This window comes from Oscillibacter valericigenes, from assembly GCF_021531435.1.
In the GTDB taxonomy this organism is placed as follows: domain Bacteria; phylum Bacillota; class Clostridia; order Oscillospirales; family Oscillospiraceae; genus Oscillibacter; species Oscillibacter valericigenes_B.
The window spans coordinates 54480-101169 of sequence record NZ_JAFBIS010000011.1 but is presented as its reverse complement, the minus strand read 5'-3'; the positions used below and the strand labels follow the sequence as shown (position 1 = coordinate 101169).

General features: G+C 53.7%; 42 protein-coding genes. 14 read left to right on the top strand and 28 right to left on the bottom strand.

Annotated elements, in window-relative coordinates; translation table 11 throughout:
• Window positions 1-71 precede the first annotated feature (71 nt).
• The 24 genes from JQM68_RS08050 to JQM68_RS07935 form a co-directional block, all read right to left on the bottom strand.
• The gene (locus JQM68_RS08050) at window positions 72-2882 is read right to left on the bottom strand and encodes a Z1 domain-containing protein (protein WP_235222490.1); all 2811 of its coding nucleotides are present in this window, start codon (window positions 2880-2882) and stop codon (window positions 72-74) included.
• 226 nt (window positions 2883-3108) lie between these two features.
• The gene (locus JQM68_RS08045) at window positions 3109-3327 is read right to left on the bottom strand and encodes a helix-turn-helix domain-containing protein (RefSeq protein WP_235222489.1); all 219 of its coding nucleotides are present in this window, start codon (window positions 3325-3327) and stop codon (window positions 3109-3111) included.
• Between the two features lie 447 nt (window positions 3328-3774).
• Window positions 3775-5298 (bottom strand): hypothetical protein, encoded by a 1524-nt coding sequence (locus JQM68_RS08040; RefSeq protein WP_235222488.1) that lies wholly within the window; start codon window positions 5296-5298, stop codon window positions 3775-3777.
• A gap of 48 nt (window positions 5299-5346) precedes the next feature.
• Window positions 5347-5586, bottom strand: a complete 240-nt coding sequence (locus tag JQM68_RS08035) for a hypothetical protein (RefSeq protein WP_235222487.1) — start codon at window positions 5584-5586, stop codon at window positions 5347-5349.
• A gap of 14 nt (window positions 5587-5600) precedes the next feature.
• Complete coding sequence (locus JQM68_RS08030) at window positions 5601-6407, bottom strand: ADP-ribosylglycohydrolase family protein (RefSeq protein ID WP_235222486.1); 807 nt, start codon at window positions 6405-6407, stop codon at window positions 5601-5603.
• Between the two features lie 55 nt (window positions 6408-6462).
• Window positions 6463-6621, bottom strand: a complete 159-nt coding sequence (locus JQM68_RS08025) for a hypothetical protein (protein WP_235222485.1) — start codon at window positions 6619-6621, stop codon at window positions 6463-6465.
• Between the two features lie 68 nt (window positions 6622-6689).
• Window positions 6690-6827 (bottom strand): hypothetical protein, encoded by a 138-nt coding sequence (locus JQM68_RS08020; protein WP_235222484.1) that lies wholly within the window; start codon window positions 6825-6827, stop codon window positions 6690-6692.
• Between the two features lie 184 nt (window positions 6828-7011).
• Window positions 7012-7956 carry a 3'-5' exoribonuclease YhaM family protein gene (locus JQM68_RS08015; protein ID WP_235222483.1) on the bottom strand — a complete coding sequence of 315 codons (945 nt, stop codon included), beginning with the start codon at window positions 7954-7956 and terminating at the stop codon, window positions 7012-7014.
• Window positions 7957-8339: 383 nt separating this feature from the next.
• On the bottom strand, window positions 8340-10499 hold the full coding sequence (locus JQM68_RS08010) for a PHP domain-containing protein (protein WP_235222482.1): 2160 nt from the start codon (window positions 10497-10499) through the stop codon (window positions 8340-8342).
• Window positions 10486-11295, bottom strand: a complete 810-nt coding sequence (locus tag JQM68_RS08005; RefSeq protein ID WP_235222481.1) for a helix-turn-helix transcriptional regulator — start codon at window positions 11293-11295, stop codon at window positions 10486-10488. The genes JQM68_RS08010 and JQM68_RS08005 overlap by 14 nt, the downstream gene beginning before the upstream one ends.
• A gap of 101 nt (window positions 11296-11396) precedes the next feature.
• Window positions 11397-11966, bottom strand: coding sequence for a hypothetical protein (locus JQM68_RS08000; protein ID WP_235222480.1), 570 nt, complete (start codon window positions 11964-11966; stop codon window positions 11397-11399).
• Between the two features lie 58 nt (window positions 11967-12024).
• Window positions 12025-12234 carry an SPASM domain-containing protein gene (locus tag JQM68_RS07995; RefSeq protein ID WP_235222479.1) on the bottom strand — a complete coding sequence of 70 codons (210 nt, stop codon included), beginning with the start codon at window positions 12232-12234 and terminating at the stop codon, window positions 12025-12027.
• A gap of 21 nt (window positions 12235-12255) precedes the next feature.
• Window positions 12256-12663 (bottom strand): CFI-box-CTERM domain-containing protein, encoded by a 408-nt coding sequence (locus JQM68_RS07990; RefSeq protein ID WP_235222478.1) that lies wholly within the window; start codon window positions 12661-12663, stop codon window positions 12256-12258.
• Window positions 12664-12665: 2 nt separating this feature from the next.
• A complete protein-coding gene (locus JQM68_RS07985) occupies window positions 12666-13031 on the bottom strand; it encodes a hypothetical protein (protein ID WP_235222477.1) in 366 nt (121 codons plus the stop codon).
• A 378-nt stretch (window positions 13032-13409) separates the two neighbouring features.
• A complete protein-coding gene (locus tag JQM68_RS07980; protein WP_328283725.1) occupies window positions 13410-15068 on the bottom strand; it encodes a DUF4317 domain-containing protein in 1659 nt (552 codons plus the stop codon).
• 191 nt (window positions 15069-15259) lie between these two features.
• Window positions 15260-15922, bottom strand: coding sequence for a DUF6100 family protein (locus JQM68_RS07975; RefSeq protein ID WP_235222476.1), 663 nt, complete (start codon window positions 15920-15922; stop codon window positions 15260-15262).
• A 9-nt stretch (window positions 15923-15931) separates the two neighbouring features.
• A complete protein-coding gene (locus JQM68_RS07970) occupies window positions 15932-16462 on the bottom strand; it encodes a DUF5697 family protein (protein WP_235222475.1) in 531 nt (176 codons plus the stop codon).
• Between the two features lie 101 nt (window positions 16463-16563).
• Entirely contained in the window at window positions 16564-19509 is a 2946-nt protein-coding gene (locus JQM68_RS07965) for a VirB4 family type IV secretion system protein (protein WP_235222474.1), read from the bottom strand.
• A gap of 20 nt (window positions 19510-19529) precedes the next feature.
• A complete protein-coding gene (locus JQM68_RS07960) occupies window positions 19530-20915 on the bottom strand; it encodes a C39 family peptidase (protein ID WP_235222473.1) in 1386 nt (461 codons plus the stop codon).
• Window positions 20915-22057 (bottom strand): hypothetical protein, encoded by a 1143-nt coding sequence (locus JQM68_RS07955; protein ID WP_235222472.1) that lies wholly within the window; start codon window positions 22055-22057, stop codon window positions 20915-20917. Before JQM68_RS07955 ends, JQM68_RS07960 begins: the two co-directional genes overlap by 1 nt.
• 11 nt (window positions 22058-22068) lie before the next feature.
• Window positions 22069-22779, bottom strand: coding sequence for a hypothetical protein (locus JQM68_RS07950; RefSeq protein WP_235222471.1), 711 nt, complete (start codon window positions 22777-22779; stop codon window positions 22069-22071).
• A 157-nt stretch (window positions 22780-22936) separates the two neighbouring features.
• Window positions 22937-23161 (bottom strand): hypothetical protein, encoded by a 225-nt coding sequence (locus JQM68_RS07945; RefSeq protein WP_459558689.1) that lies wholly within the window; start codon window positions 23159-23161, stop codon window positions 22937-22939.
• A gap of 59 nt (window positions 23162-23220) precedes the next feature.
• Window positions 23221-23760 (bottom strand): hypothetical protein, encoded by a 540-nt coding sequence (locus JQM68_RS07940; protein ID WP_235222469.1) that lies wholly within the window; start codon window positions 23758-23760, stop codon window positions 23221-23223.
• A complete protein-coding gene (locus tag JQM68_RS07935) occupies window positions 23757-24836 on the bottom strand; it encodes a hypothetical protein (RefSeq protein ID WP_235222468.1) in 1080 nt (359 codons plus the stop codon). The genes JQM68_RS07940 and JQM68_RS07935 overlap by 4 nt, the downstream gene beginning before the upstream one ends.
• Window positions 24837-25375: 539 nt before the next feature.
• On the opposite strand from JQM68_RS07935, the gene JQM68_RS07930 reads away from it, so the two are divergent.
• The 13 genes from JQM68_RS07930 to JQM68_RS07870 all read left to right on the top strand — a co-directional run bounded on the left by JQM68_RS07930 (window position 25376) and on the right by JQM68_RS07870 (window position 41236).
• Window positions 25376-25639 (top strand): hypothetical protein, encoded by a 264-nt coding sequence (locus JQM68_RS07930; protein ID WP_235222467.1) that lies wholly within the window; start codon window positions 25376-25378, stop codon window positions 25637-25639.
• A 260-nt stretch (window positions 25640-25899) separates the two neighbouring features.
• Window positions 25900-26151, top strand: a complete 252-nt coding sequence (locus tag JQM68_RS07925; protein WP_235222466.1) for a DUF6870 family protein — start codon at window positions 25900-25902, stop codon at window positions 26149-26151.
• A 104-nt stretch (window positions 26152-26255) separates the two neighbouring features.
• Window positions 26256-27938 carry a recombinase family protein gene (locus JQM68_RS07920; RefSeq protein ID WP_235222465.1) on the top strand — a complete coding sequence of 561 codons (1683 nt, stop codon included), beginning with the start codon at window positions 26256-26258 and terminating at the stop codon, window positions 27936-27938.
• 156 nt (window positions 27939-28094) lie between these two features.
• A complete protein-coding gene (locus tag JQM68_RS07915; RefSeq protein WP_235222464.1) occupies window positions 28095-28499 on the top strand; it encodes a stage V sporulation protein AD in 405 nt (134 codons plus the stop codon).
• A 274-nt stretch (window positions 28500-28773) separates the two neighbouring features.
• A complete protein-coding gene (glnA, locus tag JQM68_RS07910; RefSeq protein ID WP_235222463.1) occupies window positions 28774-30105 on the top strand; it encodes a type I glutamate--ammonia ligase in 1332 nt (443 codons plus the stop codon).
• Between the two features lie 36 nt (window positions 30106-30141).
• Window positions 30142-30681, top strand: coding sequence for an ANTAR domain-containing response regulator (locus JQM68_RS07905; protein ID WP_235222462.1), 540 nt, complete (start codon window positions 30142-30144; stop codon window positions 30679-30681).
• A 180-nt stretch (window positions 30682-30861) separates the two neighbouring features.
• Window positions 30862-35394, top strand: a complete 4533-nt coding sequence (gene gltB / locus JQM68_RS07900) for a glutamate synthase large subunit (protein WP_235222461.1) — start codon at window positions 30862-30864, stop codon at window positions 35392-35394.
• Window positions 35395-35412: 18 nt separating this feature from the next.
• Complete coding sequence (locus JQM68_RS07895) at window positions 35413-36810, top strand: glutamate synthase subunit beta (RefSeq protein ID WP_235222460.1); 1398 nt, start codon at window positions 35413-35415, stop codon at window positions 36808-36810.
• Between the two features lie 222 nt (window positions 36811-37032).
• Window positions 37033-38745 carry an ammonium transporter gene (locus JQM68_RS07890; RefSeq protein WP_235222459.1) on the top strand — a complete coding sequence of 571 codons (1713 nt, stop codon included), beginning with the start codon at window positions 37033-37035 and terminating at the stop codon, window positions 38743-38745.
• Between the two features lie 117 nt (window positions 38746-38862).
• The gene (gene spoVAE, locus JQM68_RS07885) at window positions 38863-39219 is read left to right on the top strand and encodes a stage V sporulation protein AE (RefSeq protein WP_235222458.1); all 357 of its coding nucleotides are present in this window, start codon (window positions 38863-38865) and stop codon (window positions 39217-39219) included.
• Between the two features lie 122 nt (window positions 39220-39341).
• Window positions 39342-40592, top strand: coding sequence for a polysaccharide deacetylase family protein (locus JQM68_RS07880; RefSeq protein WP_235222457.1), 1251 nt, complete (start codon window positions 39342-39344; stop codon window positions 40590-40592).
• Between the two features lie 12 nt (window positions 40593-40604).
• On the top strand, window positions 40605-40997 hold the full coding sequence (gene cdd, locus JQM68_RS07875) for a cytidine deaminase (protein ID WP_235222456.1): 393 nt from the start codon (window positions 40605-40607) through the stop codon (window positions 40995-40997).
• Window positions 40994-41236 carry a hypothetical protein gene (locus JQM68_RS07870; protein WP_235222455.1) on the top strand — a complete coding sequence of 81 codons (243 nt, stop codon included), beginning with the start codon at window positions 40994-40996 and terminating at the stop codon, window positions 41234-41236. The genes cdd and JQM68_RS07870 overlap by 4 nt, the downstream gene beginning before the upstream one ends.
• A 40-nt stretch (window positions 41237-41276) precedes the next feature.
• Here JQM68_RS07870 and JQM68_RS07865 read toward each other — a convergent pair whose 3' ends face one another.
• Complete coding sequence (locus JQM68_RS07865) at window positions 41277-42680, bottom strand: GNAT family N-acetyltransferase (RefSeq protein WP_235222454.1); 1404 nt, start codon at window positions 42678-42680, stop codon at window positions 41277-41279.
• A gap of 162 nt (window positions 42681-42842) precedes the next feature.
• Here JQM68_RS07865 and JQM68_RS07860 point away from each other — a divergent pair, with 162 nt between their 5' ends.
• Complete coding sequence (locus JQM68_RS07860; RefSeq protein WP_235222453.1) at window positions 42843-44375, top strand: sodium-dependent transporter; 1533 nt, start codon at window positions 42843-42845, stop codon at window positions 44373-44375.
• Window positions 44376-44652: 277 nt separating this feature from the next.
• Here JQM68_RS07860 and mreB read toward each other — a convergent pair whose 3' ends face one another.
• From mreB to JQM68_RS07845, 3 genes are all read right to left on the bottom strand, one after another.
• Entirely contained in the window at window positions 44653-45678 is a 1026-nt protein-coding gene (mreB, locus tag JQM68_RS07855) for a rod shape-determining protein (RefSeq protein ID WP_235222452.1), read from the bottom strand.
• A gap of 100 nt (window positions 45679-45778) precedes the next feature.
• On the bottom strand, window positions 45779-46435 hold the full coding sequence (locus tag JQM68_RS07850; RefSeq protein WP_235222451.1) for a ComF family protein: 657 nt from the start codon (window positions 46433-46435) through the stop codon (window positions 45779-45781).
• Entirely contained in the window at window positions 46432-46656 is a 225-nt protein-coding gene (locus tag JQM68_RS07845; RefSeq protein WP_235222450.1) for a helix-turn-helix domain-containing protein, read from the bottom strand. The genes JQM68_RS07850 and JQM68_RS07845 overlap by 4 nt, the downstream gene beginning before the upstream one ends.
• Between the last annotated feature and the right edge of the window lie 34 nt (window positions 46657-46690).

The following is a 46690-nucleotide window of genomic DNA, read 5'->3' as shown; positions in this document are numbered from 1 at the left end:
TTACTTTTGCCGCAGTGCCTGCGGTTCTGTTTTTGCGCCCTTTTTCGGGCTTCCCCGATTATTACGTTGTTTCAAACTTTTTCCTCAACTTCGTCTTCCTTGTCCTTTTCTGGCAATTGGATAGTCAGCTTTTTACAGAAGTCTTTATTGACCTGATCACCAGGCACACAAATCTGGAGGCCCATGATGTCACAATCAAAGTTCAGGTCCTCTCTGGCTTTACTGTTAAACCGATTCTTCGAATCCTTATCAATCCGGTAAAGAATAAGCAGCGGGATTTTATCTTTGCCTGCAGTTTTACGGATTGCATCAACCTGTTCCTGCTTGGTTATTGTTTCCTGCACATACTTTGGAGCAATATCTGCTACATGGTCACGTAAGGAACGAAGCACACCGATGTCAATCACAGTATTAAGATCATCGTTCAGCTTTCGTTTACTACGATTGACTTTTCCAAGCTGATAGCCCGAAACAATCCAGTGATGAGAATCCTCGGCTTCTTCGCGCACCTTTATCAGCCCGTTTCCAGCTAGAATGACGTTCCAGCTTTCAAGTGCATTCTCTGATGCGATTTGCTTGATCCACTCACAGAAGGCACCGATTTCATTGAACACCCGGGAGCGATTTGAAAAGCTGAATTTGTTGATTAGCAGCTCAGACATGATCTTCTCAAGTTTAATCCCCGTCCAGAAGAGTCCGTTCTGACCTTCAGAAACCATAGGGGTACCGAGACTATGTATAAATGTCTCAACTATTTTAATATTCTTCTCCTGGACAGAGACATCGTTATCGAAGATAAACGTCTGCGGTTTTGCCCCGGAAAAATCCATTTCTGCAGCCTTGGCATTTCGCATATGGTTCTTGGATGTAAGCCTGAGCCAAGAAACTTTGGGAGAGCTCAGAATTCTTGGCCCATACTCCAAAGGCGTCACATCAGAAATCATATATTTTTTCAGATCTGCGCGCAGATCCACTTCAAGCTCAGACAGGAATCTAAACTTATCACAAGTATCTGAAGTCATCCAGATTCTCGGCATAAGTTCATAATTGCGCCGGTATCCAAACCACCGTCCCATCTGCATCAGTGTGTCGGCCTGGCAGGATGCACGCAAGAAGAATGTACTGACCAGTCCTTCGATTGTAAGTCCGCGGGACAATGTGCTGCCGCCAACAATGATAAATGCAGGTGCAGGACTTGGATACGGCTGCATATCAGGATCAGGGTATGCAAGACGGACATATTCGTTTTCACTCGTCATTCCGTTCTTTGAACAGTTATCAATTACCAGATGAAAGCTTCTGCAATACTCAAGATCTCCGCTTTCAGACATCTTGATATGCTTCATGTTTTCAGCAATCAGTTCCTGGATTTCAGGGATTATTTCCTTGAAGGGCAAATAGTCATGAACTTGGTCGACAGGTACACCATACTCACTGAATTGTTCGTGCCACATTGCCTTGGTGATCCGGGTCGTTTCATATTTGTAAACGGCTTCGCAGCGGACGAGAAAGTCTCCGTTCTTTACAGCAGCCTTTGTCCAACGGGCGATAGCCCGCGCAATCGCATCATGATTTGCTTGCTTCTGACTTGTATGTACCAACATGCTGATTGGTTTTTTATAGCCCCAATTCCGCATAGTAGCCACAGCGCAGGCAAACCAACAGATAGCATCTTTCAGGCCTTCAGGGAGGTCAGCCATTTCGCCATCATACAGTTTGGCAATGCGATCCAGATCCTCATCAGTAATAGTCCTCTTGATGTCAAGGCCATCGGGCTTTGCAGGATCATTGAAGCCAAAGATTTGATTTGGGCCAATGTATTCATTGGAGGTTTTTAACGTCCAGATAAAATTGCGCGGATACAGTGACTCCTCTGTGCTTTCGTTCAGGAAGTTCGCATATGGAGTCGCTGTGTACATGACATAGTTCATCGCCCGGACATGTCCGTTTGTCTGCGCGTCTTTATAATGGGTATCTTCAACGAGATGCACAATGAGCTTATTGATACCCTTGCGCTCTTTCTGTGCCTGCTTATACTCAACTGCAGTATTACTGATACTTGCCTGATCTGCCTCATCATCGATAATCAGGATCTTCATGAGATCGTGCGAAGCCTTATCTGCATGGATCCAATCGATCAGATTTTTCAGACGGCTGGCATGTTTCAGGCAAACTGTAAAGTATCTGCTTTGGGCATTCGGCTCAAAATGGAAGTCCTGTGCCCGCTCACCATACTGAGATTTTTTTGACGGATGCTCTATACCTCGCCAGATAAGATTACCCTCCTGGTTAAGGTCTTTCTGCATACGTTTCAGCGTCTGCAGTCGTAAACTTTCAATGGTACCGGACAGAACAATAAACATATTCCAGCCATGGTCTGCAGCCATTGCCATCAAAGCTTCCATATTTGCTGTTTTGCCAGACTGAACATGACCAATGACGAGACCTTTGATAGGCCCAACCTCACGCGTATCACTGCTCAAACGACGCAAAATACCGATTGTCGCATCTTCAAGATCCTGAACAGATTCCGGATTCCAGCCCAGACTTTTTTTGTAAAGCTGCCAGCATGACCTCTCATTTTCAGGAACTTTTAGCCCGTTATCCTGATTGACATCGAATAGAGCTCCATCATTTCCTCTGAAAATCAGATTCTTCTGCTTATCTTCATATTCTTCAATCTCCGAAATCAGATCCTTCCATTCATCCGCAGACAAGGCTGGCCAGTCGTCCTCCACAACACGAGAAGAAAGAAACGCGCTCAGTTCCTCTTCACTACATTTGCAGGCAAACTGCAGTTCCTGCCAGGACGCACCTCGCTCCCGCTTTTTCTGTATCCACTTTCTGCAATCGTCAAAGCAAGGATTATCGTATCTGCTCATAGTATTGTCACCTCGTCAAATTATCGAAATATCTGCCAAACATTATCGAAAGGACGTCGATTTCTGAAGAGTCGAGCCGAGTGATCAGTGTGCCATTTGAACCCTAGAATGTGGGATTCGCTTCACAATTTCGAGTTCGGCCCACGAAAGCTTTTTTAAAAACACTAAAACTCGAGGCCTTCGATTAACAACAATTCTATAGCTTTTACTGTCCCAAAACCCGGACTTATTCCTCAGCTTTTTCCTCCGGCAAGAATTCCATAATATCACCAATATCTGCGCCCAAAGCGGCGCAGATTTTATTAAGCACCGTGAGCGTAACCTCCTCGTCCCGGCGCAGTCTAGTCATCGTATTAGGTGCAATACCGACAGCTTTACGCAAATCGGCTTTGCTCATTTTCTTATCGACTAGGAGTTTCCAGAGCTTATTGTAGGAAATAGCCATACCTTTCGACCTCCGGTCTCAAATATCGACATTAAGTATACCACAGTCCACTTGTTACAGCAAGAGACTCTCGCACCAGGTTGCGACATTTTCTTTTAGCTATTCGTCATCCGATGGCCAATGCCATAATTAGGGGGATTTAAGTAATTGGTAAGTAATTGGTATGATGTACTGCACCGATAATAATGTTCTTCCGAATAGTCGTTTCCATTTGGATAAACAGCGTTTAATAGAAGCAGGAACCTTGTCTTCCAACGGTATTTCAACGGCTATCAAAAACAGCATTTCAAAAGACCGCTTGCCGACATCGGGCGAAACTGGGACACAAGATATTCTATCAGGAACAACAACTGGATCGTCAAGTTCTTCAGGATCTGCAATTTCTTCCCTTCAACTACAGATTCTGGAATATGGATTACTTTGGATGGTACCAAGTACTATGCACTATTAGAAAAATCGTGATTTGAACTGGTTGACCCAAACTCGTCGTTGAGAAGAAACGTCATAATTTGCAATATAAGCCAAGTCACTCTTCCATTCACCGACTGCATTGATCATGTTTGGCTGAGAACTTCTTGTGTTAATTAGCCATTCCAAGTGATTCATAATCTCGGCCTTGGTGAGAGCCCCACTATTCATTATTTCTTTGAGCAAGGCTCGCCGTTGTGCGGTATCCAGCCCATCCAAGCGACTTACGCTATATCCCAATAGATTCAATTCGGAATGCTGCTTCAACTCTCCGAATCCGCTGGTTGAAGTTCCTAATAGGGTCGCCAAGTGAAGCCTCAAATAAGGAAGCCCATATCTCTGCCTGGCGCTTGAATATGTAGCATCATTCATAAAATACATATGCGTGGATCGTTCGTAATAAACAGTGAGTGGTATCGGATAATTTGTGTTTGAACAAGGAATCATGGCCGTAACGGTTTCGTAGTTTTCATTGTTATAATGCTGGATGTTTTTCTGCGCAAAAATGTAAACAGGTTGCGGTGATGATGGATTGCAGAATCGAGAGATAATATTCAGATATTTCGGCGTGTCCGCAAACGAACGATACTCTATGATTTGATACCGTTCTTCTTTATACAAGAATTCTTTATGCTTCGTTTGTACTGCAGCAAGGATGGCAGATGACAGAGCCCGACCAACCCAATAGATTCCATTTTTGGCCGACTGCACTTTCTCGTTGGATACAATAGAAACACATCCTGGTGCCAATCCCCGCTTTTGAGTCCTAATTTTGGCCTGCAAGATCAGATCGGGGAATTGACCGCTGAAACTACTTGGCAAGTCGAGACAAGTCGCCTGCATCGTCTCGTTGGGTAACTTAGACGCTGCTGCCTGTGTCTGTTTCGCAGTTCTCGCGTTTTTCGGAAACTCTTTTCGTTTTGAGATAGCCTGCGCAACTTGTTCCTTGTCATATTTTTCTTTTTCAGTTTTTAACCAATATAGACGAGAACAGTATAAACAACACCAACCGGGTTTGCCGGAATAGCCATGTTTCATTGGCCGCTGTACAAATACAAGAGGCTCACTGTCATACGGACAGACATCTGGATACTTGTCACATATCCTGAGAAAAGCGGGGTGATAAACCATATACGGATTTGCCGACAGGGCTTTTTTCAAAGTGGCGACCTCAGCAACTTTTTTTTGCTTCATAGCCTCCTGTTGCTTCTTGAATTTTACCTTCTTTTTTTCCTCATGAGCTTCTTTCAGTTCGTTTTCGATGCGCAAGCGTTTCTCTTTTTCATAATCTATAGGAAATGCACTGATAAGGTCTGAAAGAAGTTCATATCGGATCCCATCCAAGGAAAAGGCTTTAATGCCTGCCATTAGAACTCGATTGATATATCTTGTTCGACAAAGAGGGCAACAACCGATAACAACCGGAAGCGTATTTCCATGGAAACTGAGCCTTTTATGCTCGATGGTCAATTGCTTGTGGTGAATAGGGCAAAGAATATCCATCAATTTCACCTTCCTATTGATATCGTAGAGCCAACCAATGAGAAGTCATCATGCATGAACAATGTAGAGCGTCGTAGTTTCCTTCCGGAGTTGACTAGCATGCTTAATCGTAGCAAATTGAATAGCTTTCTCAAGAAGCAGGTTTTCACGCTTGTAGTTATCCTCAGAAGGCTTTTTAGATTCCATGATACGCTGTTGACCAGCATCTACCGAATTCATTACCACATTGTCATTCATTTCAGCATTGGTTTCAGCCAGTGCATTTTTAATAATTTCATTTCCAGCCAAGTACGTATCCTTCATCATCGAGTCCCTTTCAAATAACCATCAAAGCGCTCGAGAACTGCTCTCATATCTTCGGGCAATCTAAGTCGGCACTCTTCCTTCAACGCCTCAGGAACGCCGTAAAACGCCTCAGCGATACTTCCAGCAATAGCTGCCAACGTATCGCAGTCGCCGCCCAAAGATACCGCTGTACGGATAACATCCTCGAAATCGATTCCTTCCAGAAATGCGATGATGGCCTCTGGAACAGTCCGCTGACAGCTTTCAATGTGATGGTAGGTGGGACGGATCTCATCACAGGTACGATTCAAATCATAGCCGAAATTCTCCTCAATATAGGTCTTTATCTCGTCCTTGCTGTGGCCAGTACGGGCCAGAAAAATGGCCGCTGCCGTTGACTCTGCCCCCTTGATACCCTCCGGATGATTGTGCGTCACTTCGGCAGAGAGCCGAGCGGCGTGCCGAACCGCATCCAGATTATCATATAGCCAGGCTGCCGAGGAGACACGCATAGCCGAACCATTCCCGAAACTGTTGTACGGCTCGTACCCTTCCAGAAACAACCACATGCCAAAACGTCCTCCATACCCGACGTTTGGATAGCGCTGCCCGAGTTCATGCATAGTCCTGACAATGTTTTCACGGATTGTCTCATCATCCGCTCCTTCCGGGCTATCCATGAATCCCTGTGCAACCGCCAGCGTCATGACCGTATCGTCAGTAAACTGTGATTCTTCGGAAAACAGAGGAAAGTCTTTTGTCTTATCGCCCGCATCAAACTCATACGGGCTTCCGATAATATCACCCAGGATTGCTCCAATCATTTCTTTTCCTTCTTTCTCTTTCCGGTTTTCTTTGTCTCCTCCGCTTCAAAGGCTCTCAATTCATCGTCAAAGCTTTTACCAGACCGTGTTGCATCAACGACATCATCAATAAAAGAGAACAAGCATAACCAATGCTTGGTTTGCGGCTTACCGTGTTGACAATATCGTCTACCTGCATATTGGCGATATCGTTTCGGACAATTTCAAACGGCATATTGTACTCCCATTCTGCAGCAAAGATATCTGCCCCAAAAACCTGACATAGTATATACGGGGTTCATTTCATTTTGGCATTTGGTCATCTTCTTGTTTCTCATTATTCTTGTCACGGAAATACTGAAGCAATGGAATAATTGTGTACTTGATTATCCCTACAGCAAACCCATAAATAATAGCGCCATAGATCAGAATCATAGCCATAAGGAACCACACCTTTTATTTTTCTAATCACTGCCACGATTGCTACCACACAAAGCTACACGAAAACTAATCACTCGATTTATCAGATCATACCACAGGCTACACACTAGTGACATTCAGATACTCCCGTGCCCTTGCAAATCTACCACGAGCGGCGGATCAAATCGTCCACAGTGGAGATGTGTTACGGCTTATAGACACGCTTATCCAGTGCAAATACTCGATTGCTAACCTCGCCCGGCTGTAGGTTGGCCAGGGTCTCACGGTAGATTTCCATCCGGCTATCGATCATATCGATCTGGGAGAGCAGCTCGCTTTCCGCACAGATAGGCTTCACTGCCGCGCCGAATTCAGGTTCCCCGTGATGGGAGAGGATCATGTGCTGCAACAAAACGGACTTGTCCTCAGGGATACCAAGCTCCGCAGCTACGTTGGCAACTTCCTGTGCGCCCATCACGAGGTGGCCAAGGAGTTGCCCCTTCACCGAGTATTCTGTGACGAGGCCGAGCTGAGAGAAGGCAAACTCACTCTCTTTGGCGAAGTCATGCAGGAACGTGCCGGCAAGCAGCAGGCTGCGGTCGATGATATCCCCATAAACGCCAGCTAGGAAATCAGCCGTTTTCATCATGGTCGCAGTGTGCATCAGGAGCCCGGAAATAAAGCCGTGGTGGACGCTTTTGGCGGCCGGGATCGTCTTCAGGGACTCCTTATGTCGGGCCATCATTGTGCTGCAGATCTTCCTGTAATCGGCATCAGCGATCGAATTGATCAGTCTTTGCACTTCGGCCATGGTGGCATCCACATCAATGGGCGCCACCGGGACCAATGCGGAAAGATCATATGTATCGTTGCCGTCAGCCAAACGGATCCGATCAACCGTGATCTGCAGTGCACCTCTGAACTCAGAGACAGTGCCACGGATCTTCACAACATTGCCTTCATCTGCAGAGGAAATGGGACCCGAATAGTCCCATACTTTTATTTCGATGGAGCCGGATCGATCCGACAGGGAGGCACTCAGAAACGGCTTACCGGTAGCGGTCGTCTTGGGATATGCAGCTTTCAAAACATAGTAGCCCTCCACATCATCCGAAAGAGACATCTCTGCGATCAATTTGTCGTATTCCATATAGCATTTTTCTCCTTTTCATCGTGTACCGACCACATCATTTTCTTAGCGTAACGGCCCATAATCACCACACCAACCGCATTCCCAATGGTCACCCTTCACCGTCGCCTGGCTTCCACAGTTTGGACAACGAATCGTCTTCGGCGCTGGTGTATTATGACCAGCGGAGTTTGTGTTGCGCGTTCCAGCACGAACAACGATCACAATCAAGATTATGATTCCAAGAATAATGAAAGCAAGCATAATAGTCTCCTTCCTTTACCCCTCATGAGCATTGCAGGATATCAGTCGTCCCAAGAAGCCTTTTCTTGACATGATTTTACATCTCTTTTTGAGTCATATCAACCGCCCAGCAGATATCTACCTGCTACCGTAACCAACGATCATTCCTGCAGCAGTTGCATTGCCGCATCTATCATCAGGGATTCAGTCACATCCGGATAATGAAGCACATACCACACCAGTCGAATCATCAGGATTGCATATGCAATGGAGTGGCTTTCCGGAAAGAGATATTCCACCTTCTGGCAAACGGCAATAAACCATTCTTCTGCTTTACAGCGCTTCAGCAAAGTTCGCTCTGTTCCTGTAAAGTCTCTTCCCTTTATCTTGCCTCTGCGAACTACGTTCATAAAGGACGTGGTCTCTTCCGGAGATGCGCCTCTTGCCGTAAGGTAGCGATATACATCTTCGCGGCAGGTAATGATCTGTTCGGCTATTATTCTGCCCTCTTGGTACAGTTTGTCCTGGTTGTCAATCCAAATGCCAGTCCCGTGATTCAGGCTCAATGCCCGGCATAGACTTCCAACATCATGAACGTTCAGGGCATCACACATCTCCGAGAACCGTTTGGTTTTCCTGCTGCCTGCAAGCAGGCAAGCAGCATCAATGCCTGCCAATTCTTCTTCAGGCGGTCCGCTTACAATTGCTCGGAACACATCCGGACTGTCCAGCGGAATGGACTTCGAGCGAACACCAGTCTTCCGCTCACATGCCTCTAAAGCTTCCAGTACAGCAGAAGACAGAAGGCGAATATGAGGTACATCAATATTCCAGCACTCCAACTCCAACTCGATTTGCAGATCATCCTGCCTCCGAGTGGTCGGAAGGTGTTCTGTATCCGGCATCCAACACAAAAGCGGCATCGCACCGTGCAACTGGACCTCATTTGCTTCATGAGTGATACGCCAGAAAAATGAGCCATCTTCCCGAAGCGCTTTTTGCTCTTCCGGATTACACCATTCCTGAAAATAGCGGTCCATGATCTCTGTCAGCAGTTCATCATCCTCCACTCGGCGGTCCGTGGGACAGACCTCAACCATTTCCCCACCGCATAGACTTGCGAGCCTCTCTTTCACAATAGAAACAGAATCAGCGGACACGCGGATCTCTATCGACAGGAGGTTATCTCCCGTGCAGAACAGGGAGACAGGGCACAGACCATAGCCGCTGTCCGAGAGAGATTTCGGCAGCGGATCAATATTTGTGATCCCCAGGAGGTAAAGCAGGAAGGAGCTGTTCCAGGTGCCCGCTATCAGCATATAGCGGCCTTCATCAGCCAGCGCTGCACGAATCTCCCGCAGCAGGCGGATCGTGCCGGCTGCACCAGCGCGGTCCACTTGCTCCAGTTCCCAGTTCAATCGTTCCCGGACAGCTTGGTCTACAGCCTGACCGTATTGCTGTTCCAGCTTCTGCGCTGCGTCTTCGCGCAGCTTCTCCACCTCGATTTTATGTCGCCGGAGCCTTCCTTCCCTCAGCAGTTCTCCAAGTGACGGCATTGGCTCAATCATAGAAATGATCTGCTTCGGCCCATCTTCCAGCGCCTGTTGGATCACAGGCTGTTCCTCCGGGAGGATATATAGTTCCCGAAAGCTCTCTGCAATTTCTTCCGGTGGCATGTAGCAAGCAGCTTCCTCCTGCTTGCCCCAAAAATGAGCAATGGCGCAATAAGCATGGTGCTGTGCGCTGTCACAGTACTCTTCCAACGTCGCATTCTGAACGGCACACACCGGGATACGGCACTCCATAGCGACACGGCACAGCTGAGCAGACACATCATAGGGCTCCAGCGGCAATTCTATGTAATCATAGCGCAATGCGGCTTTTTTGATTACTGTATTGCTTCGGCGCAGTTGAATTGCACGGACAAGCTGGCCGTCCATGGCACTTGCCCCCATGAGCAAACCATCTCGATGCTCTTCTATCTGCTGTCGGGTCACACACCGTCCAAAGGAAGCCTCGTTTTCCTTCAGCAATTTTACAAGGTCAAAGATTTGGTCTCTCCCTTTCAGGTTCCTTGCCAGTAAAGTGACTGCATACCGGTCATCCCGATCCATGCAGTCAATCGTTAACCCATAGATCAGAGCAATACCTCTTTTGGCTGCTTCCTGTTCAGCAGACAGGTAAGCCTGGACTGTGTTGCGGTCCGTGATTGCCACTGCCTGGCAGCCATGCCTTGCACACGCAGAAACCATCTGATTCGGTTCAATGAATGACAGCACATCGGAGTACCTTGTGTTTGTATGAAGTTCAATCCAATTCATGTTCATGCTCCTGTTCCAGAATTTGATTGAGACGCCACTCTATCTCTGCCCGGTCCCAGCCGGCTGTCTTAGCCCGCTGATACCACTGGTTGATCTGCTCCCAAACGGAACGCGGGTCAACCTTTTCAACGCCGATTCTCCTGCGATCTGCCGTCCGATTCGTTTTCCCCCACCGGCAACGCAGCAGATGGATCTGCTGTTTCTGCCACTCATCCCAGTGTTCTTTGGTGCCCTCACCTAAAACGGCAGTGAGGATCTCCTCCTGCTCCAGAACAAATTGCAAAAAGCGTCCTCGGTATTCCGGTTCCATACTGCCGCAGCAGGTAAGGAGCTTTCCGAATTCTTCGAGTAATGAGACAGACAATTCCATGGCAGGAAGCTGCTCTGCCTGATGCTCAGGATCAAACCGCATGGTTTGATCGATAAGCTCCAACACTGCGTTTTTCCGGTCCATCAGTTCTCTGCACCTGGCTTCGGGACGATCCTCCCGAGGTGTCTCAAGCCACACCCTGGAATGATCGCTTTTCGGACGGAAAGAGAACACCTGGCGTCCCTGGCAAACACAGCAAAACATAGGCCTGTCACAATAGCTTCGGATAGTAGATCCATCCTGTTCTTCCAGGATCTCAACAGTGACTCCGAACAACATCGCCAATTCTTCTTTTCTCGCCTTTGGAATAGTCTTTGTCCCATTTTCCCAGGCGCTAAGCATCTGACGGGATACATCCAATTCTCTGGCTACCATACCCTGAGAATAGTTGCAGCGGGTCCTGATATAGTAAAGAGCAGTCTTCATTGTGGCTCTCCTTTTCTGGATGCGCGCTCATCCTGATGGTATGGTATCTGTGGTTGACATACCTCGTCAAGATGCAACCAAAGCAGAAGAATGATTATTTCTTAGATTTGCCCGTAATCAGAAAGCAGTTTATCGATAGCCTCTGCATTGCGTGCCCGTTCCCCCCTTGCGTCTTCCAAAAGAGAAGACATGTGATCAGCTAAAAACGTTTCATCTTGTCTTACTGACCACTCATCAAAGAGTCGCACTTTGGGAACCGCTCCATGCTTTAAGAGATACTCGGTCAGATAATAGTCTTCGTCACAAACAGCAATTGCCAAAGGAGTCATCACAGAACCATTCTTCGGAAGCTTACAGAGATTTACATCAACGTCATGTTCAAAGAAAAAGTCCAGCTGCGACAAGATACCGCTCTTTCTCTTTTCCAATGGTATTGTCAGACGAGCATCCAGATGACTTTCCCAAAAATCATAATCATCACTATGACTTTCAAGTTCTCGTTGCTCCTCTGGTGAAGTATCACCTTCGTTTGTGTATCCTTCCAAGAATACACAGAACAGCGACTCGCCATCACCATTTATCACATTCAAATCGCCGCCGAGTTTTACATAATCAACGATTGCTTGAAAATCATATTCGAAAGCGCGGTTGAACAAATCCCGATTCAACATTTTGCATTCACTTCCCAGTTGAAAGCATGCTTCTGAGCAAAACCGCTCAGTTTATCTTCTAGCACTGAGGATCAGCACAGTAGAAACTACCTGTTTCCCCATATGCTACAGCCGGACAGCCTCTGCAATACGGAAGCAGTTCACATTTAGAGCATTTCTGGAACTGGTTATAATTTCGGTACTGCTCCATCGGGCCGATCCAAACGTCCGCCAGACGGTCTATAAGAATATTGCCTACTTTACTTTCAAACCGCCGACAAGCATACAAATATGTGCCACATCTACTTCATTATCTGCCATGATAAGGTGTGTCACGAAAGCCAGCTTTTTTGAGGCGGGTAACAAATGAATCTAAGACCCTTTTGACAGTTTTTTGGAACAGTGATTTAGACCCGAGATGTCTAACCAATCCAGGCGATACAGCGTAATAACTTCGAATAAACAATCTGCCAAGAACGCTTGCCCTGAGAACTTCATCGCGGAATCGTCTCAGTGTCCAGACTTCCGGACAATCATACGAACCATAGACGGCTGTCGCAATATAGCAGCCGTCCGAGCTACTTTTAATAGGGCTGCTGCACTTTTTTGAATTGCGTCTGCCAGCCTCGAAACCCTCATCATAACCTTCTTCATAACATTCTTCGCACTCATCAAAATGGTCATCGCAGAAATCATCGAAATCGTGTTCATCGTACATGATTACACCTCATACTCCAGCTCAAGATCTGAAATCTCGTCATTGAGGTCAGAGATTTGTTCTTCAAGCTGCTCTTTTCTCGATTCCCACCGTTCATACCGAGTCGATAAGATATCATCCGGTTCACGGCACTCCATATCCATCAACTGCTCCTCAAGCTCAGACAGTTCCTCGCGCGAGGATTCAAGTTTTTCAACTCCCGATTCAAACAAGTCTTCACCGAGTTCATTAAAATCGTCATCTTCAGCAGTTGTGTTTTCCTTCTCGTCCGCGCCAATAGAGAATACAATACTCAGTCCGAGCGCCGTTTCAAGCGCATCAGTCGAACCATCGCCATCAAAGTCAAACAAATTGCCAAACAATCCCATACAGATGCTCCTTTCAGTGGTTGTACAATAAAAATACCACCAAGGCTGTCCAATAATACGGACCCAGTCTTTAGGACACGCAAATACCTGATCACCAGATTGCAGGTATATTCTTATCCACCAAAAAAAATGAACAGCCCTCAAATTGAACAAGGGCTGTCCATCTTTGGGAAACACAATTATCCCAGTTAATTGGTACTTCCGAATTTGATTCTATACACCACATATGGCGTGAAATCAGCCCCGCTACGGTAATCTTTTAGTGTAGCAATTTTTAAGTTCAAATCAACTCGACTTTGTTTGTCAGGTCGGACAAATAAGCCACCATTATCTGAAGAATGTATTTTAAATGTTTATGTGGGTATGGTCGATCTTCACTTACTCGCCTTTGACCCGTACACCGAACCCATTGACTTCAATATCCTCGTCTGCGGGAATGAGCAGGTACTTCCGGCCATCAATGATCCTTGTCTCAACCAAGTAGCTATGCTCCGGATCGACCGAAATTGTCGCATCGGCGGTCTTAACTTCAAAGCGGCCGCTATCAATCAGATTGGCCGGGTTCAGCGTTGCTCCATCACCGAACTGAGTGGCACAACTATCACGGAACGCAAGGATCTTCTCCTCTTCCACACCGTTATCGCGCAGGATTGCTGCCGCATCACTGACGGAGAGTTCCAGCGGTTCGGGGGCATGGCTCTCCTTATGCTGTTCAATCTGGTCGCGGAGCCTGTCATGGATAGACTGGACCAGTTCCATATTGCAGGCATCACCCAAAGCTTCGCTGAGAGCATTCTGGAACGCTTCCTTTTGCTCAGCGGCAGACATGGGGGCTGTGGTATGAAATACGCTGTCGATGACTTCCTGGTGGATCTCATCTGCCTTTCTGGAATAGAACAAGGCATTGTAGATATTGGCCGCACGATCGTCAAAGGCTGGGAACAAGAATCCAAGTTCCGGTGCGGCAACGATCTGGCCGGCACAGCTGTGGAACTCATTGTCTCCGGGGAAGAAACCCAACTCCGCTTTGCGCTCCTTCACAGGACAGACACAGCAAACGACATAAGCGAATACGGCATCGGATGCATCTGCATCCATCTCGTCGTTTTTATTCTTATGGGGGACATCGTATGTGTCATGTGCCAGGAGGATGAGGTAGTTGCTGTCCCCAAGGTCAAGAGACTCGATGACTTTTTGATAGAACTCCTCACGGATCTCACCGTCTTTCAGTTCCGAATCGCGCAGTGCCATGAGAAGGCGATGCTCATCGCTGTCAGCTACCTGTTCAGTAGAGAAGATAATATCGATCAGGTTCTTCCCAAGTTTGCCGGAAAGAGCCTTCTTCAGTAGGTTCAAGTACTTCTCAGCTTCGTCCTGCGGGAGAATCCCCATGGATTCATCGATGTATGAAACGATTTCACGGCTGCTATTGACAAAACAGCCATAGATACGGCTGATACCAGTATAATAAAGGAAGTAACACTGCCTTCCTTTTACAATGATGCCTATCGTTCGGGAACTCTTGGAAACAGATTCCGGCGAGTACTCTTCAATAGCAGTTCGCAATTCATGAGGCACATAATAATAGGCGCATTGTGGATCAGGGGTGATGGAGTTCTTTGCACGCTTTGCGGGAGACATGAGTGATGGCTTCCTGGACTGCAGGATCTCAGCGCCTGCAGCATTGGCCATGACCGTTCCAATCGCAATGGCATGGAGACGTAGGATCTTTTCAATCCATGCATGATAGACAGGGTCGGAATTGCTGATGCGCGAATGGATCATTGCCCATGCCTCAGGATCATGTTGTGCCACATAATCAAATCCCTTTTCCGTCAAACTCAGAGACCGAATCACATGCCGATGATGCTTCTTCCGAAAGAGCTTTACATAACCCTCTCTGATTGCCCGATACATGACTCTCCGATTCCACTCAGCACCCCCACCGATACGCACCGCCAACTGAGCAGGAAACTCAATGCAGTAACCGACGAACCACAACAGTTCAAGAAGACGATCATTTTTACAAGTAATCATAGGCACTCCAATCTCAATAACAAGGCTGCCCAGAGGCTGCTCCTGTCAATTCCAATCATTCGAACATGCAGCAAAAAACTGCCCAAGCCAAAAACACCCAGGCAAAAATCGCACATCGAATCACTGCCTATTTCTGCGTTCCTTAAGTTCAGACAGTCGAAGTGCGCCAAATCACTACCTATTTCTGCCCTTCACTCAGAGCAGAATTTGGTAGTTGATTTGATGTGGGTTTTGGCCCATGCAGGAAGGCTTTCCGGACGCATGAGATAGAACTCCGTGCAATCCCGGTCAGCCACCTGCGTTGCCTGCAGAACAGTGCAAAGCAGGCCGCTGTCGTTGGTCAGCAGCATCGACTCGATGACATCCAGATAGCGTTTTGTCTCGATGTTATCGTAATCACGAATCCGCCTGATTCCGAGTGCTTCATCATACTGGTGGACAATGCAGATCGCACACGCTCCAAAGCGCTCCATCGGATTCTCCTTGAGAAAGTCAAGCAGCGCATACCGCAGAGGACGTGTCAGAAACGCTTGATTGTCACGCTGATTCCGCTTGGGAAGGATCGCAGGAACTGTAATTTTGATCCAGTCGTGGCTTTCTTCGATTTTGATTCCGAGAAGGTCAGCAACCTCACTGTAAAACGGGGCCACATCGTCGTGAACCGTTCTCGCAGTAAGGTTTCTCAGGGACACCGTTGATACTTCAGCGCCACGAACCAGACCGAACAGCTTCTGCTGGGGATTGAACTGCTCAATACGCTCAAGGTCATTTGCAATCTGGAAAAGCTCGTGACTGATGCCATCGAAGTCAGATGCGACTTGCCTCATAAGGAGGATATATTTGGGGTTTTCCATGTCGGCACCTCACAGTTGATAGATTTGCTCTACGCCATCTGATCCCACCAGTAAGCCGAAGTCATTGGCAGACCTTGGAATGATTTCATCCAGGAAGGCCAACTTATCGACCACAATCAGCCGAACAGTCGCCTCCGGGATTGAAGCGCGAGCAACATTGATGGAAGGGATATTGTTCCGACTACCGGGGATCAGGTCATAATCCTTGGCAGCCGATGAGAATGAAAGGATGGCGGGCGGCTCACTTGCACAGAATTCCTGTACTTTATCTCGCATTTTGATGAACGCCCAGAATGTCATGACCGACTCAATCGTCTTCTTGTGGTCCAAGGAGTAACGGCTGGTCGCGAGATATTGGCCATCCGGTGAAAAGTAGGCCAGACCCTCACGCCGAAGTAGCGAGAGAGCCTGGCCGTAGGCACGGTTGCTCATATGATTGAAGAGCAATCGCATCTGACGCTGTTCAACGACACCGAAGATGGTCAATAACCTGATGATCACGGCCACCTCATGCCCTCGAACTTCATTTGCGAACTTCATTTTAAGCTCCTTTGTGTAGACTTAGAAAACCGCATAGTGTAGAGAAAAAATGCTGCTACGCATAATGTAGACGAATTGTAAGTGCGACGGAATGTGCGTTGTCAATTCTCGACATTATGTGTATTCTGAGCCAGTTTTTCACGGAGTATCTGGTTCAGCTCCATGCGATCCGTAGTGATGAGCTGCTTCTCCAGAGGGGAAGCCTTGAACGAAACAGTGATATGGTTGGAATTGGTTGAGATCAGCCCCTGCCCTCGCTCAAAGCGGGTGATGGACATGATCTCAGCATCGGAGAGATGAAGGATATTCTGGACTCGTCGGGCCTCATCATCCTCCAAATTCAAAATGATTTTGGTCTTTGCAACATTCAGGATGCCTTTGCCGAAACGGCTTCGATCCAAATCACCGATGTCCTGTGTGGCTGCCACAGCAGATCCACCGTAGCCACGGATGATCTTGAAAATCTCCTGAACCCATTCGCCAGCAAGCGCTTTCGCGTTGTTGGGGTTATTGGTGTCATCGTCTCCGATCAGTTCCCATGCCTCGTCAATGAAGATTGCCTTCTCTTTGGTGCGGTTCTCTTTCGCCTTATCCCAGACATAGTCAAGCGCCACAAACATGCCGACAGGAAGAAGTTCGCCGGTCAGCTCCGAGATGTCCAGGACAGTATAGGGATTATCCAGTTGGACGTTCGTGTGTTGGTTGAAGGTTTTAGCGGATCCGTTGACCAGGCGATTGAGGATATTTCCCATCCTCTTTGTCTCTGGGGATTCCATGAGGATCTCATAGACATCACCCAGGAGAGGCATCTCACGGTACTTCTCAGGATGTTCCGGATCGATCAGTGAGTCGTTGTTGTGGGTAATTCCCTTCTTCTCGTAAGTGCGGATAAGCGCCTCATCGAGCAACTGCCGCTCCTCATGGGAAATATCTGGAATCAGAAGGGAGAAGAAAATGTGAAGCTGTTGGATCTTCTTGGCCAGAATGGAATTCTCGTTTACGACACCGTCAATTAGCTCATTCGCACTCTGATCCTGCTTGCGTATCTCGCAGACATTGATGCATTGCTTCGAAGCAGGGCTGATGGAAATGAACTCGCCACCAATGTTGTTGCAGGCTCTGAGGAACTCATGGCCCTTCAGAGGAGCGATGATAAACACTTGCGTACCCTTGCGCCTCATTCGTAAGGCAATCAACTGGAGGGTGAAGGTCTTGCCGGCTCCGGAGGTGCCAAGCAGAACCATATTGGCATTTTTGTAGGTGCGGCTGTTGAAGATATCAACGATGACCAGACTGTTATTGTGCTGATTGACGCCCAGCAGAATACCGTTTTCATCGCTCATCTCAAACGAAGTGAATGGATAGCAGCTTGCAGCTGATGATGTGAGCATATTCCTTTTACTGGTCTCGAAGAGTTTCTTGTCCAGCTTACAAAATGGCAGAACAGAGAGCAACGCCTGCTCCTGTCTGAAACGGCAGATTCGGATATCCATATCCTGAGAAATCATGAGGCGACGAACCTCGGAAATACGCCATTCCAGATTCTCAAGGGTGTCTGCGGTGATGGTAACCAAAGTATTGCAGTAGTAGAAATCCTCGTAGTTGGCGAGGCCTTCTTTCAGAAAGTAGCCGGACCGGATTGCACTCTCGAAGTCATCGAAGTCTGTATTCGTATCCGAGGCATCCTTGATGCGGCTTCGGTTGATCCGGATCTGCTGGCCGAGCTTGGTCTGAATTCTCTCTTTCGGTTCTCTTGTAAAAAAGAAATCCACATCGATTCCTTCTCCGGCATTCACCAGGATGCTTGTCCATCCCGCAACAACACGAGGGTTGTAGCCTTCTGAGGGAACAAGCAGATATGCGTGGTAAACACCGTCCACCACTACATACGACCCATGCGTCAGGTCAATGGACTCAGGTGCCAGGACGCTCTTCAACGGGATTGGAACAGAAATGTCTGTGTCTGGACGGGCTGCCTGAAGCTCTCTTACGCGCCGTTCAACCGGCTTCAACTCGCAGGTGGCACGGTTAAACACGGTATAGATGATCTCCATGAGGAAGGCATTTTCGTCCTCATGAGCGACCACAGCGTTGTCGCAGTGCAGGAAATACTGCCTTGCTGTCTGAACCGCAGTTTCCAGCTCAGAGACAATCTCAGAGTACTCAGGCTTACGGTTGGTCACAGCCTCATACTCAAAGATAACCAGGAAACGACGGGTGATCGCCTCCCGTGAGCCAATTGTCTGGATGAGGTGGTAGTAGTCCAGCTGCAATTCCCTGCATTTGGGGTTTTCCTCTGCCTCCATATCTCTCTCAATCGTCCTGAGGTGCTTCTCAATGTCAGCCTTCTTAGTGAGAACCTTGATTTGAATTTTCACCGGAGAGATCTTCATCCAGCTCGCGAAATTGGCAACGATGTTTTTTTGCTCAGAGACACTGCGAAGCAGAAAGTTAATCGGCTCAACCTCGATTACACGGATATATCGACCATCCGTGGTCTCAATGATGCCATTTCTGATATCCTTGACTGGGATAAAGTCTTCCGCCTTGGGGGGCTGTTTCTTCTTGGAAGGCCTGGAGGTTTGCTTGGAGGTATGCTTTGCAGGCTGTCTGGGCTTTTTGCGCCGCTTACGCTTTTGGGGCTTTTGCTTGATGCGGATCCCCAATTGCTCAGGAGGCGTGTGCTGCGCAGATGCCGGATTTGCCTTGGGCGGCTTGGTTTCGGGCTCGGGCGCTTGGGCATCGGAACGGTATAGGGTTCTGCGGTGGATGAGCCACCTCAGCCAGTTGACCACAAACTCGGACAGGGAATCGCCCTCAAAGCCCACTACTGCGAAAATACCCAGCGGCAGCGAGATCAGGCAGAGAAGGATGATTCGTGTAGTAAGTGAAAGGGGCAACTTGATAATGGGAAAGCCTGATAGTAAAACGAGCACGCAAGCCTCAATAGCATTGCGTGCTCGAATCATGCCGCCAAATAAGCGCCCACTTGTTAGAAAGTTTGGCGGGATATAGTAGATATCCCGTTCTTCATTCGGTTTGCTCATATTTGGCCTCAATTCTGCAATTAGTTACCTATGATCCAGAAAGGACCACCTGCGCCAGCAGTCTTGCTGGCTTCATTCATGATGATGGCGAGATCCCAGGACTTCTCAGAGCGCTGATAGCTGGCTGGGTCGGCAACGAGGATCTTGCCACCAGAAGTGCAGCCGCGAAGGACGATAAAGTGTCCGCTGGAGGTAAAGTGGCCCTTTGTCATAAGCGCCACAACCAGTTTCCCGTCCGTCAGGGCATCCACAATGCGCTGCGGTTCAGATGCCGTACATCCTTCGACAGTCAGCCCCCAAGCTTCAGCAGCCCCGGGAATGAGTGAATGGTAGGAACCACTGCCGCTGCACCAGTAGCCGTTCTCGTAAGCCCATTGGGCCATGTGCGGTGGGTCAACGGTCTCGGATGTAAGGCTGGAGACAACGATAGACATCGAAGTAGGCCCACATGCATAGCCTCCGATCGTATCTGTACCATAGGGCTCATACTTCCAACGCTCGTCCAGCTGGTTGTAATACACAACCTGCGTGGAGCCATCTGAAAATACAACTCCATCATAGGAAAGGCCCATGGCAGAGAACTCGGTGTCGCTGAGACCCTGATAAACACCATCGCCCAGAAGGACTGTGAGGTTCTGTGCATATTGACTTGCCAGGAGTTTCTGAGCGTCAGAAAGGTGAAACACTTGGTCGGCAAAGTAGGCCTCGCCATTATAGGCGATGGTGTAAACTCGAATCGTCTCGTAAGTGGTCTCGGAAGTTTCACCCTCGGATGAACCGTCCTCACTCGTTTCCGCCTCTCTATCCTCAGAAGAGGATTCGGAGGTCACTTCGCGCTCTTCATCAGTATAAGTGAAGGAATAGAGCTTGCCCTTGTTTGCCGAAAGCAGTTCCTCCATGTCTTCTTGCGAGATAGAGGCTGCGTCAGTGTCTTTATAGGCACAATACTGGGAGACAAAAGCGTTGGCATTGAACACGACATCAGATCCGAACGGATTGTTGATCTCTTTCCCATCACAACCGGAAGCAGCAAAGTCAGCTTCGATACGATCGAGCACATCGGTCAATCCTTCGGAAAGGATCATGCTGATACCGCTGTTGATATCAGTCATATTCTGTATCAAGGCAGCATTATCACTGATACCGTTGGGCGTATCGGTTCCATCTCCCAGAAGTGAGCCAAAGATCACGGACGGCAGCATTGCAACAATGATGATAGGGAGTGCGATCAGCGCCACAATGACTACTATCCATTTTTTCGAAGTCTTCGCGGCCTCAATAGCGGCACCGTGGGCACCACCTACTGCGGCTCCTTTTGCGATATTCGCAATCGCCTTGCCGGTCTTAGCAGCGCCGCCAACTGTGGATTCGACAGAAGACTTCTCCTGCCTGGTTTCATCACTCATCAGATTTTGTCCTTTCTTTTCGGTACAGGGGGCATTTGAGAAACAATCCGTTCATCATACTTGATCTTGTCATCCGCCCCTTGATACGGGGTCTTCTCAACGACGGGTTGTGCGTATTGGCGGTACCAAGAGGCACCGTCTACGGTCTGCACGGTTTCATATGGGCCGGTTGGAGGCATGTACTGTTCAGCACTATACATGGCAAACTCGCGATCGGATTGCCCATCTGCTGAGACCTCATGTCCGGTAATCCGACCCCCACCAATCTCGACATCACGGAACGTGGGCGGAGTGCTGGCTACGGGAGTACTCCCGCCGCTTGCAGCCCTCTGCTGCTCAACACCTGCCGTATTGGCAGAGGCACCGGGCGAAGTTCCAATACTGCCGCCCTGGGTGGGCACCGCGATGGGAGAAGCACCCGCAGCGGTTCCACCGTCAAGCGTCACTTCATCCCCAGCAGGGCCCGGCGCAGTGGGAACGGAAATCCCTCCGTCAGAGTTGACTTCATTGGCTGCAACGGAATATCCCATGTAACTGCTCAGAGCCTCCGAAGCCTTCTCGCCAGTGATGGAGCCAACCGTAGAAATATTTCCTTTTGCGACTGCACCAATGACACTCGTAGCAAAATGACCCCCGTTTTTCAAGCTGGAGCCGAACATTGCGCCACCGACTAAACCGCTCAATCCAGAGCCGGATCCGGTCGCACTTGCGGCAGCGGCATTCCCGGCTGCGCGCCTTGTGACGCTGACAATGCCATTTCCTCCGCCAGTAAACGCTGCACCAGCGGCTTGACTGCTCCCTTGCGTGTTGTGCGAAGAATGCCGATTAAAGGCAGTTCCGCCCAGGGCACCGGCTGCCGTTGCAATCCCACGGCCGGCAACCAGGAGTTCTGCCAGCATACTTCCACCGGTTCTTCCAACATTGACTCCCAGAGAAGCCATAAAACTATCGATTTTTTGGCTGACTTTTAAGAAGCCAATTGCGCAGAGGAACCAGATGAAGACATTGCCGGCAACTTCTTCACGACTGGATGCTGCGATGGCGCTTTCCACTTCGCTCTCATCGATGGCAAAAGCAGTTGTGGATAGTGCAAACAGCAGCAATACCAGCAGCAAAGGCATCAATACTCTTTTTCGTTTCATCGTTCTCCTCCTCAGATGGACAGCGGGTTGGCTAAGAATGTACCAACCATGCTGGTAAATAGCCTCAAACACCATGCATTCATGATCAAGAGGAACAACTGCCCTCCGAGCATCCGGCACCATGCACTGAACACATTCGATGTGCTCTCGGCGGCACCCGTTGCGAATGCAATTGGTGCGGTGTAGACGAGGACACCGACCAGGATGTATCTTTCTGCTGCCTCAAAGAGAAGTTTGATAAAGTTCCATGCAATTATAATCACCAGGATGATGACAATGAGACTCACAGATCCGGATGCGAGGCACCCGATGATGACAGTGAGAACGCTCCCGAAACTTGCAAAATCAATTGGAGGCAGAGCGGTGTCAACGATCCAACTGTAAGGCGTTCCAGCAATATTGAGGATGATCACCATGATCTGGTCAGCAAAAAGCGCCAGAAAGATGAAGATGATCGATTTGATGGAGAGCTTGATGGGATCCTCCGCACTGAGGCCCACACCAAGCCCAAAGTTTTTGAACAATTGCCACACCAGGTTCAACAGGATGAAGCCGACAGCGATGGCTACGAACACATCGTAGAGAGTCTCTGCGGCAGGAAAGTAACGCAAGAAAGTGCTCATATCACAGCCAAGTGCGCCAAGCACAGAGCCGGTGACCAGATCCAGCAAGTTCATGATTTGCGTGGCAATCCATTCAACAATGCTGTCTAAGATACCCATGTAGCACCTCCTGCATCACATCAGAAACAGCCGAACTCGTTGTCGTGGCTGTCTTCAGGCAGGAAGTATGCCGCCGTCAGGCACATGGCAATGCCTGCGACAATTCCGGATACCAAACAGATGATGTTCTTCTTCATGTGGTGTTTCTCCTTTTCAATCAAGGTGTCCAGGTGCCACCGGCGAAGAAAGGCGTCACATAGGCCATGATGAAGCCAAGGCTATTCAAAATTGCCCAGGTGATGATGATCCGTTTCAGCCAGGCACGGGACTCATCGACTGTCCGTCCGGATCTGGAGAAGTTCATCAGAAGGAGTGCAACTGCAGCAGTCACAACCGCTGCAACCGTGCTGATGCCCAGGATCTGCGTATACACATCCTGCATGATTGCGCTCGCCTTCGTCCAAATGGTATCAGCGGCAAAGGCGCGTGTCGAAATCATGCTCAGCATTGTCGGAATGAGGAAGGCCGTATATGGTAAGTCACCATCGACATAGGAAAACCCAGACGATCGAGCTCAATCAAAATGGCATCTCGATTCGGCAGTCGCTTTTTCGTGAAGTATGTGAGATAGAGAATCTGGTACATCAATTCCCCATGATCCGGATCCTTTCTCACTGCATCCAACGCATTTTCAATGATCTGGAGCATATTCTTGCTTCGAATGACAGTCCTCGCATAGCTCTCAATCTTGGAGCCGGACAAGTCCACTCCTGCCAATTCCGCATTGACTTTTAGTGTGGACAACCTGATACCATGCTCCATCTCCATTCTGACATTCATGTCGGTTTCAGAGATTTCCACAGCATAGGCTACCTTCCGATACTGTCGAAGAAGGTGCCGGGTATTGTGATATTTCTCCACAGGTTTCTTGTCTTTCTGGCCAGACGCCATCTGCTCAACACCTGTCTGAATACCAGCCTCAATCTCAGTTTTCAAGGCTTCCTTTTCAAGTGCGAATGCAGGCACGCTATCAGATTTCATTCTTTCATCTCCCTTCTTTCTGCTGCATTTTTGGGCGGGTCACGATTACCCTGTTCTTCTTTACACACTTCCCAGTCTAAAGCCGTATAGAAGACTAAAGGAATCTGCCGCGCAAAAAAAGAGGATCGAGATACGACAAACACCTGTATTTTCAAGGCTTTCCTCGCTCGACCGATTGTTTTTGCCGGTGGGACGCGAGTTTCGATGCTGACATTGATCTGCTCATGGCCCTCTTTGACCACATCAATCGCTTTGCCAATTCCTATGATTTCTCCGATTCCATGGAGCTCCAGTTCTTCACAGGCATCTCCGTAGATCATCTCGCGATACCGACATACAGAAATAACAGAGCCGCGAGAACTGGAAAAGCTCACGCGGCTGATGATTCCATATTCACCGGCTTTGATCATAAATCGACCGACTCGGGATTTAGACCAACCCCAGCGCTTTGCAAGGTAGGTATATGAGAGGAGCGGCATACCGTGCATATTGGAGTAGTAGACGACCGGCATGTATTCCGATCCTTTCACAGACGGGTCATTGACAATCGTGTGAAGCCACATGTCCATGAGTGCGTCTAACTCGCTGAACACAATTCGTCCCTCAGTTTTTGCGGCTCTTAGGAGAAGTCGGCCTATCGGCAGCGGGAAGAAAAAGAAGCCAGATCCTTTGTAACTGTAGTAGTTATACGCCAAATGCGTACAGTGGCGTTTCCAGTCATTGATGGTGTACCGGATGATCTCCTGATCTTCATCAATAACTTCGAATTGCAGGAAGCCTTTTTCCTCAAAGTACTTCATCAGATCCAGTGCCTGTGCTTTGGAGTGAACCCGAAGGATTCTGGGCAAAGAACCCAGTTTACAGACCCACTGGCCGGGTGCCTCCATGTATCTCACCCCATTGATGACTCGCTCATTCGATCTGAAGTTCGCATAGCTGAAAAGTGCCATCAGGCTAAAAAGATGAAGGTTCCCTTCATTATGGAACTCTTTATGATCATTGAAATGTCTGAACCACTGTTTCAGTATACGGACTTTGGGGAATCGAACCAACTGTCTCTTCTGTTTGCAGCTCATCTCATACACCTCCCTTCTCGCAATTAAAAATCGACTCCAAGCCCCCTGGTCTCGGGGGCACAGGCATTTCAGCCTCGGCCCATGCTTGTGGGTGCGTCGTCCCTCGGCTTGTGACCTAGCCGGACGAGAGTACCATTATTTTCCCGTGCTGTCGTCGCAACGAAGATTGACCGATCTTCTTTCACTTGCTCATAGTGGCTCGAACACGGTGATGTCTTGGAGTCGTATTCATTTTTCAAGGTACACTTGCCAGGGGATAGAGTGAGAGACTGCGGTTGAGAAGATGTAAAACACTTCAAATGCACCTCTCGTAATGAATGTAGAAATGCCCCCCTCTTTGACCACCCTCCCAAGAAGAAAAAAATAAAAAAATTTCTGATACCTTGTTTTGGTATCAGAAGGTGAGGTGCCTTAGCACAGATTTCTCTAATTGTCAATGCGTGAAATCATACGAGGTTTTTGATTATTTCTCTCTCGCCGAGTATCTTGTACGGTGGACATACTTGTGCTACCATATGTAGGAATTGGGAGGGAGTATCATGTGTTTTTCTGCTGAAGAAACGGCTCTGATCGATGGGATCATCGTCTCGTATTTCGCACCCCAGTCTGTCAGTGAGCCAATCAGACTAAGATATTTTAAGACGCACAAACATCTTCAAGAGGAGACTATTGACAGGACGGATTTATTAAACATCAGAAGCGCTCTGCTGTTTCTTGCTCCGGAGTTTCGGGATTCAGTTCAGACCGGAAAAGAAATACAATCACTAATTGCAAAAACAAGCTCCATGCTTAAAGATCATTAAGAACACTTTGAAAAAAGACAGTTAATCTCTAATAAACATAATTCGCTCCTTGCGATCTAGTATTCAGAAACACTCAAAAGGCGGAGACCCTGTGAAACTTCAGGGCCTCCGCCTTTTTTCTTTATATTATCAAAAAAAGTTTTCTTGATGGGTGGTCAAAGACCCCCTCTTTTCTACATTCATTATAGAAGGGCGTAAAACTATCTCCCTTGGTTAATTTAGGGATTGTTGGCAATACTTCGCATAGGAAAGGTTGGTGTATGATGATCAGCTCAGAAGAACTAAAGCAACTCAGCAAGTCTGAAATTGAGAATTGCGATAAGGAACAACTGGTTGATATCACAACCGTAAAACTGAATCCTTCTGACAGCGTAGAAAAACGCCTCGATTCCTATATTCAGCAAATCAAAAACCCCTATCTTTTCAAGGTTTCAGACATTGCTGTGAAAATTGAATTTGCGGGTGAAAAGAGTTTCGAAGCATTATTGGCTTCGCTACTAAGTTCAAACTGAAACTGTAAAATCTATCCAATTGCATTATTCCGGGCGATATGCTATACTTTTGGTGTGTAGAAAAGAACGCATACCGCCATCATAGTTGATGGAGGTGCTCTTATATGGCTTCGGCCAAATATCAAGAACTACTTGAGCGGCTTCCACAGGTTGCAAAACCATGGAAAGCCGCTCTTTATATTCGCCTCTCCCGAGAGGACGGCGATAAGGTCGAAAGTAACTCAATCACATCCCAGAGAGAAATTCTCAAAGAGTATCTCAAACTCCATCCAGACATTGAGTTACACGATTTCTATATTGATGATGGCTGGTCTGGAACCAATTTTGACCGCCCTGGGTTTATCCGCATGATGGAAGACATCTATAGCGGGGATGTAAACTGCGTCATAGTAAAAGACCTATCGCGCTTTGGCAGAAACTATACTGATGCTGGTAATTATTTGGATAATATCTTTGTTCGTCTCCAGATCCGATTTATAGCACTCAACAACGGAATAGATACTGCCACAAATAATATGAATGCTGCTACCCGGTGTATTACGGTTGGCGTTCAAAATGTAATTAACGAAAGCTTAGCTGCTACGACATCTGTCAATGTTCGTGGAACGCTGAATGTCAATCGTGAGCAGGGAAAATTCATTGGGTCTTTTGCCTCGTATGGGTATATGAAAGATCCTAACGATCATCACAAACTAATCATAGATCCTGAGACCGCACCAGTCGTGCGTATGATTTTTGAAAAATTTATTGATGGCTGCAGTATCATTGGCATCGCAAAAGATCTTAATGAAATGGGCATTCCTAATCCTACCGCATATAAAAAGCTTAAAGGTTTCAATTACAAACATCCAGCTGGGAAAAAGCTCGATGGGCTTTGGCCAGATAGTTCTGTTCGTCGTATACTTCGCAATGAAATGTATGTTGGGAACATGGTTCAAGGTAAAAACACGACAATAAGCTATAAGATTAAGCAATGCAGGGCAATTCCAAAAGAGGACTGGATAATAGTTGAAGGCACCCATGAGGCAATCGTTGACCGTGAGACTTTTGATAAGGCGCAGTCGCTTTTCAATCAATTCATTCGTAAAGCCCCCCAAAAAAGTGAAGTTGATTTGTTCTCCGGATTTGTACGATGCGCGGACTGTCTGCGTGCAATGAACAAAAAAACAAATTCCCACCCATATGGGACGTATCACTATTATCGCTGTGGCACCTCAAGAAAGATGAAAAAATCATCATGTACGAATCATACTATCCGAATAGATAAAATGGAACTGGCAGTACTTGCATCTATTCAAGGGATGATTGATTCTGCGGTTGAAATGGATAAGTTGATCAAGCGGATCAACTCTAGTCCGGTAAAAAAGAAAGAGTCCTCACACATCTGCTCAGCTATCGATACTCACACCGCAGAACTCGAAAAGCTCAAAGGAATGATAATCGACCTGTACCCCGATTGGAAAAGTGGAATCATTTCTAAAGAAGAATACTTTACGCTGAAGGAACAATTAACCGAGAAAACCACTTCTCTTGAAAAGGCACTTGAAAACCTTAAGCGAACGAATGAGGAGTTCAAAAATGGCATTACCGAAGACAACGATTTTATTTCTCACTTCAAAAAATATGGGAAAATAGATACTCTCACGCGAGCGATGGTAGTCGAATTGATTGACAAGATATACGTTCATGAGGGCGGCCGCATTACTATCTCTTTCAAGTTCACAGATGCCTATGAAAAGGCCCTCGAGTATATTGAACTAAACAAGGAAGCAATTTTGACCGCCTGAGATTCCACAAAAACTGCATAGGACACCATAATATGGCAGAATAGTCAAGTTTAAGCCTGACTAATTGGTAAAAAAGCCATAGTGTCAAAATCGTCTTGCTTCAGGGGAGGAATATGCGTTGAATTTAACTGAAAACATTTTCCACATGGTGCACCCTTGACTTCTTCCCCCGCCGCCTACGATACTTTAGCGGCCTTCTTCCGGGACACCGGGACGAAGCCGAAAGACTTCGACCTCATCGTCACCGGCGACCTGGGGGAGCTGGGCCACGCCATCGTCCGGGATTTCTTCTCCCGGGACGGCGTGGACCTGGGGGAGAACTTCCAGGACTGCGGCCTGCTGCTCTACGACCGCCAGGCCCAGGACATGCACGCCGGCGCCTCCGGCTGCGGCTGCTCCGCCTCGGTGCTCAACGGCTATCTGCTCTCCGGGATGCGGTCGGGAAAATGGAAGCGCATCCTCTTCGCCCCCACCGGGGCGCTGCTGTCCCCCACCTCCAGCTTCCAGGGGGAGTCCATCCCCGGCATCTGCCACGTGGTCTGCCTCTCCGCCGAAAAATAATGTGTGTCCCAGGAGCACATCTGTTTGCCGTATGGAAATTGCACAAAGGTTTTTTCCATGCGGGGGCCGCATTTAGAAGAGTTCCCGAAATCTGTCGAAAGCCCGCCCTGTCACGGCCAAAACCGTTGACAGAGCGGGTTTTTTGCTCGTATAATTCAAAAAAGAGAGAGCAAGGGCGCCCCCTCTTGGGTCGTCCGCGCTCATTTTTTGTTTATTCAGGCGATGTTACTTTAAAGTATAAAACACAGACTTTCAATGTGAAAGGAGACTGTTCATGGGCAAATACACCAAGGAGGACATCCTCCGCCTGGTCGAGGACGAGGACATCCAGTTCATCCGGATGCAGTTCACCGACATCTTCGGCCAGCTGAAAAACGTGGCCATCACCGCCTCCCAGATCCAGCGGGCGCTGGACAACGAAATTATGATGGACGGCAGCTCCATCGAGGGCTTTGTCCGCATTGAGGAGTCCGACCAGTACCTCTACCCCGACCTGGACACCTTCGCCATTCTCCCCTGGCGGCCCCAATACGGCAAGGTGGCCCGGCTCATCTGCGAGGTCCACAACCCCGACGGCACCCCCTTCGCCGGCGATCCCCGGAACGTGCTGAAGCGGGTCATCAAGCGGGCGGAGGACATGGGCTACACCTTCAACGCCGGCCCGGAGCTGGAGTTCTTCCTGTTCCAGACCGATGAGGACGGCCGTCCCACCACCCGCACCAGCGACGAGGCGGGCTACTTCGACCTGGGCCCCCTGGACCACGGCGAGAGCACCCGGCGTGAAATTTGCCTTTCCCTGGAGGAGATGGGCTTTGAGATCGAGGCCAGCCACCACGAGGTGGCCGCCGGACAGCATGAGATCGACTTCAAGTACGCCGACGCCCTCCGGGCCGCCGACAACATCATGACCTTCAAGCTGGCGGTGAAGACCCTGGCCCAGAAGAATGGCCTCCACGCCACCTTCATGCCCAAGCCCGTGCCCGGTACGGCCGGCAGCGGCATGCACATCAACATGTCGCTGTTCAAGGACGGCAAAAACGCCTTCTTTGACCCCGACGCCCCCGGACAGCTCTCCCCCCTGGCCTATCAATTTATCGCGGGCCTGCTGGCCCATGTCCAGGGCTTCTGCGCATTGACGAATCCCCTGGTGAATTCTTACAAGCGGCTGGTGCCGGGCTATGAGGCCCCCTGCTACGCGGCCTGGTCCTCCTCCAACCGCTCCGCCCTCATCCGCATCCCCGCCCCCCGGGGACAGGGCACCCGGGTGGAGCTGCGGAGCCCGGACCCCTCCTGCAACCCCTACCTGGTGTTCGCCGCATGCCTGGCCGCCGGACTGGACGGCATTGAGCACGGCCTGACCCCGCCGCCGGAGATCGCGGAGAACATTTACGCCATGACCCCCGACGCCCGGGCCGCCCGTGGCATCCAGAGCCTGCCCGGTACCCTGGAGGCCGCCATCCACGCCATGGAAGCGGACAGCGTAGTGCTGGACGCCCTGGGCCCCCACACCTCCGCCCAGTATATCAACGGCAAGCTGCGGGAGTGGGAGGAATACCGCACCCAGGTCTCCCAGTGGGAGCTGGACAAATATCTGGTAACGTACTAAGCCGTGTAAGACCCCAGCCGGAGAGGAGATGAAGTCATGGACAGGATCGTGGTCGCCTTTGCCAGTGAAGAGGCCCAGCGCCGCATCCTGCGCCTGCTGGCATCCGACGGCTGGGAGCCCGCCGCGTGCTGCGCCTCCGGTGCCGAGGCCATCCGCACCGCCCGGAAACTGGGCAGCGCCATCGTCATCTGCGGCTTCAAGCTCCGGGACATGACCGCCACGGACCTTGCCGCCGACCTGCGGGGCACCGCCGTACTGCTGGTGGTGTCCTCCGCCGTGAACCTGGACATGTGCGAGGGGGAGAACCTCTACAAGCTGGCCACCCCCGCCGCCCGGTCCGACTTCTTCGCCACGCTGGATATGCTCCGGCGGTTCGAGGAAAAGAACCTGCACCATCCGCCTCCCAAGCGAAAGGAGGAGGAGCAAAAGCTCATCCGCACCGCCAAGGAGCTTTTAATGGACGTCAACCGCATGACGGAAGCCGAAGCCCACCGCTTTTTGCAGAAGCGCAGCATGGACAGCGGCATGAAGCTGGCGGAGATGGCCCAATACATCATCGATTCCTATACCCGTTAAAGGGGGAGCAGGCTCCCCCTTTAAATCCCCTACCACCAGTGACATCGGTCACTGGTGTGTGCGCCCCAAGGGCGCACGGGTCTTGGTATTTTCGCCACGCACATGTCGCGGCAAAAATAATTAGAATAGATTCGCCTACGGCGAATATTCCCTAATTCCTAATCGATTGGAGTGATCCCCATGACGGGAACTGACCAGAAAAACTATCCCCTTTACTCCCCCCGGTTTGAGCACGACGCCTGCGGCATCGGCGCGGTGGTGGATCTGAAGGGCGGGAGATCCTATCAGACCGTGGACAATGCCCTGAAGATCGTGGAAAAGCTGGAGCACCGCGCCGGCAAGGACGCCGCCGGTGAGACCGGCGACGGTGTGGGCCTGATGCTCCAGGTCCCCCACAAGCTGATGGTAAAGGCCGCGGCCGCCGACGGCATCACCTTAGGCGGCGAGCGGGACTACGGCGTGGGCATGTTCTTCTTCCCCAACGACCGCCTCAAGCGCGCCCAGGCCAAGAAGATGATGGAGATCATCGTGGCCAAGGAGGGCATGGAATTCCTGGGCTGGCGGGACGTCCCCACCCACCCGGAGGTCCTGGGCGCGAAGGCCCTGGCCTGTATGCCCACTATCTGCCAGTGCTTCGTGAAGCGCCCCGCCGACTGCGAAAAGGGCCTGGACTTCGACCGCAAGCTGTATGTGGCCCGCCGGGTGTTCGAGCAGTCCAATGTCAACACCTACATCTCCTCCTTCTCCAGCCGGACCATCGTCTACAAGGGCATGTTCCTGGTGGGCCAGCTCCGCAAGTTCTACGCCGACCTGACGGACCCGGACTGTGAGAGCGCCATCGCCCTGGTCCACTCCCGGTTCTCCACCAACACGAACCCCAGCTGGGAGCGGGCCCATCCCAACCGCTACATCATGCATAACGGCGAGATCAACACCATCCGGGGCAACGTGGACCGTATGCTGGCCCGGGAGGAATCCATGTCCTCCGCTGTGATGGAGGACGACATGGACAAGGTCCTGCCTGTCATCGACCAGAGCGGCTCCGACAGCTCCATGCTGGACAACACCCTGGAGTTCCTGATGATGAACGGCATCGACCTGCCCCAGGCGGTGATGATGTGCATCCCCGAACCCTGGGCCAACGACAAGAAGATGGAGCGGGAGAAGCGGGACTTCTACCACTACTACGCTACCATGATGGAGCCCTGGGACGGCCCCGCCGCCATCGTGTTCTCCGACGGCGACACCGTGGGCGCGGTGCTGGACCGCAACGGCCTGCGGCCCTGCCGGTGGTATCTCACCGACGACGACCAGCTCATCCTGTCCTCCGAGGTGGGCGTGCTGGACATCCCGCCTGAAAAAATCGTGAAGAAATCCCGGATCCAGCCCGGCCGGATGCTGCTGGCCGACCTGCGCCAGGGCCGCCTGGTGGACGACAGCGAGCTCAAGCGCCGCTACGCTCTCCAGCAGCCCTACGGCGAGTGGCTGGACGCCCACCTGGTCTATCTGAAGGACCTCCCCATCCCCAACAAGCGGGTGGAGACCCACTCTCAGGAGCTGCGGGACCGGCTGTACAAGGCCTTTGGCTACACCTACGAGGAGGTCAAGGACTCCATCCTGCCTATGGCCCGGGACGGCGCCGAGCCCACCTCCGCTATGGGCGTGGACACGCCGCTGGCGGTGCTGAGCGAGCGCCACCAGCCCCTCTTCAACTACTTCAAGCAGCTTTTCGCCCAGGTGACGAACCCGCCCATGGACGCCATCCGGGAGGAGATCGTCACCGACACCACGGTCTACGTGGGCTCCAGCGGCAACCTGCTGCAGGAGAAGGCGGAGAACTGCACCGTTCTGCAGATCCACAACCCCATCCTGACCTCCGTTGACCTGATGAAAATTCGCCACATGAACCGCCCCGGCTTCCATGTGGAGACCATCTCCCTGCTGTACTACAAGGGCTCCCCCCTGGAGAACGCCCTGGACCAGCTGTTCGTCAACGTGGACCGGGCCTACAAGAAGGGCGCTAATATCATCATCCTGTCCGACCGGGGCGTGGATGAAAACCATGTCGCCATCCCCTCCCTGCTGGCGGTCTCCGCCCTGGAGCAGTATCTGGTGCGGACCAAAAAGCGCACCGCCGTCTCCATGATTTTAGAGAGCGCCGAGCCCCGGGACGTCCACCACTTCGCAACGCTGTTGGGCTACGGCGCCCAGGCCATCAACCCCTACCTCGCCCAGGAGTGCGTGGAGGAGCTGGTGACGTTGGGCCTCCTGGACAAGGACCCCACCGCCGCCGTCAACGACTACAACAGCGCCATTCTCCACGGCATCGTGAAGATCGCCTCCAAAATGGGCATCTCCACCATCCAGTCCTACCAGTCCGCGCAAATTTTCGAGTGCGTGGGCATCAACAAAGAGGTCATCGACAAGTACTTCACCAACACCGTCTCCCGTGTGGAGGGCGTGGGCCTGGAGGAGATCGGCGAGGGCGTGGAGTGGAACCACAACCAGGCCTTTGACCCCCTGGGCCTGGGCTTTGACCCCACCCTGGACTCCATGGGCATCCACAAGCTGCGCTCCGGTCCCGACAAAGAGGACCACATGTACAACCCCAAGACCATCCTGCTGCTGCAGAAAGCCACCCGGGAGGGCAATTACGAGACCTTCAAGGAGTACACCGCCCTGGTGGACTTCGCGGACAAGCCCCACACTCTCCGGGGTCTGCTGGGCTTCCAGTTCGCGGAGGACGGCGGCATCCCCATCGACGAGGTAGAGCCGGTGGAATCCATCGTCAAGCGGTTCAAGACCGGCGCCATGAGCTACGGCTCCATCTCCCAGGAGGCCCATGAGTGCATGGCCATCGCCATGAACCGCATCGGCGGCAAGTCCAACTCCGGCGAGGGCGGCGAATCTCCGGACCGGCTGCGGGACGAGCGGTGCTCCGCCATCAAGCAGATCGCCTCCGGCCGTTTCGGTGTCACCAGCGAGTACCTGTGCAGCGCCCAGGAAATTCAGATCAAAATGGCCCAGGGCGCCAAGCCCGGTGAGGGCGGCCATCTGCCCGGAAAGAAGGTGTATCCGTGGATCGCCAAGACCCGGTACTCCACCCCCGGCGTCAGCCTCATCTCTCCCCCGCCCCACCACGACATTTACTCCATTGAGGACCTGGCCCAGCTCATCTACGACATGAAGAACGCCAACCGCAACGCCCGCATCAGCGTGAAGCTGGTGAGCGAGGCAGGCGTGGGCACCATCGCCGCGGGCGTCGCCAAGGCGGGCGCCCAGGTGGTCCTCATCTCCGGTCACGACGGCGGCACCGGCGCTGCCCCCCGGAACTCCATCATGGGCGCGGGCCTGCCCTGGGAGCTGGGCGTGGCGGAGGCCCACCAGACCCTCATCAAAAACGGCCTGCGGACCCAGGTGGTCATCGAGGCCGACGGCAAGCTGATGACCGGCCGGGACGTGGCCATCGCCTGTATGCTGGGCGCCGAGGAATTCGGCTTCGCCACCGCGCCCCTGGTCACCATGGGCTGCTGCATGATGCGGGTGTGCAATCTGGACACCTGCCCCGCCGGCATCGCCACCCAGAACCCCCAGCTGCGCAAGCGGTTCGCGGGCAAGCCGGAATACGTCATCAACTTCATGTACTTCGTGGCCCAGGAGCTGCGGGAGTACATGGCGAAACTGGGCATTCGCACCGTGGACGAGCTGGTGGGCCGCAGCGACCTGCTGCGGGTCCGGGAAAAGCTGGTCACCCACCGGGCGGAGACGCTGGACCTGACGGCCCTGCTCCAGAACCCCTACGGCGACCATGTGCCCCACTTCGACCCCAGCACCGTCTACGACTTCCACCTGGAAAAGACGGTGGACATGAGCGTGCTGCTGGAAAAGCTGGGCAAGAGTCTGAAGGGCAAGAAGTCCGGCAAGCTGGACCTGCAGGTCTCCTCCACGGACCGAGCCTTCGGCACCCTGTTCGGCTCCGAAATCACCCGTACCTGCGGCGACACCCTGCCCGATGACAGCTACGTCATCACCTGTCACGGCGGCGGCGGGCAGTCCTTCGGCGCCTTCATCCCCAAGGGTCTCACCCTGGCCCTGGAGGGCGACTGCAACGACGGCTTCGGCAAGGGTCTCTCCGGCGGCAAGCTGATCTTGTATCCCCCCAAGGGCACCCGCTTCAAGCCCGGTGAGAACATCATCGTGGGCAACGTGGCCCTGTACGGCGCCACCAGCGGCCGGGCCTACATCAACGGCATGGCCGGCGAGCGGTTCTGCGTCCGCAACTCCGGCGCGGTGGCCGTGGTGGAGGGCGTGGGCGACCACGGCTGCGAGTACATGACCGGCGGCCGGGTGGTCATTCTGGGCCCCACGGGCAAGAACTTCGCGGCGGGCATGTCCGGCGGCATCGCCTACGTGCTGGACGAGCACCACGACCTGTACCTGCGGCTGAACAAGGAGCAGGTGCTGACCGACACCCTGACGGAGGATCACGACATCCAGGAGCTCCGCACTCTTATCGAAGAGCATGTGGCCGCCACCGGCTCTCCCCGGGGCAAAAAAATTCTGGCGGCCTTCAAGAGCTACATCCCCTGCTTCAAGAAGGTCATGCCCAAGGACTATGACCGGATGCTGCGCTCCATCGCCCAGTACGAGGAAAAGGGCATGAGCCGGGAGCAGGCGGAGATCGAAGCGTTCTACGCCAACACCAGAGCTTGAGAAAGGAGGGCGAACGATATGGGAAAGACCACCGGATTTCTGGAATATATCCGCAGAGATGAAGCGCACCGCCCTCCCCAGGAGCGGGTGCATGACTGGGAGGAGTTCCGCCTCCCCCTGCCCGACGAGTACCGGGCCCAGCAGGGCGGCCGCTGCATGAACTGCGGCGTACCCTACTGCCAGGCGGGCATCACATACGAGGGCAAGACCTTCGGCTGCCCCCTGCACAACCTCATCCCCGAGTGGAACGACATGATCTACGCGGGCAACCGGGCCCACGCCCTGAGCCGCCTGCTGAAAACCAACAACTTCCCGGAGTTCACCGGACGGGTGTGCCCGGCGCTGTGTGAAAAGAGCTGCATCTGCGGCATCTACGGCAGCCCCGTCACCGTCCGGGACAACGAGCTGTGCGTCATTGAGGAGGCCTACGCCAACAAGACCATGAAGCGCCGCCGCCCGCCCCAGTGGTCGGGCAAGAAAGTCTGCGTGGTAGGCTCCGGCCCGGCGGGCCTGGCGGCCGCGGACCAGCTGAACCACCGGGGCCACTCCGTCACCGTCATCGAAAAAGAGGACCGCCCCGGCGGCCTGCTGACCTACGGCATCCCCAACATGAAGCTGCCCAAGAGCATCGTGAAGCGCCGGGTGGAGCTGATGACCGACGAGGGCGTCAGCTTCGTCTGCGGCGTGGACGCGGCAGACCCCAAGACCGCCCAGCGGCTGCTGCGGGAGTATGACGCCGTCATCCTCTGCTGCGGCGCGGGCAAGCCCCGGCCCCTGGGACTGGACACCGAGGGCGTCAGCGGCGTGTACTTCGGCACGGAGTACCTGAAGGCCGCCGTGGAGCGCCACCAGTTCGGTCTGACTCCCGCTGTCCCCACGGCGGAGGGCCGGGATGTGGTCATCATCGGCACCGGCGACACCGCCAGCGACTGCGTGGCCACCGCCCTGCGGGAGGGCTGCGCCTCCGTCACCCAGCTGGTACGCCGCCCGGAGAGCGATTACCTGCAAAACGGCCAGCTCCCTCTGGACTACGCCCATGAGGAGGCTCTGGCCGTCATGGGCCATGACCCCCGTCGCTTCGGCGTGCAGGTCCAGGAATTGGTGAAGGACGAAAACGGCAATCTCACCGGGGTCGTCACCACCGAGGGCGACACCCTGCCCTGCCAGCTCCTCATCGGCGCCACCGGCTTTGCCGGCTGCCGGGAGGATGTGTGCCGGGCATTCGGCGTGGAGGCAGACAGGACGGTCACCACGGCGGAGGGCAGCTATGCCGCCAGCGTGGAAAAGGTCTTCGCCGCCGGCGACATGCGCCGGGGCCAGTCCCTGGTGGTATGGGCCATCGCCGAGGGCCGGGCCGTGGCCGCCGAGGTGGACGAATACCTCATCGGCTACACGAATCTGGTGCGGACCATTTAATACAAAACTTTGGCCGGTGCGGTGGAAACCGCATCGGCCATTGTCAATTTATATAAGTTTTTTAGAAGTTTTTCGTCAAAACCGCAAAATGCTTGTCAAAACCGCCCATTGACGAAGGACGCTTTGCAGTGGTAAAGTCATACCATCGTTAAGGCAAGGGCGCCTGAGAGAGAGACGATCTCTCCGGCGCTCTTGCTTTTTTGTGTGTAAGGAGGAAACATTATGTATTCAGCAGTCAACACGATCTGGGTCCTGTTAGGCGCGGCCCTGGTCTTCTTCATGCAGGCGGGCTTCGCCATGTGTGAAGCGGGCTTTACCCGGGCAAAGAACACCGGCAACATCCTGATGAAGAACCTGATGGACTTCTGCATCGGCACCCCCACCTATTGGATTTTGGGCTTCGGCCTGATGTTCGGCGGCGCCGGCGCCATCATCGGCGGCTTCGATCCCTTCGTTCTGGGCGACTACGCCGACGTCCTTCCCTCCGGCGTGCCCCTGTTCGCGTTCCTGATCTTCCAGACAGTCTTCTGTGCCACCGCCGCCACCATCGTCTCCGGCTCCATGGCAGAGCGCACCAAGTTCATTTCCTACTGCATCTACTCTTTCTGCATTTCCGCTTTCATCTATCCCGTCTCCGGCCACTGGATCTGGGGCGGCGGCTGGCTGAGCCAGCTGGGGTTCCATGATTTCGCCGGTTCCACCGCGGTCCACATGGTGGGCGGTGTGTGCGCCTGCATCGGCGCCGCCTTCCTGGGCCCCCGCATCGGCAAGTACGACAAGGACGGCAAGCCCCGCGCCATCATTGGCCACAACCTGTCCCTGGGCGCTCTGGGCGTGTTCATCCTGTGGTTCTGCTGGTTCGGCTTCAACGGCTGCTCCACCGTCGCCATGGACAGCGACGAGGCCCTGATCTCCGCCGGCCTCATCTTCGTCAACACCAACCTGGCCGCTGCTGTGGCCTCCTGCGTCACCATGCTCTACACCTGGCTGCGCTATAAGAAGCCCGACGTCGGCATGACCCTGAACGCCGCTCTTGCGGGTCTTGTGGCCATCACCGCCGGCTGCGACGCCGTCTCCCCCGTGGGCGCCGCCATCATCGGCATCGTGGCGGGCCTGGTGCTCCCCATCTCCGTCAACTTCTTCGATTCCGTCGTGAAGATCGACGACCCCGTGGGTGCCATCTCCGTGCACGGCGTCTGCGGCGCCTTGGGCACCATCCTCACCGGCCTGCTGGCCGTGGACGGCGGTGTGTTCTACGGCGGCGGCTTCCACTTCTTCCTGATCCAGTGCCTGGGCGTTCTGGCTACCGCTGTCTGGGCCGGCGTGATGATCACCATTGTCTTCGTCATCATCAAGCACACCATCGGCCTCCGCGTCTCCGCTGAGGAGGAGCTGAAGGGCCTGGACATCACCGAGCACGGCCTGCCCTCCGCTTACGGCGGCTTCGCCTTCGTCTACGACGACACCCCCGCCGACCTCATCGCCCAGGCCACCGGCGACGTCCCCGTCAAGGAGGCCGTCCCCGTGGAGGTCGCCGCTGCCGCTGTGGAGCCCGCTCCCGTGGGCGGCGTGAAGATGACCAAGATCGACATCCTGTGCAAGATGGAGCGGTTCGACGCCCTGAAGCGGGCCATGTTCGACATCGGCATCACCGGCATGACCGCCGTCAACGTCATGGGCTGCGGCGAACAGCGGGGCAAGACCGAGGGCTACTTCCGCGGTGCCAAGGTGGAAGCCACCATGCTGCCCAGCCTGCAGGTGTCCATCGTGGTCAGCAAGCTGCCCGTCTCCCTGGTGGTCAACACCGCCCGCAAGGTCCTCTACACCGGCAACTTCGGTGACGGCAAGATCTTCATCTCCAACGTAGAGAACGTCATCAAGGTCCGTACCGGCGAGCAGGGCTACGACGCCCTCCAGGACGAGGCTACTCACTAATTTGCTTTTCTTCTCCCTTCATACAGAAAACGCCCGGCTGATCGGCCGGGCGTTTTCGCATAACTTCTCCATTCCGGGAAATACTGACCGCAGAAACCATTTGCGGGAGGCATCCTCATGGACTATCTCAACGCGTTCCTCTGCGGCGGCATCCTCTGCGCCATCGGCCAGATCCTCATCGACAAGACCAAGCTCACCCCCGCCCGCATCCTGACGGGCTACGTGGTGGCAGGCGTCATTCTCAGCGCCCTGGGCGTGTACCAGCCCCTTGCCGACTGGGGCGGCGCCGGAGCCACGGTGCCCCTGACGGGCTTCGGTCACGCCCTGGCGAAGGGCGTTTCCAAAGCTGTCGCGGAAAAGGGCTGGCTGGGGGTCTTTACCGGCGGTCTCACCGCTACCGCCGGCGGCATCGCGGCAGCCGTGGTGTTCGGCGTCCTCATGGCGCTGCTGTTCAAGCCGGGAGAAAAGCGGTGACCCTCTCCAAACACGGGTGGCTTCTGCCATCCGTGTTTTTTGTAATTCTTTTGTTCTTCTTTTTTCGGGGAAGCTCTGCTATACTGATTTTAATAAACAAACAAAAGAAAGGAACTATCCATATGCGCCGTGCCATCAGCCTGTTTTTTGCCCTGCTCCTGCTGCTGAGCCTGGCGGCCTGCGGCTCCGCCCCTGCTCCTGCAGCCGATGCACCCTCCCAGACGGAGGAGCCGCCTGCCGAAGTCCCGGAAGCGCCGCCTGAACCCGAACCGGAGCCCGAACCTTACACGATCCTGGACCCCACCGTCCAGCCGGAAGGCGGCGTCCGGGACGGCGTGACCTACGTTGCCTACGACGGCGTGGTGGAGCACCTGTTCTTCCATCCCGTGGTGGCCTACCCGGAGCTGGCCTTTGACGGGGACTACAAGTCCGACGGCATCGACGACTGGATGGTCACCGCCGGGGAGTACCTGAAAATCCTCCAGAGCGTCTACGACAAGGGCTACGTTCTGGTGGACATCGCGGACTGCTGGAGCGAGCAGACGGGTGAGGACGGCCAGACCCGCATGGTGAAAAACACCCTGTACCTGCCCGAGGGCAAAAAGCCCCTCATCCTCTCCTACGACGATGTGAATTATTATGAGTACATGCTGGAAAACGGCTTCACATATAAATTGATCATCGGCGAGGACGGCAAGCTCTGGTCCTGGGGCCTGGACCCCCAGGGCAACGAGGTGGTCAGCCGGGACCTGGACGCCGTGACCATTCTGGACAAATTCGTGGAGGAGCACCCGGACTTCTCCCCCTTCGGCGCCAAGGGCTGCCTGAGTCTGACGGGCTACGAGGGCATCCTGGGCTACCGCACCCAGACGGACCGGGAGAACTGGACGACCGAGCGGGAGGCCAACCGCCAGAAGGAAATTGAAGCCGTGAAGCCCATTGTGGCGGAGCTGAAACGCACCGGCTGGACCTTCGGCAGCCACACCTGGGGCCACATCAGCCTGAACACCCGCACGGTAGATGTGGTAACGGCGGATATGCAGAAGTGGTTCGACGAGGTGGGCTCCCTGGTGGGCGAGACCCCGGTGCTGTTCTATCCCTTCGGCGGACGGCTGGACGGCGACGATGTGCAGCAGTCCGGTCCCGCTTTCCGCTGGATGCAGCAGCACGGCTTCCGCATCTTCTGCTCCGTGGGCATCGACTCCTGGTCCAAGTGCAAGAGCGACATCAGTGCCGTCATCTGCGACCGCCTCCACCCCGACGGCACCACCCTCCGCTCCGCGAAAGCCCGGGAGCGGTACATGAAATTCTATGACGCCAAGGACATCATCGACCTGTCCGTCCGCCCACAGCGGGAAGTGGGCTGGCAGTAAGGAGGAACCTGTATGACCCGTGAAGAACTGAAGGCCGCGGCCATCGCCATGCTGGACCGGGCCTACTGTCCCTACTCCCACTTTGCCGTGGGCGCCGCCCTGGAGTGCGCCGACGGCACGGTCTACACCGGCTGCAACATCGAAAACGCCGCCTTTTCCCCCACCATCTGCGCCGAGCGCACCGCCGTGGCGAAGGCCGTCAGCGAGGGCCACACCGACTTCGTCCGCATCGTGGTGGCCGGGCGCAGCAAGGACTACTGCGTGCCCTGCGCCGTCTGCCGCCAGGTGCTGCGGGAGTTTGCCCCGGACATCGAGGTCATCTGCCTCAACGGTGCCGGTGAGGAAAAAATCTTTACCCTGCCGGAGCTGCTGCCCCACAGCTTCGGGCCGGAGTTCCTGGCATGAGGCTGACGGACGCGGAGGTGGCGGCCCGCCTTGCCGCCGCGCCGGAGCACGACGTGTGCGTCCTGCGCATTGAGGACGGGGACTTCGGCTGTGAGGAGCACCGGGAACCGGCACCGCTGTGGCTGCTGTGCCAGACCGCCGATGGGCAGAAGTTCTCCCTGGACATCCCGGAGACCCGGGTGGAGGCCCTGGGGCTGACGGAGGGCTGCACCTGCCGGAGAGCCGATTTACATCCCTGAATCAAAAAAATCAGCAGTGGAAGGTTCCACTGCTGATTTTTTATACCAGTTTTTCAAAGTAGAAGAAGGTCTCGTCCTCGCCGTTTTTCCGCATACAGGAGGAGAGCATTTTGTAGGACGCCTGATTCTCCTTGTAGCACTTGGCCACCACCCGCGTCAGTTTGACCTTGTACAGTGCCCAGTCCGCCACGGCTGCAAATGCCTCGGTGCCGTAGCCGTGGCCGGCGTAGGCCGCGTCGATACGGCAGCCCAGCTCCGCCCCGCCCCGGCAGTCGAAGCGGTACAGCACCGCCTCGCCGATGAGCTTTCCGTCCAGCCGGACGGCGAAGTTCGCGGCCTGCCGGTTCTCAAAATCCCGCTGGGCCACGTCGAAGAAGCTCCGCTCCTCCACCGGGCCGCCCAGCCCGCCCACGTCGTCATAGCCCCACCAGCGGTTCCGCTCTCCGTCCAGCACCAGGGCGTTGTAAGCGGGGATGTCCGCCTCGGTCAGGGCCGACAGCGTCAGCCGCTCCGTTTTCAGCTCCGGGATCTCCCGCACATGCTTGAGCAGCTCATTCTGAGGCTCAAAGCAGTACTTGGGCGCCAGTTTAGCGGGGCCGTACTGCAGCTTGGAGGTCCGCAGGCCCCGGTCGGCGGCGTCATCCTCCCGGTCGATCCACCGGCAGCCGTCGCCGCAGTTGTCGGCGAAGGCCTGCACCATGGCGGGATACACGCCGGGATAGGAGTACAGCGCCTTCTCGATGTGGATGATGAGGGTGTCCCCGCATTTCTCCGCCAGGGCCAGGGCCACCAGCTTCTCACCGTCGAACATGCCGCCGCCGATGAACCAGGGCTTGCCCACCAGCCGCAGCATTTTTTTCGCCAGCTCCAGCTCGCCCCGGGCCTTGGCGTTGTCCCCCTTGGGGAATTCCGCCTCATAGTCCGTCCAGAACTGCTGGATGACCGCCTCATCCGCCCCCGTCAGGCGGCGGAAATAGGCGTCCGGGCACCGGGCCTGGAATTTTTTGATGTGGTTCCGCTGGCCGGAATACCGCCGCCCGGCAAAGAGCTGGAGGTCCTCCCGGTAGTAGACATAATCCCGCCAGGTACGAATGTCGCTGACATGCACGTAAGGATACCGGGCCAGCAGTCGGGCCGCCCTGCACTCCGGCACCACGGAGATCACCGGCAGAACGCCCCGGTCCAGGCAATACTGCTCAATGGCGGTCAGGGCGGCGTCCTCGTCCCCCTCGGGGCCGGGCACCGGGTAGTCGAACACCCAGCGGCCGTCGTCCTCGTTCCGGATCACCAGACACCCGGCGATCTCCGCCCAGGCGGGGTGCAGCACCGGCCGCCACATCAGTTTCGTGCCCACGGAATACTCGCAAAGGCCGTACTGACAGTTGGCATAATATTTGCGGAGTTTCCCGCCATCCCGCTGTGTTACAGGCTTGAATTGGTACATCGTCTCATCCTCTGCTTCTATTGTGAAAATTTTGTCGTTATTTAGCGAACATTTTTTCCAAATTCGTCTTTCATCGCTCTTGACGGCGTTAAGAAAATATCGTATCCTGTATGAAGAAAGTTAATATTTGGTATGAATTTTTTTAATGAGAGAGGGGTTTCTATGGGAAATGAACGTGGTTCCTGGGGAAGCAACATCGGCTTCCTGCTGGCGGCCATCGGCTCTGCCGTGGGCCTGGGCAATATTTGGGGCTTCCCATACAAAATGGGCAAGTCCGGCGGCTTCACCTTCCTGCTGATCTATCTGCTGCTGGCGGTCTTTGTGGGCTTCAGCATCATGGTCGCTGAGCTGGCCATGGGCCGTCGCACCGGCAAGGGCACCATCGGCGCCTACCGCGCCATGACCAACCGCTTCAAGTGGGTGGGCTGGCTGGCGGTGTTCGCGCCCTTCGTGATTATGAGCTTCTACTCCGTTCTGGGCGGCTACTGCATCGAGTACATGGCTCTGAACCTGAGCAACCTGGCCTTCTCCGGCGCGGAGGTCAAGACCGGCGCCGACCTGTTCGGCTCCATGCTGACCAATCCCTTCGGCTGCGTGATGTTCACGCTGCTGTTCCTGCTCATCTGCTTCCTCATCAACCGGGGCGGCATCTCCGGCGGCATCGAGAAGTTCAACAACATCGGTATGCCCGCCCTGTTCGTGATGCTGGTCATCATCATTATCCGCTCCCTGACGCTGCCCGGCGCCGTGGAGGGTCTGAAATTCATGTTCGTTCCCGGCTACGCCGTGGAAGCCGGCTTCATCGAATCGCAGCCCAGCATCGGCTCCGTCATGGCCACCGCCGGCGGCCAGATGTTCTTCTCCCTGTCCCTGGCCATGGGCGTTATGATCACCTACGGCTCCTATCTGGATAAGAAGGAGAACCTGATCAAGAACTCCGCCGTCATCGTGGTGGCGGACACCATCGTGGCCCTGATGGCGGGCCTCGCCGTCATTCCCGCCGCCGTGGCGACCTACGGCCCCAGCGCCGCCCTCAGCGGCCCCAAGCTGCTGTTCATCACGCTGCAGGATGTGTTCCAGGCCATGGGCACCGTGGGCCCCCTGTTCGGCGTCATCTTCTACCTGCTGGTACTGGTGGCCGCCATCTCCTCCGCCATCTCCCTGGTGGAAGTGGTCGTCACCTTCTTCATGGACCGTGCAGGCGCCAACGGCAAACAGGGCAACCGGCACCGCATCGTTCTGCTGGTGTGCCTGGCCATCATGGTAGAAGCCGCTGTCGTGGCCGTGGACGGCCTGGGCAGCAACGGCGTCTGGGTGCCCTTCCAGAATTCCCTGGGCATCGTGGGCAGCTTCAACGACTGCTGGCTGGACTTCATGGACTGCCTGTCCGAAGGCCTGGCCATGCCTCTGGGTGCCCTGCTGATGAGCGTCATGCTGGGCTGGGAGATCGGCACCAACAAGATCCTGGAGGAGGTCCATATCGGCAGCTCCGCCAAGTGGATCGACAAGTTCCTGACCTTCTGCCTGATGTTCGTGGTGCCCATCGCCATGGCCTTCATCCTGGGCGGTCAGATCGGCGACTACTTCTCCACCGCCGAGCGCTCCATGTACGGCGTGGGCTACGGCATCGGCGCCGCGGTGGTGGTGCTCGCCTGGATCGCGGCGTTCACTTCCCCCAAGCGGAAGGAGCGGTAAGCGTACATCCCAGTGTGCCCCGGCAGTTTACATCAAATCCCGAAAAAAATCAGTTGTTTCCGCAACAGGAAGCAGAGCCGCCGGCTCTGCTTCCGTTTTTTATCCGCCTGCGGCAAATTGCGGAATATAGTATTACTATACTCAAATTCATAGTTAAATGCAAGGGATTTCCGTCCATTCCCGGTCATCTGCCCTATGCCGCCCGGCAGTCGGCGTTAAAAAAAGTCCGGGCCAGAAGCCCGGACCTTCTGTCCAAGTGAGGCGTACCCCCTGGTTTTCAGTTCATCTGCTTGCGGCGGGAGAGGTTCATGGTGCCGTCCTGCATGTTGTTCAGGGAATCCAGGCTCTTGCCGGTGCCCAACGCCACGCAGGAGATGGCATCATCCGCAATGACGGTATGGATGCCGGTGCGGGCAGAGACCAGCTTGTCAAAGCCGGCGACCAGGCTGCCGCCGCCGGTCATGACGATGCCATTGGTGGAGATGTCCGCCACCAGCTCGGGGGGCGTCCGCTCCAGCACGGAGTGGATGGCCTCCATGATGCGCTCCACAGGCTCCTCGAAGGCGTCCATCATCTCGGTGGAGCTGACGGTGACCACCTTGGGCAGGCCCGTGAGCAGGCAGCGGCCCTTCACGTCCATGGTCTCCTCCTCGTCCTTGGGGAACACGCAGCCGATCTGCTTCTTCATCTCCTCGGCGGTGCGCTCGCCCACCAGCAGGTTGTGGGTGCGGCGCATGTACTTCACCACAGCCTCGTTGAGCTGGTCGCCGGCGATCTTGATGGAGGCGCTCTCCACCACGCCGCTGAGGGAGATGACGGCGATGTCGGCGGTGCCGCCGCCGATGTCCACCACCATGTGGCCGTCGGGCTTGGCGATGTCGATGCCCGCACCGATGGCGGCGGCCACAGGCTCCTCGATGAGGTACACCTTCCGGGCGCCGGCCTGGATGCCCGCGTCGATAACGGCCCGCTCCTCGACCTCGGTGATGCCGGAGGGCACGCAGATGATGACCCGGGGCTTGAAGAAGGAAACCCCGGCCACCTTATGAATGAATTCCTTCAGCATCCGCTCCGTCATGTCGTAGTCGGAGATGACGCCCTCCCGCAGGGGACGGATGGCGACGATGTTGCCGGGGGTGCGGCCCAGCATCGCCTGGGCCTCGGTGCCCACCTTCAGCAGCTTGCCGGTGTTCTTGTCCAGCGCCACCACGGAGGGCTCGTTGAGCACGATGCCCTTGCCCTTCACATAAACCAGAACCGACGCGGTACCCAGATCGATACCAATATCCTTAGCCATAGGCATAAATCCACCTCATTTGATCTTTCTATCGTTATTATAAACGGTTTTTCCGTGCGCAATCATACAGCGTATATTATACCGATAGTTTTCCGGGAATGCAACATTATTTTGTGAACTTTTCCCGTGTTTTCGCCACAACCGCGCAGACCACGCTCTCCGCCCCGGCGTCCTTCAGCACCCGGGCGCACTCCGACAGGGTGGCCCCGGTGGTGCAGATGTCGTCGATGAGCAGCACCCGTTTCCCCGCCGGGTCTCCACACGTCTCATAGACGCCCAGCACGTTGGCCCGGCGGGCGGCGGCGTCGGAAATGCCGGACTGGGCGGGGTTGTCCGCGGTCTTGTTCAAAAGGCGCACCGGCTCCGTGTCCCACAGGCGGCAGGCGGTCCGGGCCAGCAGCTCCGCCTGGTCATAGCCCCGCTTCCGCAGCCGTTTTCGGCTGACAGGCACCCAGGTCACGGTGTCGAACTCCCCCGCCAGATGTTCAGCGGCGCAGCGGGCCAGTAATTCGCCCAGCGCCGTTGCCGAGGCGGACGCCCCCTGAAACTTGAACCGCAGGATGCCCTCCCTGGCCAATTCCTCATACCATAAAGGCGCAGCGCACCGCAGCCCACTGGAAATATTCCAGCAGGCGTCGTTCTCCGCCGTCCAGGGCAGGGCTTTTTCACATTCCGGGCAGATGCCGCCATGCTCCCGCACCCGGCCGCAGAAGGGGCATTTCGGCGGGAACAGGAGGTCCAGGATACAGTCCAGCAGCTTCATTTCTTTTTGCGGGGATACGGTGCCGGCTCGTCTGTCAGGCCCACCAGATAGTCCACGCTGACGCCGTAGAACTCCGCCAGCTGAACCGCCAGACGCAGCGGGAGCTCCCGCTCTCCACGTTCATATTTGGAGTAAAGAGACTGGTCGCACATCAAATGCCCGGCAATCACAGCTTGCTTCAAATCCCGGTCTTCGCGCAGGTCCCGAATTCTCAACTTCATTTGAATCACCGAAATGATTCTATTCTTAGGACAT

Bases quoted from the DNA above. Each gene is read 5' to 3' on its own strand.
- JQM68_RS08050 (WP_235222490.1), bottom strand. From the start codon at position 2,882: ATGAGCAGATACGATAATCCTTGCTTTGACGATTGCAGAAAGTGGATA.
- JQM68_RS08045 (WP_235222489.1), bottom strand. From the start codon at position 3,327: ATGGCTATTTCCTACAATAAGCTCTGGAAACTCCTAGTCGATAAGAAA.
- JQM68_RS08040 (WP_235222488.1), bottom strand. From the start codon at position 5,298: ATGGATATTCTTTGCCCTATTCACCACAAGCAATTGACCATCGAGCAT.
- JQM68_RS08030 (WP_235222486.1), bottom strand. From the start codon at position 6,407: ATGATTGGAGCAATCCTGGGTGATATTATCGGAAGCCCGTATGAGTTT.
- JQM68_RS08025 (WP_235222485.1), bottom strand. From the start codon at position 6,621: ATGCCGTTTGAAATTGTCCGAAACGATATCGCCAATATGCAGGTAGAC.
- JQM68_RS08020 (WP_235222484.1), bottom strand. From the start codon at position 6,827: ATGGCTATGATTCTGATCTATGGCGCTATTATTTATGGGTTTGCTGTA.
- JQM68_RS08015 (WP_235222483.1), bottom strand. From the start codon at position 7,956: ATGGAATACGACAAATTGATCGCAGAGATGTCTCTTTCGGATGATGTG.
- JQM68_RS08010 (WP_235222482.1), bottom strand. From the start codon at position 10,499: ATGAATTGGATTGAACTTCATACAAACACAAGGTACTCCGATGTGCTG.
- JQM68_RS08005 (WP_235222481.1), bottom strand. From the start codon at position 11,295: ATGAAGACTGCTCTTTACTATATCAGGACCCGCTGCAACTATTCTCAG.
- JQM68_RS08000 (WP_235222480.1), bottom strand. From the start codon at position 11,966: ATGTTGAATCGGGATTTGTTCAACCGCGCTTTCGAATATGATTTTCAA.
- JQM68_RS07990 (WP_235222478.1), bottom strand. From the start codon at position 12,663: ATGTACGATGAACACGATTTCGATGATTTCTGCGATGACCATTTTGAT.
- JQM68_RS07985 (WP_235222477.1), bottom strand. From the start codon at position 13,031: ATGGGATTGTTTGGCAATTTGTTTGACTTTGATGGCGATGGTTCGACT.
- JQM68_RS07980 (WP_328283725.1), bottom strand. From the start codon at position 15,068: ATGATTACTTGTAAAAATGATCGTCTTCTTGAACTGTTGTGGTTCGTC.
- JQM68_RS07975 (WP_235222476.1), bottom strand. From the start codon at position 15,922: ATGGAAAACCCCAAATATATCCTCCTTATGAGGCAAGTCGCATCTGAC.
- JQM68_RS07970 (WP_235222475.1), bottom strand. From the start codon at position 16,462: ATGAAGTTCGCAAATGAAGTTCGAGGGCATGAGGTGGCCGTGATCATC.
- JQM68_RS07965 (WP_235222474.1), bottom strand. From the start codon at position 19,509: ATGAGCAAACCGAATGAAGAACGGGATATCTACTATATCCCGCCAAAC.
- JQM68_RS07960 (WP_235222473.1), bottom strand. From the start codon at position 20,915: ATGAGTGATGAAACCAGGCAGGAGAAGTCTTCTGTCGAATCCACAGTT.
- JQM68_RS07955 (WP_235222472.1), bottom strand. From the start codon at position 22,057: ATGAAACGAAAAAGAGTATTGATGCCTTTGCTGCTGGTATTGCTGCTG.
- JQM68_RS07950 (WP_235222471.1), bottom strand. From the start codon at position 22,779: ATGGGTATCTTAGACAGCATTGTTGAATGGATTGCCACGCAAATCATG.
- JQM68_RS07945 (WP_459558689.1), bottom strand. From the start codon at position 23,161: ATGCAGGATGTGTATACGCAGATCCTGGGCATCAGCACGGTTGCAGCG.
- JQM68_RS07940 (WP_235222469.1), bottom strand. From the start codon at position 23,760: ATGAAATCTGATAGCGTGCCTGCATTCGCACTTGAAAAGGAAGCCTTG.
- JQM68_RS07935 (WP_235222468.1), bottom strand. From the start codon at position 24,836: ATGAGCTGCAAACAGAAGAGACAGTTGGTTCGATTCCCCAAAGTCCGT.
- JQM68_RS07930 (WP_235222467.1), top strand. From the start codon at position 25,376: ATGTGTTTTTCTGCTGAAGAAACGGCTCTGATCGATGGGATCATCGTC.
- JQM68_RS07925 (WP_235222466.1), top strand. From the start codon at position 25,900: ATGATGATCAGCTCAGAAGAACTAAAGCAACTCAGCAAGTCTGAAATT.
- JQM68_RS07920 (WP_235222465.1), top strand. From the start codon at position 26,256: ATGGCTTCGGCCAAATATCAAGAACTACTTGAGCGGCTTCCACAGGTT.
- glnA (WP_235222463.1), top strand. From the start codon at position 28,774: ATGGGCAAATACACCAAGGAGGACATCCTCCGCCTGGTCGAGGACGAG.
- JQM68_RS07905 (WP_235222462.1), top strand. From the start codon at position 30,142: ATGGACAGGATCGTGGTCGCCTTTGCCAGTGAAGAGGCCCAGCGCCGC.
- gltB (WP_235222461.1), top strand. From the start codon at position 30,862: ATGACGGGAACTGACCAGAAAAACTATCCCCTTTACTCCCCCCGGTTT.
- JQM68_RS07895 (WP_235222460.1), top strand. From the start codon at position 35,413: ATGGGAAAGACCACCGGATTTCTGGAATATATCCGCAGAGATGAAGCG.
- JQM68_RS07890 (WP_235222459.1), top strand. From the start codon at position 37,033: ATGTATTCAGCAGTCAACACGATCTGGGTCCTGTTAGGCGCGGCCCTG.
- spoVAE (WP_235222458.1), top strand. From the start codon at position 38,863: ATGGACTATCTCAACGCGTTCCTCTGCGGCGGCATCCTCTGCGCCATC.
- JQM68_RS07880 (WP_235222457.1), top strand. From the start codon at position 39,342: ATGCGCCGTGCCATCAGCCTGTTTTTTGCCCTGCTCCTGCTGCTGAGC.
- cdd (WP_235222456.1), top strand. From the start codon at position 40,605: ATGACCCGTGAAGAACTGAAGGCCGCGGCCATCGCCATGCTGGACCGG.
- JQM68_RS07870 (WP_235222455.1), top strand. From the start codon at position 40,994: ATGAGGCTGACGGACGCGGAGGTGGCGGCCCGCCTTGCCGCCGCGCCG.
- JQM68_RS07865 (WP_235222454.1), bottom strand. From the start codon at position 42,680: ATGTACCAATTCAAGCCTGTAACACAGCGGGATGGCGGGAAACTCCGC.
- JQM68_RS07860 (WP_235222453.1), top strand. From the start codon at position 42,843: ATGGGAAATGAACGTGGTTCCTGGGGAAGCAACATCGGCTTCCTGCTG.
- mreB (WP_235222452.1), bottom strand. From the start codon at position 45,678: ATGCCTATGGCTAAGGATATTGGTATCGATCTGGGTACCGCGTCGGTT.
- JQM68_RS07850 (WP_235222451.1), bottom strand. From the start codon at position 46,435: ATGAAGCTGCTGGACTGTATCCTGGACCTCCTGTTCCCGCCGAAATGC.
- JQM68_RS07845 (WP_235222450.1), bottom strand. From the start codon at position 46,656: ATGAAGTTGAGAATTCGGGACCTGCGCGAAGACCGGGATTTGAAGCAA.